Raw genomic sequence first — 57,671 nt, 5'->3', positions numbered from 1 at the left:
GTGTTTCCTCGGCCCGCAGACCGCGCTGCCGATGATCTACATGCCCGACGCGATCCGCGCGACGATCGAATTAATGGACGCGCCGGCGGCCCAAATCAAGATTCGTTCGGCATATAATGTGGCCGGTTTGTCGTTCAACCCGGAGCAACTGGCCAAGGCCATCGTGCAGCGGGTGCCGAACTTCGCCATCGGCTACAAGCCGGACAGCCGCCAGGCCATCGCCGACAGCTGGCCGCAAAGCCTGGACGACGCGCAGGCGACGGCCGACTGGGGCTGGAAGGCGCAAATCGGCCTGGACCACCTGGTCACCGACATGCTCGCGCACATCGACGTGAACGTCGGTAAGGCGATGGCCGAAGCGGCCTGAACCGGCGGCTGATCCACCCACGATAACTATATATAAAGAGACTATCCAATGGACATGAGCGTATTTGATCTATTTAAAATCGGCATCGGGCCGTCGAGTTCCCACACCGTGGGGCCGATGGTGGCGGCGCGGCGTTTCCTGATCGAATGCGGTTCACTGGACAATGCCGTCGGCGTCGAAGCGGCCCTGTACGGCTCGCTGGCGCTGACCGGCGTCGGCCACGCCACCGACAAGGCCGTCATCCTCGGCCTGATGGGCGAAACCCCGCAGGGTGTCGCGCCCGGCGACGTCGACGGCAAGCTGGCCGGCGTCGAAGCGGCGCGCGAAATCAAACTGCTGGGCAGCCACGCGGTGCCGTTTACGGCCGCGACCGGCTTGATCTGGCACAAAAGCGAATCGCTGCCGGAGCACCCGAACGGCATGCGCTTCACGCTGATGCTGGCCGACGGCGGCCGCATCGACCGGGTGTTCTACTCGGTCGGCGGCGGCTTCATCCACGCCGCCGGCGAGGCCCAGGCCAAGCAGCAGTCGGGACAGGCGGGCGACGCCCCGGCTTCGACGGTCGTCTACCCGTTCGACACGATGGACCAGTTGCTGGCGCACGGCAAGGCCAGCGGCCTGTCGATCCCGCAGATGCTGCGCGCCAATGAGTGCGTGCGCCTGGGCAACGACGAATTGAACGCCGGCATCGACAAGATCTGGCACGTGATGCGCGACTGCATCGCCCATGGCCTGGAAACCGGCGGCCAACTGCCGGGCGGCCTGAACGTCAAACGGCGCGCGGCCAAGTTGTGGACCATGGCGCAGGAAGCGAAGGCGTCGGACAACCGCGCCAACGACCTGCCGCACGACGCGATCCACCAGGTGAGCCTGTACGCGATGGCCGTCAACGAGGAAAACGCCGCCGGCGGGCGGGTCGTCACGGCGCCGACCAACGGCGCGGCCGGCATCATTCCGGCGGTGCTGCGCTATTACGCCGAAGACTGCCATCCGAGCGACCCGGTGACCGGCGTGCGCGACTTCATGCTGACGTCGGCGGCGATCGGCATGCTGTGCAAGCGCAACGCCTCGATCTCCGGCGCCGAAATCGGCTGCCAGGGCGAGGTCGGCGTGGCCTGCGCGATGGCGGCGGCCGGCCTGGTGGCCGCGCTCGGCGGCAGCAACGAACAAATCGAAAACGCCGCCGAAATCGGCATCGAACACCACCTGGGCATGACCTGCGACCCGATCGGCGGCCTGGTGCAAATCCCCTGCATCGAGCGCAACGGCATGGGCGCCGTCAAAGCCATCACCGCCGCCTCGCTGGCGCTGAAAGGCGACGGCACCCACTTCGTCAGCCTCGACGAAGTCATCGAAACGATGCGCCAGACCGGCGCCGACATGCAAGACAAATACAAGGAAACTTCGCTGGGCGGGCTGGCCATCCACGTCATCACCGTCAACCACGCCGCCTGCTAAACAACGCATTGACTTGGGGGTTCGCAAGGATGGGCGGGCCGCATTATAATAAGCGTTCAATTGCACTCGATGCTTCTTAGCCGTTAGCCCAACCGGACTTTTCTACTTTATGCAATACGTGTCTACCCGCGCCGCCCAAGCGCCTGCTTCTTCCGCTTCGCAACAATTTTCCGACATCCTGTTGGGTGGCCTGGCCCCCGACGGCGGCCTGTATTTGCCGGCCGAGTATCCGCAGGTGACGGGCGCCGAACTCGACGCCTGGCGCAAGCTGTCCTACGCCGAGCTGGCCTATGAAATTTTGCGCAAGTTCGCGACCGATATTCCGGACGCCGATTTGAAGGCGCTGACGGCGAAGACGTATACGAAGGCGGTGTACCGCAACGCGCGCGACGGCGAGAAGGCCGCCGATATCACGCCGCTGCGGGTGCTCGAAGAAAACCTGGCCAAGGGCGGCGCCACCACGTTGTTGCTGCAGGGGCTGTCGAACGGCCCGACGCTGGCGTTCAAGGATATGGCGATGCAGTTGCTCGGCAATCTGTTCGAGTACACGCTGGCCAAGACCAAGGCCGAGCTGAATATCTTCGGCGCGACCTCGGGCGACACCGGCAGCGCCGCCGAGTATGCGATGCGCGGCAAGAAGGGCATCCGCGTCTTCATGTTGTCGCCGCATAAGAAGATGAGCGCCTTCCAGAGCGCGCAGATGTTCAGCCTGCAGGACAAGAATATTTTCAATATCGCCGTCGAGGGCGTCTTCGACGATTGCCAGGACATGGTCAAGGCCGTCTCGAACGACTTGCCGTTCAAGGCCGCGCAAAAGATCGGCACCGTCAATTCGATCAACTGGGCGCGCGTCGTCGCGCAGGTCGTGTATTACTTCCGCGGCTACCTCGCGACCACCACCGACAACACCCAGAAGGTGTCGTTCACGGTGCCGTCGGGTAACTTCGGCAATATCTGCGCCGGCCACATCGCCCGCATGATGGGCTTGCCGATCGCCAAGCTGGTCGCCGCCACCAATGAAAACGACGTGCTCGACGAGTTCTTCCGCACCGGCGTCTACCGCGTGCGCAAGTCGGCCGAGACTTACCACACCAGCAGCCCGTCGATGGACATTTCGAAGGCGTCGAACTTCGAGCGTTTCATTTACGACTTGGTGGGCCGCGACGGCGACCGCGTGCGCGCGCTGTTCCACAAGGTGGAAACGGCCGGCGGCTTCGACCTGTCCGGCAAGCCGGGCAGCGACGGCGACGAGTTCAAGCTGGTGGCCAAGTACGGCTTCCAGTCCGGCAAGTCGACCCACAAGGACCGCCTCGACACCATCCGCGACGTCGCCGACGACTACGGCATCGTCATCGACACCCATACCGCCGACGGTATCAAGGTGGCGCGCGAGCATCTGGAGCCGGGCGTGCCGATGATCGTGCTGGAAACGGCGCTGGCCGCCAAGTTCAACGAAACCATCCTCGACGCGCTGGGCGTCGACGCCGAGCGTCCGGAAGGCTTCGAAAATATCGAGGACTTGCCACAGAAATTCGTCGTGATGGGCACCGACGTGGTCGCCATGCAGGCTTATATCGCCGCCAATACTGGCCTGTAAGCCGCCGATGAGCGAATATAAGCCAAAACCGATGCTGACGGCGCAAGCCGCGCTGGACCTGTTGCTGGGCGCGGCGCGCCCGGTCGCCGCGATCGACTCCGTGCCGACGCTGGCGGCCAACGGCCGCGTGCTGGCGCGGGCGCAGAGCTCGGACATGAACGTCCCGGCGCGAGACAACACGCAAATGGATGGCTACGCGGTGCGCGCGGCCGATTGCGCCGGCGCGGCGGCGGCCTTGCCGGTGTCGCAACGGATCGCGGCCGGCCACGTCGGCGAGCCCTTGCAGCCGGGTACGGCGGCGCGCATTTTCACCGGCGCGCTGATTCCGGAAGGCGCCGACGCCGTCGTCATGCAGGAGCAATGCGAGTTGCTCGACGGCGTAGTCACGGTGCGGCACGCGCCGGCGCCGGGCGAGTGGATACGCCGCGCCGGCGAGGACATCACCGCCGGCAGCGTAATTTTGCCGGCCGGCACGCGCCTGCGCAGCCAGGAGCTGGGGCTGGCGGCGTCGGTCGGCCTGGCCGAACTGCCGGTCTGGCGCAAGCTGCGCGTGGCGGTGTTTTTCACCGGCGACGAGCTGACCATGCCGGGCCAGCCGCTGGCGCCGGGCGCGATCTACAATTCGAACCGCTTCACCTTGCGCGCGCTGCTGGAAAACCTCGGTTGCCAGATCAGCGACTACGGCATCGTCCCGGATTCGCTAGCCGCCACCCGCGCGGTGCTGCGCGAGGCGGCCCAGGCGCACGACCTGATCATCACCTCGGGCGGCGTGTCGGTCGGCGACGAGGACCACGTCAAGCCGGCGGTCGAGGCGGAAGGGCGTCTGAACATGTGGCAGATCGCCATCAAGCCCGGCAAGCCGCTGGCCTTCGGCGAGGTCAAGGACGCCTTCTTCATCGGTTTGCCGGGCAATCCGGTGTCGAGCTTCATCACCTTCCTGATGTTCGTGCGGCCGTTCATCCTGCGCCTGCAAGGCGTCGGCGACCCGGCCGCGCTGGCGCCGAAGGGCTACACGCTGCGCGCCGACTTCCACTGGCCGAAGGCGGACCGGCGCAACGAGTTCCTGCGCGCGCGCATGAACGCCGGCGGCGGCCTGGACCTGTTCGCCAACCAAAGCTCGGGCGTGCTGACCTCGACCGTGTGGGGCGACGGCGTAGTCGACAACCCGCCGGGGCAAACCATCGCGCCGGGCGACACCGTCCGCTTCATCCCATTCAGCGAATTGCTGCACTAATCAAGTCGGTCGATCACACTATGAATATTACGCTGCGTTTTTTTGCCAGCGTGCGCGAGATTCTCGGCACATCCCAGGAAGCGCTGGCCTTGCCGGCGCACGTGACGACGGTCGGCGAGCTGCGCGCCTTCCTGCTTGCCCGCGGCGGCGCCTGGACCGAAGCGCTGGCCGAGGGCCGCTCGCTGCGCATGGCCTGCAACCAGATCATGTGCCAGCCCGAGGCGACACTGTCGGAGGCCTGCGAAGTGGCATTCTTTCCGCCGGTCACCGGCGGCTGATGCGGCGGGAGCGAGGGCTTATTTTCGCCCATTGGCCGCGCCGCCTTGTTCCTTGCGGAAACGAAGGTATTTGCTGCCGATGAAAATGGCCGACGCCAGCAGCGCCCAGGCCAGGGAGCCGAGGATGCCATTGGTGGAGCCGCCCCCCTGGATAAATTCGATCGCCACCAAAATCGCGAACAACACCGTGCTGGCGAGTGCGTAGCGGCTGACCCAATACATTGTTCCCATTACTGCTCCTGTCAATCCAGCATAAAATGCCGCTACATTCCGTAGGTCGGATTAGCGTAGCGTAATCCGACAATGTTGGCCGAAGCGCGACGCGCCGCTCCAGGCCCGCGTGGACGGCTTACCCGCGTCGCGTCGCGGTGATCGGCCATTCCTAGTTGCAGTATGCACCAACTCCATGAATAGAATCAATGTCAACTAGCCCCCACACCCCCCCACGCGTCGCCGTCATCGGCGGCGGCCCAGCCGGCCTGATGGCGGCGCAAACTTTGGCGCAGGGCGGCGCGCGCGTCGACGTCTACGACGCGATGCCCTCGGTCGGCCGCAAATTTCTGTTGGCGGGGCGGGGCGGCATGAATATCACCCACGCCGAGCCCTACGCCGATTTTGTCGGGCGCTACGGCAAACAAAGCGTCGCGTTGCGCCCGCTGCTGGACGGCTTCGGCCCCGACAGCGTGCGCGCCTGGGTGCACGGCCTGGGCGTGGACACCTTCGTCGGCACCTCCGGGCGGGTGTTCCCGACCGACATGAAGGCGGCGCCGCTGCTGCGCGCCTGGCTGCACCGGCTGCGCGAGAGCGGCGTGGCATTCCACATGCGCCACCGCTGGACCGGCTGGCGCGACGCCGAGCTGCTGTTCGCCACGCCCGGCGGCGAGCTGGCGGCGCCGGCCGACGCCGTTATCCTGGCGCTGGGCGGCGCGAGTTGGGCCAGGCTAGGGTCGGACGGCGCCTGGTTGCCGTTGCTGGAGCGACAGGGCGTGCCGGTGGCGCCGCTGCGGCCGGCCAACTGCGGCTTCGACGTCGATTGGAGCGAGCACTTCAGCAGCCGTTACGCCGGCCACCCCTTGGCCACGGTGGCGATCACCTCGACCGACGCCGGCGGCCAGCCGCTGCGCCGGCAGGGCCAGTTCGTGGTGACGGCCGGCGGCGTCGAGGGCAGCCTGATTTATGCGTTGTCGGCCGCGCTGCGCGACCAGATCGACGCCGACGGCGGCGCGCTGATCCATCTCGACCTGGTGCCGGACTGGACGCTGGAGCGGGTCGTCGACGAGGTCGGCCGGCCGCGCGGCGCGCGCTCGATGTCGAGCCACTTGCAGAGCCGGCTGGGAATCAAGGGGGTCAAGTCGGGCCTGTTGCGCGAATGCCTAGGCGCCGACGAATTCGCCGATCCGCGGCGGCTGGCGCGGGCGATCAAGATGTTGCCGCTGCGTTTGCGCCGGCCCCGGCCGATTGACGAGGCCATCAGCAGCGCCGGCGGGGTCCGTTTCGACGGGGTGGACGCGTTGATGCTGAAGGCCATGCCGGGCGTGTTCGCCGCCGGCGAAATGCTGGACTGGGAAGCGCCGACCGGCGGCTACCTGCTGACGGCCTGCCTGGCCAGCGGCCGGGCCGCCGGCGCCAGCGCGTTGAACTGGCTGGGTTGCCAAGGCTGAGGCGCGGGCCGGCGGTTTACTCCCATTCGATGTCGCCGGAACCGTTGCTGCTTGAGCGGCGTTGCGGCGGATTGCCGTAGACTTTGATATTGCCGCTGCCGCGCAGCGTCAGGTCGGCCGCGTCCCTGGCGAACACCACGGCCGCGCCCGAACCCTGCAACGACACCTCGACCCGGTCGGCCGCCAAGTGCTCGGCGTCGAGGTCGCCCGAGCCGCTCAGCTCGGCGCGCAGCAAGTTGCAGCTGCCGCTGGTCGTGATCGCGCCGGAGCCGGCCAGGTTGACCGTCACGCTGCCGCTGTTGCCGCCGTTCAGATTCAAGTCGCCGCTGCCGTTCATCCCCGCCAGCACATGCTTGAAGCGGCCGTTGAAGGTGACGTTGCCGCTGCCGTGTACGCGCAGCTCGAAGCGCTCGCCGCTGAAACCGTTTACGGTGCTGTCGCCGCTGCCGTGCATGTCAAGTTGTTGTAGCGCAGGTAACACCAGCTCGACTTGCAGCGGCTGGCGGTGATGCAACAGCATCCCCTTCGGTCCGATGTGCAGCGTGGCGCCGCGCTCGCTGGTCTCGACGTTGGCCAGCAGACGCTGCTCGCCGCGCACCAGCAGCGACGGCGCCAGCCCTTGCCGCACCGTCAGATCGATCGGGCCGCTTACTTCAATGGTGTGGATGTTCTTGCCTATCGTGCGCGCCTCGCTGCGCACGGCCCGGCCCGCCGCGCTGCCGGGGTTGCTCAGCCCCTGCGCCCGCAGCATCGTGTAGGACACGCCGATCAGCGCAAAGGCCAGCAGCAACAGGCTGACGCCGACTTTAATGAGTGTTCGCATGGTGTGGCTCCTGTTCCCGGCGGTGCGTCCGCCATAAATATGCTTATTGCTGGCGTGTATCCGCCAGTTTCTGGTGTGTTCCGGGGTGGGGCGGCCGCCTTAGCGCCCCTTCAACAGCGTGAAATTCATTTCGATATAACGCTTGATGCCGAACAGCGTGTACTTCGTCACGACCAGGCTGAGCAAGAAGAAAACGATGCCACACAGCACCATTGCCATTCCGAACATGGTCTGGACGCTGCGCGAGTCATGGTCGAGGTCGGTGGATATATGCAGGCCGCCGCCGGCGAGGGCCTCGGCGCGGCGCATGACGCGCGAGGACGAGGGCGCGTCGCCGGCCTCGTCCTCGGCTTCGGACTCGCCTTTGTCGCCGTCGTGCCTGGCGCCGCTGGCCGGCTCCTGGATGACCTGGATAGTCGACCCGCCGATCGAAATCCGCGTCTGCGCCGGCTCGCCGCGCTCGTCGCCCTTCAGCATAAAGTGGCGCAGCGGACCGTCCAGCACCAGCTCATTGGCGCCCGACAAGCCGCTGGCGGTGATCGCGATGCCACCCACATAAAACGCCAGCGCCGCCACATACATGGCCGCCAACAATGCCGAATACACCATCGCCGGCAGCACCATGAACAGATTGAAAATGGCCAGCCCCAGCGCGGACCCCACCAGGCGCGCGAAATTGGCGGGATTCCGGGTTCGCTCGAAAGCGCTCAGATGCGTACTGGCGCGCAGCGTCACAGCGATCTTCTTCGGCTCGCCCAAGTCGGCGGCGATTTCCGCCTCGCTGCGGCCGGCGGCCAGGCCGTCGATAAACCGCTGTTCGTAATACGCCAGCGTCTTGGCGAGCGTTTCGGCCGGCAGGCCCGCCAGCGCGCGCCGCAGCGCGTCGATATAGTCTAATTTGCTCATTTCATACTCACAGATTCAAACGGGCGTCGATGCTGTTACTGTAGGCCAACAGCGTCGCCGTAGCCAGCCACATGCGACAAGCTGCGATATTCGCGGCGCAGACGACAGCCTGCCGGGATATACGGCGCGCTTATGACGAAGTGACAATATCGACAGTGGAGACGGTCAGAGGGCGGCGGCCAGGACGCCGCTGCGCACCGCCGATTCGATGGTCGCCGGGTAGTCGCTGTGGGTGTAGTCGCCGGCCAGGGCCAGGCCGGGCAGGCCGGTGGCGTTGTCGGGCCGCGCCAGGCCGGGGCTACAGGCGTAGGTGGCGCGCTTGTCGGTGATGACGCGGCTCCACGCCGGTTCGGCCAGCTCGGGCCGGCGGAAGACGTCGGCCAGTTGCCGGGCGACGGCCTTGGCCAGCGCCGCCTGTCCTTGCGCGGCGGCCTCGGCCGACGCGCTGATGACGACTGCCAGCATGCCGGACTGGGCCGGGTCGAGTTGGCCGCGGTCGAAGACGAATTGGCCCCAGTGGCCGGCTTGCGGTGCGTCGATCAGGGCGAAGAACGCCCGTTCCAGGCGCGTGCCGGGCGGGTACTGCAAGTAGCAGGTGCTGATAGCTTCGAATTCGAATGCCGCCAGTTGGCTGGCGATGGCCGACATTGCCGGGTTTTGCAGTTGCTCCAGCAGGGCCGCGGTCTGCGCCGCCGGGGTCGCCAGGATGACGCCGTCGAAGGCGCCGCCGCTCGCTTCGCCGCGGACGTCGAGTTGCCAGCCGCCGTCGGCTTGCCGGCGCAGGCCGGTAACGCTGGCGCCGCAGTGGACCGCGCCGCCGTGGCGCCGGACGAACGCGGCGGCGGCGTCGGGAAACAGCGCGCTCAGGTCAACTTTCGGCAGCAGCATGTCGGAGGCGCGCCGCCGCGCGCCCAGGCTGTCGCGCAGCACGTTGAGAAAGATTTTCGCGGAGGCGCGCTCGGGCGGGGTGTTCAGCGCCGCCAGGCACAGCGGGCGCCACATCAGTTGGATCAGGCGCGCGCTCTGGTCGAAGCGTTCCAGCAGTTCGCTGACGCTGCAGTCGCTGTGCAGTTGCCAGCCCATCCAGCGCGCGGTGCTGGAGAAGCGCGCCAGCGCCATTTTGTCGGCGCGCGCCAGGCCGTCGGCGCGCAGCAGCGCGGCGGCCAGGTGCAGCGGCGCCGGCCAGCGCGGCGCGACGAAGTCCATGCCGCCGCAGCCGGGCGGATAGCGCATTTGCAGCGGCAGGTTCAGCAGCGCTTGCCGCGCCTCGACACCGACCAGTTGCAGCAGCCGCAGCGTGGCGCCGTAGGCGCCCAGCAGGATGTGCTGGCCGTTGTCGACGACGCCGCCGTCGAATTCGACGCGGCGGGCGCGGCCGCCCAGCGTGCGCGCCGCCTCGAACAGCGTGACGTCGTGGCCGGCGCGGCTGAGTTCAACCGCCGCGGCGCAACCGGCCCAGCCGCCGCCCACCACCGCCATCCGTTTCGGCGCTGCCGCTGGCTTGTGGTTAGCCACGTACGTAGGTTTTCCACGCCAGCCACAGTTTGCGGATCGGCGTCAGCGAGATGCGTTGCTTGAGCACGTGGTAGCCGTCGCGCTCGACCTCGGTCAGCAGGGTGCGGTAGATCGCCGCCATGATCAGGCCGGGGCGCTGGGCGCGGCGGTCCTCGGCCGGCAGCAGCGCGAACGCCTCGTCGTAGGCGCTTTGCGCGCGCGCCACCTGGAAGCGCATCAGGTTGTCGAAGTTCTCGCTGTGGCGGGCGTTGAGCAGGTCGGCCGCCGTGACGTTGAACCGCTGCAATTCGTTGACCGGCAGGTAGATGCGGCCCTTGCGCGCGTCTTCGCCGACGTCGCGGATGATGTTGGTGAGCTGGAAGGCGTGGCCGAGTTTTTCCGCGTACAGCAGCGTTTCCGGCTTGGTCGCGCCGAAGATGCTGGCCGACAGGATGCCGACCACGCTGGCCACGTGCCAGCAGTAGCGCGTCATTGCCTGGTAGTCGAGGTAGCGGGTCTGGTTCAAGTCCATTTCCATGCCGTCGATGATGGCCTGCAGGTATTTTTCCTCCAGCTTGTAGACCGCCAAGTGCGGTTCCAGCGCGCGCATCACCGGATGCGCCGGCTTGCCCTCGAACATGGCCCGCACTTCCTTGCGCCACCAGGCCAGCTTGGTGCGCGCGATCGCCTCGTCGGTGCATTCGTCGACGGTGTCGTCGACTTCGCGGCAGAACGCGTACAGCGCCGTGATGGCGCGGCGCCGCTCCGGCGGCAGGAACAGGAAGCTGTAGTAAAAACTGGAGCCGCTCTGGGCGGCTTTTTGTTGGCAGTATTCGTCGGGAGACATAGTCAAAATTGCATGGGTTGCGTTCGAAGCCGCTATTCTATAGCCGAAGCGCCCTCGGTGAAGGCGTCAACGCGCTTTTTTAGCGCGCATGCGCAGCGCGCGCCAGCAAATGACCAGCCAATCGCGCTTTTGCAATGCCGGCCGGCGCCGGAACACGTCGTAGTTGACCGTTTCGATCGCTTCCAGGATGCGCAGGCCGCCCTGGACCACCAGCCGCAGTTCCCAGCCGATGCGCCCGCGCAGGCGCAGCGCCAGCGGCGCGCCGCTGAGTAGCAGCGCGCGCGCCCGCGCCACCTCGAAGCGCATCAACGCGCTCCACTTGCCGTGCGACTCGGCCCGCTCCAGCGCCGCCGGCGACACGGCGAAACGGGTCAGGTCTTCCAGCGGCAGGTAGATGCGTTCTTTTTGTTGGTCGATTGCCACATCTTGCAAAAAGTTAATTAATTGCAGGGCCGAACATATGGCGTCGGAATCGCGCAGATTGTCCTCGTCGGCCGCCTTGTACAGATTGAGCATCAGCGCGCCGACCGGATTGGCCGAGCGCCGGCAATAGTCGAGCAGGGTGGCGAAGTCGGCGTAACGCGTCACGACGACGTCTTGTTTGAAGGCGGACAGCAGGTCGTAGAACGGCTTCAGCGGCAACTCGTGCTTGGCGATCACCAGGGCCAGGCGTTCGAACATCGGGTCGGCGCCGCTTTCTTTGCGGTGGATGCGGTCCAGCGCCGCTTCGTAGGCTTGCAGCGCGGCCAGGCGCTCGGCCGGCGTGGCGTCGCCCTCGTCGGCCAGGTCGTCGGCGCTGCGGGCGAAGGCATAGATGGCTTCGACCGCCGGCACCAGGCGGCGCGGCAGTAGCACGGAGGCTACGGGGAAATTTTCGTAATGGTCTACTGGCATGAAAAACACTTATTTAAATTAATGACGCGAAAGTCATTTGCAAACAATTTAGTCCCGTCTATAATTACTTAACGGAAAGTCATTTACTTTTTAACTCGGAAGAATAGTAACATCTTGATATCGCTACCAGTTCCCCGTATTGCACGTCCGGCATGATTTTTATGTTGCCGTGCATAAATCGAACAGCCCGCATAGTAAAGGAAAATAACGTGTTCGCCCTGAAATCCCCGCGTCAAATTACGCCGCTTCCGCTTGCTTCGCTACTCGCCACCGCCTTCTTGTTGAGCGCCTGCTCGAAACCCGCCGAAAAAACCCAGGATATCCGTCCGGTGCGGGCCTTGGTACTGGAGAGTAATAGCGTCGATGTCAACGCCGAATTTTCCGGCGAGGTGCGGGCGCGGGTGGAGTCGCGGCTGGGGTTCCGGGTCGGTGGCAAGATCGTCGCGCGCAAAGTCGACGCCGGCGCCGTCGTCAAGCAAGGCCAGGTGCTGATGCAGCTCGATGCGCAGGACTTGCAACTGGCGCAGGCGCAGGCGTTGGCCGGCTTGCGCGGCGCCGAGACCAGCCGCGACCTGTCGCGCGCCGAACTGAAGCGTTATCAGGAGTTGCGCGAGAAGAATTTCGTCAGCCAAGCCGTGCTCGATACCAAACAGTCGGCCTTCAAGGCGGCCCAGGCCGGCGTCGATTCGGCCCAGGCAGCCTATCGCGGGCAGTCGAACCAGGCCGCCTACACCAGCCTGGTGTCGGATATCGACGGCGTGGTGACGGCGGTCGACGCCGAAGCGGGGCAGGTAGTGGCGGCCGGCGCGCCGGTGGTGCGTATCGCCAAGTCCGGCGAGAAGGAAGTGGTCATCGGCATTCCCGAAGACAAGGTCGAAACGCTGCGCCACGTTTCCGACGTGCAGGTGCGGCTATGGGCCAAGCCGGGCCAGGCCGTGCCCGGCAAGATCCGCGAGATTGCGCCGATGGCCGACCCGGCCACACGCACCTACACGGTGAAGGTGGCGATTCCCGACAGTATGGCGCAGGCGCGCCTGGGCATGACGGCGGTGGTGCAGTTCGCCTCGAAGACGGCGGTGCCGCAACTCAAGGTGCCGCTGACGGCGCTGTTCTATGAGAAGGCCGCCACCTCGGTGTGGGTAATCGAGCAGGGTGTGGTCAAATTGGTGCCCGTCACTATCGGCGGCGCGGCCGGCAACGACTTGTTGCTCACCAGCGGAGTCAAGGCCGGACAGACCGTCGTCACGGCCGGCGTGAACTTGCTGAAGCCGGGCCAGAAGGTCAAAATCCTCGGCGACGACCTGCCGACCAAGGCCAAGGCCGCGGCGCCGGCCACCGGGGCCATGCAATGAAGGGCGGCTTCAACCTCTCGCGCTGGGCGCTGGAACACATTCCGCTGACGCGCTATCTGATCGCCGTGCTGTTGATCGGCGGCATGCTCAGCTACGCCAGCCTGGGGCAGGACGAAGACCCGCCGTTCACCTTTCGCGCGATGGTGATCCGCGCCAACTGGCCGGGCGCGACCGCCTTGCAGATGGCCGACCAGGTCACTGACAAGTTGGAGCGCAAGTTGCAGGAAACCCCGTTCATCGACGAGATCAGCAGCTATTCGAAGCCGGGCGAAACCCTGATCATCCTCAAGCTGCGCGAGTCGGCGCCGCCCAAGGACACCGCCGCCGCCTGGTACCAGGTGCGCAAGAAAATCGGCGACATCCGCGGCACGCTGCCGGCCGGCGTCGTCGGCCCCTTTTTCAACGACGAGTTCGGCGACACCTATGGCTCGATCTTCGCGCTCTCCGGCGACGGTTTTACGTATGCCGAGATGAAGGATTACGCCGACTTCGTGCGCCAGCAACTGCTCAACGTGCCGCTGGTGGCCAAGGTCGAACTGTTCGGCGTGCAGGATGAAAAAGTCATCATCGAGTTTTCGCACAAGAAATTCGCGCAACTGGGCGTGCCGTTCGAGGCCATCGTCAACCAGATCGCCACGCAGAACTCGGTCGAGGCCACCGGCGTGCTGGTGACGCCGACCGACAACCTGCAGGTGCGCGTCAGCGGCGCGCTGAAGTCGGCCAAGGACTTCGAAGCATTGGAGCTGCGCGCCGGCGGCGCCACATTCCGCCTGGGCGACTTCGCCGTCGTCAAGCGCGAATACCGCGACCCGCCGCAGGACAAGATGCGCTTCAACGGCAAGGAAGTGATCGGCCTGGGCGTCTCGATGGAAAAGGGCGGCAACATCATCGAGATGGGCAAGCACATGGAAAAGACCGTCGAGCGCCTGCGCGGCCAGCTGCCGGTCGGCATCGAGCTGGCGCGCGTGTCGAACCAGCCGGAGGCGGTCACCGCTTCGGTGGGCGAATTCATCCGCACCTTGATCGAAGCGATCCTGATCGTACTGGCCGTCAGCTTCCTGGCGCTGGGCCTGCACACCAAGCCGTTCCGCCTGGACGTGCGGCCGGGCCTGGTGGTGGCGCTGACCATTCCGCTGGTGCTGGCGGTGACTTTCCTGTTCATGCGCATGCTCGACATCGACTTGCACAAGATTTCGCTGGGCGCGCTGATCATCGCCCTGGGCCTGCTGGTGGACGACGCCATCATCGCCGTCGAAATGATGGTGCGCAAAATGGAAGAGGGCTTCTCGCGCTTCGACGCCGCCACCTACGCCTACACGTCGACGGCCATGCCGATGCTGACCGGCACCCTGATCACGGTGGCGGGCTTCCTGCCGATCGGCCTGGCCAAGTCGGCCGCCGGCGAATACACGTTTTCGCTGTTTTCGGTGAACGCGCTGGCGCTGATCATTTCCTGGGTGGTGGCGGTGGTGTTTACGCCCTACATCGGCTACGTGCTGCTGAAGGTCAAGCCGCACTCCGACGGCCACCACGAGCTGTTCGACACGCCCGGCTTCCGGCGCTTCCGCGCCACCGTCAACTGGTGCGTGGACTGGCGCAAGAGCACCATCGCGGCGACCCTGGCTATCTTCGCGCTGGGCATTTACGGCTTCAATTTCATCGAAAAGCAATTCTTTCCCGATTCCAGCCGGCCCGAGCTGATGGTGGAGATGTGGACGCCGGAAGGCACCACCTTTGCCGCCAACGAAGCCGAGGTGAAGAAATTCGAGACCTTCGTGCGTAAGCTCGACGGCGTCGTCAGCGTCACCAGCTACGTCGGCACCGGCAGCCCGCGCTTCTACCTGCCGCTGGACCAGATCTTCCCGCAGTCGAACGTGTCGCAGATTGTGGTGTTGCCGAAGGACTTGGCGACGCGCGCCGCGCTGCGCGAGAAGATCGTCGCCGTCTTCAAGGAAGATTTCCCGGAAGTGCGCGGCCGCGTCAAGCTGTTGCCGAACGGGCCGCCGGTGCCGTATCCGGTGCAATTTCGCGTCACCGGCACCGAGGTGGCCAAGGTGCGCGCGATCGCCGACGAGGTCAAGGACGTCATGCGCGGGAACCTCAACACCCTGGGCGTGAACGACAACTGGAACGAGTCGATCAAGGTCTTGCGCCTGGACCTGGACCAGGACAAGATGCGCGCGCTCGGCATCACCTCGCAAACGGTGATGCGGGCGGCCAACACCATCCTGTCCGGCACCACCATCGGCCAGTTCCGCGAGGACAACAAGCTGATCGACATCCAGGTGCGCCAGCCGCTGCAGGAGCGCTCGACGATCTCGGTGTTAAACGACACCAATATTCCCACCGCCAGCGGCAAATCGGTGACGGTCGCGCAGGTGGCGCGCGCCCATTTCGTCTGGGAGCCGGGCGTGGTCTGGCGCGAAGGGCGCGAGTGGGCCATTACGGTACAGTCCGACGTCGTCGACGGCATCCAGGGGCCGACCGTGTCGGGCCAGGTCAACGCCAAGCTCGACGCGCTGCGCGCCAAGCTACCGGCCGGCTACCGCATCACCGTCAAGGGGGCGGCGGCCGACAGCGGCGCGGCCGAGGCATCGATCGCGGCCAACCTGCCATTGGCGATCTTCATTATCTTCACCTTGCTGATGTTGCAGCTGCATAGCTTCTCGCGCTCGCTGCTGGTGTTCCTGACCGGTCCGCTGGGCGTGGCCGGCGCGGCCGCCGCGCTGTTGCTGCTGGGCCGCCCGCTGGGCTTCGTCGCCAACCTGGGCGTGATCGCGCTGTTCGGCATGATCATCCGCAACTCGGTGATCCTGGTCGACCAGATCGAGCAAGACATCGCCGGCGGCGCCGAGCCGTGGGACGCCATCGTCGAATCGGCGGTGCGGCGCTGCCGGCCTATCGTGCTGACGGCGGCGGCGGCCGCGCTGGCGATGATACCGCTGTCGCGTTCGGTGTTTTGGGGGCCGCTGGCGGTCGCCATCATGGGCGGCCTGATCCTGGCCACGGCGCTGACGCTGCTGTTCCTGCCGGCGCTGTACGCGGCCTGGTTCCGCGTCAAAAAGCCCGCCGCGAAAGCCGCCGCGGCGGTAAGCAACATCCCGGCGGCGTAAAAGCGGGGGGGGGGGGGCTGGCCCTCCGGGTCTGGCCCCGGCGGACCGCCGCCGGTTTCTTTTCGGCCGCGCGCCAATGTCAGCGCAAAAAAACGCCGCATTCCTGCTGGGAATCCAGTAGAATGCCGCGTTCCCGCAGGACGATTGCCTAGCAGTAATTGGCCCGTGGTAGCCAGAACGGCCGCGAGTTGTTAGAATCGTGGAGCAGGGAAGCGGATGTGGTGGAATTGGTAGACACGCTGGTCTTAGAAGCCAGTGCTTCGGCTTGGGAGTTCGAGTCTCCCCATCCGCACCATGCAGTGCCTTATTGTCGCGCTGGTGGTTTTTCTTCGTTGTATTTTCCTCATTGCCTCGCCCGGGCGTTCCACCGGTGCCGGGTGCCTATCAGTCGCGTAGCCGCGCGATTCGATATAAATTACACCAAATCGTTTTTCGCCGGCGGCTATGCCCCCGTGTTTTCTTGCGCTGTTCTGCTTCAAGCGCGACCCCGGATGGCATATACTGTGCGTTGCAACGGGCGGCGGCGCCCGTTTCGGCGCTGCGCAAAAGCGGCTCCGCCGAAACCGGCATTGCCCTATCGCGCCGCAAGGAGATCCGTACGCAATGTTGGCCACATTCCCTAGCGGCTTTGCTATAATGCCACGCTTTACCGAATTTTGGTCAGCCTGCGACTTTTCCTCGTAGCAAGCTTGATTGGTCGGAGCCCTGTTACGCTGTTGCGGTCAGAGGGGTAGTTTGGACGATAGTTGGGAAACTCCGGAAAGCGGGGGAGCTATCACCATAAGACCTTTGCTCGTCAACGAGTTACAGATGAATATGCGAGCGGGCGGTGGCGGGCATCTTGTGATGTCGGCGCATCGCCTTCTTCGCACCAACGTATTTTATTTTTTGGACGATTTTTACATGGCAACTGCAGTCGAAACCTTGGGCAAACTCGAACGTCGTATCACGATCTCCTTCCCGCTGACGGACGTCCGCACGGAAGTTGAGAAGCGCCTGAAAGTGCAAGCCCGTACGGCTAAGGCACCGGGCTTCCGTCCGGGCAAAGTTCCTTTAAAAATGGTCGCGGCACAATACGGTTATCAAATCGAAACCGAAGTGCTGAATGACAAAGTCGGCCGCGCGTTCAACGACGCCGCCAACGAAAACCAGCTGCGCGTGGCCGGCTACCCGAAAATCGAACCGAAGGAAGAAGCCGCCGACGGCGTGCTGGCGTTCGACGCAACCTTCGAAGTCTATCCGGAAGTCGTCATCGGCGACCTGAGCGGCGTGGAAATCGAAACCGTCAAAGCCGAAGTGTCGGAAGCGGAAATCGACAAGACCATCGACATCCTGCGCAAGCAGCGCGTGCACTACCACACCAAAGGCGAGGCTGGTGAACACGGCGACGGCGGCGCCGACCTGAGCGCGCAAAACGGCGACAAGGTCACCGTTGATTTCGTCGGCTCGATCGACGACGTCGAGTTCCCGGGCGGCAAAGCCGACGGCTACTCGTTCGTGCTGGGCGAAGGCCGCATGTTGCCTGAGTTCGAAGCGGCAACCATCGGTTTGAAAGTCGGCGAAGCGAAAACCTTCCCGCTGTCGTTCCCGGAGGATTACCACGGTAAAGACGTCGCCGGCAAAACGGCCTCGTTCACCATCACCCTGACCAAGCTGGAATGGGCGCACCTGCCGCAAGTCGATGCCGAATTCGCCAAATCGCTGGGTGTTGCCGACGGCGACCTGGCCAAAATGCGCGAAGACATCAAAGTCAACCTGGAACGCGAAGTAGCCGGCCGCGTCAAGGCGCGCAACAAGGAAAGCGTGATGGACGCGCTGGTCAAAGTGGCCGAGCTGGACGTGCCGAAAACGCTGATCGCCCAAGACTCCGAGCGCCTGGCCGAAATGACCCGTCAAGACATGGCGCAGCGCGGCATGAACGTCAAGGACGTGCCATTCCCAGCGGAGATGTTCGCTGAAAAAGCCGAGCGCCGCGTGCGCCTGGGCCTGATCCTGTCGCAACTGGTCGGCACCAACAAGCTGCAGGCGACGCCTGAGCAAGTCAAGGCCCAGGTCGAAGACTTCGCCCAAAGCTACGAAGACCCGCGCGAAGTGCTGAAGTACTACTACAGCGACCGTCAACGTCTGGCTGAAGTCGAAGCCCTTGTATTGGAAGAAAACGTCGTCAACTACGTGCTGGGCCTGTCGAAAGTGTCGTCGAAAGCGGTTGCCTTCGACGAACTGATGGGAAGCAACGCACAACAAGCGTAAACCGGCAGGGCGTCGCCGCCAACCGGGCAACCGGACGGCGGCGGCGCCTCCAAGCTGCTTCACAAGGAAAGAACATGACAGGTATGAACCGAAATCCAGCGCTGGACACTGAAATGCTTGGCCTCGTGCCAATGGTGGTGGAGCAGAGCGGCCGTGGCGAGCGCTCCTATGACATTTACTCGCGCTTGCTGAAAGAGCGGGTGATTTTCATGGTCGGCCCCGTCAACGACCAGATGGCGAACTTGATCGTGGCCCAGTTGCTGTTCCTGGAAAGCGAAAATCCGGACAAGGATATCTCGCTCTACATCAACTCGCCTGGTGGTTCGGTATCGGCCGGTATGGCGATTTTCGACACGATGCAGTTCATCAAGCCGGACGTCTCGACCCTGTGCACCGGCATGGCCGCCTCGATGGGCGCCTTCCTGCTGGCCGCGGGCGCGAAGGGTAAGCGTTTCTCGTTGCCGAACTCGCGCATTATGATTCACCAGCCGTCGGGTGGCTCGCAAGGCCAGGCGTCGGATATTGAAATCCAGGCGCGCGAGATCCTGTATCTGCGCTCCCGTCTTAACGGTATCCTGGCGGAACGCACCGGCCAGTCGGTCGAGCAGATCGCCAAGGACACCGACCGCGACCGCTTCATGTCGGCCGACGAGTCCGCCGAGTATGGTTTGATCGACAAAGTGTTGACCAGCCGCGCTTGATGTGCCCCAACCGGTATTGCTAAAAAACGCCCGGGCGCTGAAACGTTCGGGCGTTTCTTTTTTATTTCGGGTAGCATGGAGTATGTGTGCGGTTTTTCCGTACGCTAACGCTTTAAGGGCAGCTCCCTGTCAGCGAGTTTGCAATATTGTTAATGTAGTTCCAACCAAAATGCCTTATGTCAGACAAAAAATCCTCTAGCGGCGAAAAACTACTGTATTGCTCGTTCTGCGGCAAAAGCCAGCACGAGGTGAAAAAACTCATCGCCGGCCCGTCCGTGTTTATTTGCGATGAATGTATCGACCTGTGCAACGACATCATCCGCGATGAAACGTCGAGCATCGAGTCGGTCACCGGCGCCAAGTCCGACCTGCCGACGCCGCAAGAAATTGCCGCGTTGCTGGACCAGTACGTGATCGGCCAGCAGACTGCCAAGCGCATCCTGTCGGTGGCGGTGTACAACCACTACAAGCGCCTCAAGCATCTGGGCAAGAAGGACGACGTCGAACTGGCCAAGAGCAACATCTTGCTGGTTGGTCCTACCGGTTCGGGCAAGACCCTGCTGGCCCAGACGCTGGCGCGCATGCTCAACGTGCCGTTCGTCATTGCCGACGCCACCACGCTGACCGAAGCCGGCTATGTCGGCGAGGACGTCGAAAACATCATCCAGAAGCTGCTGCAAAGCTGCAACTATGATGTCGAGAAGGCCCAGCGCGGCATCGTCTACATCGATGAAATCGACAAGATTTCGCGCAAGTCGGACAATCCGTCGATCACCCGCGACGTTTCGGGCGAGGGCGTGCAGCAAGCCCTGCTCAAACTCATCGAGGGTACGATGGCGTCGGTGCCGCCACAAGGCGGGCGCAAGCATCCGAACCAGGACTTCGTGCAGATCGACACGACCAACATCATGTTCATCTGCGGCGGCGCCTTTGACGGCTTGGTGAAGATCATCTCGAACCGTTCGGAGAAGAGCGGCATCGGCTTCTCGGCCATCGTCAAGAGCCAGACCCAGCGCGCCAGCAACGAAGTGTTGTTGGAGGCGGAGCCGGAAGATCTGATCAAGTTCGGTCTGATCCCGGAACTGGTCGGCCGCCTGCCGGTCGTCGCCACCCTGGCCGAATTGACCGAGGAGGCGCTGATCCAGATCCTGATCGAGCCGAAGAACGCCCTGATCAAGCAGTATTCGAAACTGCTGGAGATGGAAGGCGCGGAACTGGAAATTCGCCCGGCCGCCTTGCACGCCATCGCCAAAAAAGCGCTGGCCCGCAAGACCGGCGCGCGCGGCCTGCGTTCGATCCTCGAGCACGCCTTGCTGGACGTGATGTACGAATTGCCGAATGAGCAAAACGTCGTCAAGGTCGTTATTGATGAAAATACGATCACTAGTGGCGCGAAACCTTTGTTGATTTACCAAGAGCAAGCAAAAGCATCCGGAGAAAATTAAAGAAAGCCGCCACACTATTGCACAAAAGAGATTTCCATCCCTAATGCAAGGCGGTACAATTTAAATCAATGATAGATGTCGGGCTTCACTCGAAAAGCCACTCGCCGCGACATGCTGCGTGTGGCTTTTTTATTGGGATTTGTGCATCGATTAGAGTTATGGCGATGTTTTCCGGCTAAAACGATAGAATATTGTTATTTCCCGGAATTTTTTCTTCTCGCCGGTCTTGTGTTTCGGCAGCGAGCGCCAACATCATCAATACGCTTTCTATAAGGTACGCCATGACAACTTCCAAATTAACAGAGCAAACTCAATTGCCGTTATTGCCGCTGCGGGATGTTGTAGTTTTCCCGCATATGGTGATACCGCTGTTCGTCGGCCGCCCAAAGTCGATCAAGGCGCTTGAGGCTGCGATGGAGCAGGGCAAAAGTATCATGCTTGCCGCGCAAAAAGCCGCCGCCAAGGACGAACCGTCCGCGTCCGATATCTACCAGATCGGTTGCGTCGCCAATATCTTGCAGATGCTCAAGCTGCCCGACGGCACCGTCAAGGTGCTGGTCGAAGGCGCCCAGCGCGCCCGCATCAACCACATCAGCGACGCGCCCACGCATTTCATCGCCGACCTGACGCCGCTCGAGTCCGAGCCGGGCGACGATTCGGAAGTGGAGGCGATGCGCCGCGCCATCGTCCAGCAGTTCGACCAGTACGTCAAACTGAACAAAAAAATTCCGCCTGAGATCCTGGCGTCGCTGTCGGGCATCGACGACGCCGGCCGCCTGGCCGACACCGTTGCCGCGCATCTGCCGCTCAAGCTGGAACAGAAACAAGTGATCCTGGAGATTTTCGGCGTCGCCAAGCGGCTCGAGCACCTGCTCGGTCAATTGGAAGGCGAACTCGATATCCTGCAGGTGGAAAAGCGCATCCGCGGCCGCGTCAAGCGCCAGATGGAGAAATCGCAGCGCGAGTACTACCTGAACGAGCAAGTCAAGGCGATCCAGAAGGAATTGGGCGAGGGCGAGGATGGCGCCGACCTCGACGAGCTGGAGAAGAAAGTCGTCTCGGCCAAAATGCCGAAGGAAGCGCTCGACAAGGCCACCAACGAACTCAAAAAGCTCAAGCTGATGTCGCCGATGTCGGCCGAAGCCACCGTGGTGCGCAACTACATCGACACCCTGGTCAACCTGCCGTGGAAGAAGAAGTCCAAGGTCAACAACGACCTGGCCAACGCCGAGAAGGTGCTGGAAGGCGACCACTACGGTCTCGACAAGGTTAAAGAACGCATTCTGGAATACCTCGCGGTGCAACAACGCGTCGACAAGCTGAAAGCGCCGATCCTGTGCTTCGTCGGTCCCCCGGGCGTCGGCAAGACCTCGCTGGGGCAGTCGATCGCCCGCGCCACCAACCGCAAGTTCGTGCGCATGGCGCTGGGCGGCGTGCGCGACGAGGCCGAGATCCGCGGCCACCGCCGCACCTACATCGGTTCGATGCCGGGCAAGATCTTGCAATCGCTGGCCAAGGTCGGCGTGCGCAATCCCTTGTTCCTGCTCGACGAAGTCGACAAGATGGGCGCGGACTTCCGCGGCGATCCGTCGTCGGCGTTGCTGGAGGTGCTCGATCCGGAACAGAACCACACGTTCTCCGACCATTACATCGAAGTCGATTTCGACTTGTCCGACGTGATGTTCGTGGCCACCTCGAACTCGTACAACATTCCGCCGGCGCTGCTGGACCGGATGGAAGTGATCCGCCTGTCGGGTTACACCGAGGACGAGAAGACCAGCATCGCGCAGCGTTATTTGCTGCCGAAGCAGATCAAGAACAACGGCTTGAAGGAAGAGGAAATCACGGTCGCCGAATCGGCGCTGCGCGATATCATCCGCTACTACACCCGCGAAGCCGGTGTGCGTTCGCTGGAACGCGAAGTGTCGAAGATCTGCCGCAAGGTGGTCAAGATGCTGTTGCTGAAAAAGACCGAGAAAAAGGTCATCGTCAATTCGAAAAACCTCGACAAGTTCCTCGGCGTGCGCCGGTATGACTTCGGCGTGGCCGAGAAGGAAAACCAGGTCGGGCAGGTGGTCGGTCTGGCCTGGACCGAAGTCGGCGGCGATTTGCTGACGATCGAGGCGGTAACGATGCCGGGCAAGGGCGGCATCATCCGCACCGGCACGCTGGGCGACGTGATGAAGGAATCGATCGAAGCGGCCCGCACCGTCGTGCGCAGCCGCGCCGCCCGCCTCGGCATCAAACCCGAGGTGTTCGAGAAGAGCGATATCCACATCCACGTGCCGGAAGGCGCGACACCGAAGGACGGTCCTTCGGCCGGCGTGGCGATGACGCTGGCCCTGGTGTCGGTGTTCACCGGCATTCCGGTGCGGGCGGACGTGGCGATGACGGGCGAGATCACCCTGCGCGGCGAAGTGTTGCCGATCGGCGGCCTGAAAGAGAAACTGTTGGCGGCGCATCGCGGCGGTATCAAGACGGTGCTGATTCCCGAGCAGAACGTCAAGGATCTGGCTGAGATCCCGGACAACGTGAAGAACAAACTGGAGATCGTGCCGGTGCGTTGGATCGACAAAGTCCTGGAAATCGCGCTGGAACGCGCGCCGGAAGCGCTGGTTGAAGTGCCCGCGGTGGAGGCGGTTGCCGCCGCCGCGGCCAAGCCCGACGTCGCCGGCGAGGTCGTCAAACATTAAGCGTTTTTAGCGCTTAGCACCCAAACAAGCGCTTTTATAGCGCTTGTTTGCTATTCAAACGGCATTCTGCGGGCCAAACGCTTGACACAAAACAGCCCGGCTTGTTTAATACGCCCTGCAGAATTTTCTTCCGCAAGATTGCGGCGGGTTGACACAATCAATCCGCGGCGAAGACGATATATACCTTTGTAACGGGGACCGCTAGTGAATAAGACTGAATTGATCGACCACATTGCTGAAAAAGCCGACATCTCGAAAGCGGCCGCGGCGCGCGCACTCGATGCGGTCATTGGTGGCGTAACGGAGACCTTGCAAAAGAGCGACAGCGTAACGTTGGTCGGTTTTGGCACTTTCTCGGTGAGCGAGCGTGCCGAGCGTACCGGTCGCAATCCGCGCACCAAAGAAGCCATCACGATCGAGGCTGCAAAAGTTCCTAAATTTAAAGCTGGTAAAGCTTTGAAAGATGCAGTAAACTAACGGACTTCGGTGAGGTGACAGTCACTGAAAAGGTCTGGTGGTAGTGCCGGCCAGATCGTAGTACCTTGTATTTTTTCGGAGTGGTAGTTCAGTTGGTTAGAATGCCGGCCTGTCACGTCGGAGGTCGCGGGTTCGAGTCCCGTTCACTCCGCCAAAAAATACAAACATTTGCAAGAGCTGGAGCGGTAGTTCAGTTGGTTAGAATGCCGGCCTGTCACGTCGGAGGTCGCGGGTTCGAGTCCCGTTCGCTCCGCCATAATCTTGTAAGTACCTGGAGTGGTAGTTCAGTTGGTTAGAATACCGGCCTGTCACGTCGGGGGTCGCGGGTTCGAGTCCCGTCCACTCCGCCAGAATAAAGATACCCTCGTTGCTCAGTGAGTTACGGGGGTTTTTCTTTTTCCGTTCGCATTTTCTTTTCCCCATTCCACTCATCGCCGGCTCGCGACGGGCAATTCCCGGTTGGTGCGGCGCGGCCGAATTATGCCGCCGCCCCGCCAGTCTTCCAGCCCCGTCCTCCATAGCCGAAAACCGAGTTCAACCCCGCCGTTTCGCCATGATTTACCCTTGCTATAGCGCTAGCGTCGAGGTAGAATCCAGTGGTATTGATTTGGTCGACGGATTCTTCGTTCGGTTTTGTCGCCAAGTCATTGAATTTAAAGGGGAAGTGGGCTGCGAATAAAGTCCAATCCACTCCGCCGGAACAAAAAGAGGCGAACGAGAGTTCGCCTCTTTTTATATGCGCAAGTCCATCGTAATCCACTCAAATCCGAATTGGCTGACCATGTTTGAATTTATTCGTACCCATCAACGCTGGATGCAAATTATCCTGATGTTGATCATCGTTCCGTCGTTTGTATTCGTTGGTGTCAGCGGTTATCAAAGCTTTGGCGACGACGCCACCACCATCGCCAAGGTCGGCGGCCAGCCGATCACGCAGCAGCAGTGGGAAGAGGCGCAGCGCCAGCAAATCGAACGCTACCGCCAAATGCTGGGCGCGCAATTCGACCAGAAAATGTTCGATACGCCGGAAGCTAAGCAAGCCATCCTCGACAATATGATCGCCGAGCGCGCCGTCGGCGCCGAAGTCAAGCGCGGCCATTTGAGTGTCAGCGATGCCGCGATCAAAAAAGTCATCATGGAAACCCCGGGCTTGACGCTGCCGGATGGCAGCTTCGACTTGGAGCGCTACAAGGCGATTCTGGCGGCCCAGGGCATGACCCCGGAAATGTACGACGCGCGACTGCGCATCGACCTGGCCGCGCAGCAATTGAGCGGCGCGATCCAGGGCACCGCGTTCGCCCCGAACACGCTGGCGAGCCGTCTGTCAGACATCAATGACCAGGAACGCGAAGTGCAGGAGCTGTTGCTGCCGGCCGCCGAGTTCCTGCCGCAGGTGAAAGTGAGCGACCAGATGGTCAAGGCTTTCTACGACAAGAACAGCAAGTTTTTTGAAATCCCTGAGCAAGTCAAAATTGAATACGTGCTGTTCGACAGCTCCGCGGTGGCCGACCAGGTCAGCGTCAGCGACGCCGAAGTCGCCGCGTACTACGCACAGAACGCCAAGCGCTACACGGCCGACGAAAGCCGCCGCGCCAGCCACATCCTGATCGCGCTGAAGAAAGACGCCAGCGCCGCCGAGAAAGCCGCCGCCAAAGCCAAGGCCGAAGCAGTGCTGGCCGAGGTGCGCAAGGCCCCGGGCGATTTCGCCAAGATCGCCAAGGCCCAGTCGCAAGACCCGGTCTCGGCCGAATTGGGCGGCGACCTGGACATCGTGGAAAAAGGCGCGCTGCCAAAAGCGGTGGAAGAGGCCGCTTACAAACTGAAGCAGGGCGAGATCAGCGACGTCGTCACCTCCGAATTCGGTTTCCACATCCTGACCGTGACCGCGCTCAAGCCGGCCCAAGTGCGCCCGCTGGACCAGGTCAAAGGCGAGATCCTGGCCGACCTGAAGAAACAAAAATCGGCCAAGAAATATTCGGAGCTGGCCGAACAGTTCACCAACACCGTCTACGAGCAATCGGACAGCCTGAAACCGCTGGTCGACAAGCTCAAGTTGAAAGTCGAAACCGTTGCCAACCTGTCGCGCGTGCCATCGCCGGCGCTGGGCGCGGCGCCGTTTAACAACGCCAAGTTCCTGAAGGCCATCTTCACCGACGACGTGCTGAAAAACAAACGCAACACCGAAGCCGTGGAAGTTGCACCGAACACCCTGATCGCCGGCCGCGTGGTCGAATTCAAGCCTGCGAGCAAGCGTCCGCTGGCCGAAGTCGACGCCATGATCCGTCAGCGCGTTACCCAGGAAGAGGCCGTGAAGCTGGCCAAGAAAGCCGGCGACAGCAAACTGGCGGCCCTGAAGGCCTCGGGCGAGGCGACCGGCTTTGGCGCCGCCAAACTGGTGTCGCGCAGCAAAGCCGACGGTATCAACCGCCTGGCCATGGCGCAAGTGATGAAAGCCGATGTCAGCAAGCTGCCAGCCTATGTCGGCGTGGACGTTCCAGGCATGGGTTATGGCATCTACCGTATCGGCAAAGTGCAGCAATCGGCCACGCCGGACGCCGCGCGCCGCCAGTCGGAAAAAGACCAGATCGCCAACATCCTGGCCCAGCAAGAAATGTTCAACTACGTTGAAGTGCTGAAAGAAAAAGCCAAGGTCAAAGTGCTCAAGCCAATTACCCTGGCCAGCACCGACGTTAAGCCGGATGCCGACGCGAAGTAAGTTGTCGCCATATTAAAAAAAAGCCGCTCTCGAGCGGCTTTTTTTATTGGATCGAGTGGTCTCCACGTATACTGTAAGAACCGCCATGAAGCGTATGCGACCTTCAGCGATGTTGAATGAATTAAACCGTACAAGCCGATGACGCCAAAGCTTCATCCAATCCGCGCATTCAATGGCGAACAAATACTGCGCGGGCGAAAGAATCCGCTTGGCTATGCAAGCGCCGGGGTAGACCGCGAAAAAAGGGAAATCCATATCCGCGTATTGATGGACTATCGGGCACCGTCATTTGCCAGTCGGATCAGCGGCTTGGCGAGCCGCATAACCCGGGCGCAGTTCGATGTATACGCGCGTTTGGCGAACCAGGGCATGGTCGATTACTGGAGCAGATCCGTGCGCTTGAACGGACTCGAATGGAGCGTCAAGGTCACGGTGCGGGAATCGGCGCAGGGCATGCCGATCACCTTCGCCAATCCCGGCATTCGGCTGTTGGGTAATCTCAGCAGTCGGTCGCGCAATCCCTACCCTGTATTTACCGGCAATTTGTACTACGACCACAGTTGCGGCAGCGATTCCGACGCCATATTCAGCATGACCGCCGCGCACGAAATCGGCCACGGCTTCCTGACCAGCGCATTCGGAATAGCGTGGTCATGGGGCCATGGCGGAACTTCATCCATCCTCGGTTGCGCGCATGCGAACGCGCCGCCGTATCCGCCGTCCGGCGAAATTGGCTTGATGTCGTACTACAGAACAAATATCAATTCGCCAGTCTACCGGGGCGACATCATACATAGAACTATCGCCAGCGAAGACGACGTCAAAACCCTGATTCTGATATCCGGCCGCGCCGCTTAACATCGAGCTCGACTGCTATTTTCCGCGTTCAGGTGGCTGGCGGCGGCCAGGAACGACGCCTCGCCAATGCCGTCCAGCGCCAGCACCTCGGCCTCGGCGTATTGGGCGAAGTTGCGGCCGATCGAACGGGTGTAGGCAGGGTCGTAGTGCTGCACCAGCAATTCGTCGACCAGTTCCGCCATCTGGCCGGCGTTGGACATCGCGTGCCAGCGGGCGATTTTCTCGCGGCCGTACAGGCTCAGCAGGCAGTCGAGCTGGGCATTCAAGTGTGCCGGGTCGAGCGTGAAATGGGCGTAGTCCTCCATCAGCAGGCGCACCCGGTTCGGCCGCGACAGCGTCAGCGAGATGCAGGGCGCGGCGCGCATCTTGTCGATCAGGGCGTCGGGCACGCGCAGGTTGCCGACCTTTTTGCTCTCCGATTCGACGAACACCGGCCGGGCCGGGTCGAACTGGCGCAGTCGCTGCCAGATCGCGCTTTCGAACGCCTTTTGCGACGGCTGCGGCTGGCTTGGCAGGGTGCCCAGCACCGAGCCCCGGTGCGCCGCCAGTTGTTCCAGGTCGAGCACCTGGGCGCCGTTGGCGTGCATGATCTCCAGCAGGCGGCTCTTGCCGCTGCCGGTGGTGCCGCAGATCACCTTCAGGCCGACCGCCGGTTCCTGCGCCAGCGCGGCGTTGATGTGGTTGCGGTAGGCTTTGTAGCCGCCTTCGAGCTGGATCACCGGCCAGCCGATTTTCGCCAGGATGTGCGCCATCGCGCCGCTGCGGTTGCCGCCGCGCCAGCAGTAGATCAGCGGCTTCCAGTCGCGCGGCTTGTCGAGCCACAACGTGTCAATGTGCAGGCCGATGTTTTTGGCGACCATCGCCGCGCCGACTTTCTTCGCCTCGAAGGCGTTGGCCTGTTTGTACAGCGTGCCAACTTCGATGCGCTGGGCGTCGTCGAGCACTGGGCAGTTGATGGCGCCGGGCAGATGGTCGAGCGCGTACTCGGACGGGCTGCGCGCGTCGATGATGGCGTCGTAGCTGTCGAGCTGGGACAGGACTTCTTCAAAATTAAGCAGGGCCGGGTATTTCATCGGGCTTTCAGCAATGGCAGCAGTTGTGGCCAGATATTGGCCAGGATGATGGGGTGGGCCTCGGCGGTCGGGTGCAACCGGTCGGCCTGGAACAGTTGCGTCTTGTCGGCGACACCGTCGAGCATAAACGGCACCAGCGGCGCCTTCAGTTGCCTCGACAGTTTGCCGTACATGGCGAAGAATTTGTCGGCGTAGGCGCTGCCGTAGTTGGGCGGCAGGCGCATGCCCACCAGCAGCACCTCGGCGCCGGCGCCCTTGGCCTCGGCGCTCATCGCTTGCAGGTTGGCCTCGGCGGCCGCCACCGGCAGGCCGCGCAGGCCGTCGTTGGCGCCCAGTTCGATGACGACGATGTCGGGGCGGTGCCGTTTCAGCAGCGCCGGCAGGCGCGTGCGCCCGCCGCTGGTGGTTTCGCCGCTGACGCTGGCGTTGACGATGGCCGCGCCGAGTTTTTGCGCAGCCAGGCGCTGCTCCAGCAGGGCGACCCAGCCGCTGCCTCGGCTCAGGCCGTATTCAGCCGATAAACTATCGCCCAGCACCAGCACCGTTTTTGGTGCAGAATAGGCGCGCGTCGTGCCTGCGACAAACAGCAGGGCGGCCACAGGCAGCGACAGCAACAGGCGCCGATGCGGTTTCAACTGACCGCCACGGCCACCAAGGTGTTCACGAATTTTTTTAAGATAGATCAGCATGCCCGATTTTCCAAAAGCGACTTCCCCGAATTTTGTTCCCAATGAAGCGGCGGCTGCCGCGTCCGGCCCTGGCGCCGCCGTCACCCGCCTGGAGCGTGCCGCGTTGCCGGCCGCGATCCAGGTGAGCGGTCTGACCAAGCGCGTGCCGGACGCCGACGGTGAGCTGACGATACTGCATAGTGTTGATTTTACCGTGCAACGGGCGGAGACGCTTGCTATTGTCGGCGCCTCCGGTTCGGGCAAGTCGACCTTGCTTGGTTTGTTGGCCGGGCTGGACACGCCGTCGGCCGGCAAGGTGGTGCTCGACGGCAGCGATATCTTCGCGCTCGACGAGGACGGCCGCGCCGGCCTGCGCATGGCCAAGCTGGGTTTCGTGTTTCAGTCGTTCCAGTTGCTGGCCCATTTGACGGCGCTGGAAAACGTCATGCTGCCGCTGGAGTTGCGCGGCGAGGCCGACGCCAGGGAGAAGGCGGCGGCGATGCTGGAGCGGGTCAAGCTGGGCAGCCGGCTCAAGCATTATCCGAAGTATTTGTCGGGCGGCGAGCAGCAGCGCGTCGCGCTGGCGCGGGCGTTCGTCACCGAGCCGCCGCTGCTGTTCGCCGACGAACCCACCGGCAGCCTGGACGCGGCCACCGGCGAGGCGGTGATCCAATTGATGTTCCAGCTTAACCGAGAGCATGGTTCGACACTGGTGCTGGTGACGCATGACCCGTCGATCGCGGCGCGTTGCGGGCGCACCATCACGATTGCGGCGGGCCGGCTGGTGTAGCGGTGATATGGAGGTGCTGCAAAAGTTAAGAAAACCAGGGGCGTCAACCCGGCTCTTTGCCGGTGGTTTTTTTGGCTGTTGCGGCGTTTTTATGTTTCGCTCCGGGCCATGCGGTTGATGGCGCCGCGGATCGCCGGCAGCAGCTCGCTGGCCGTCAGGCCGATGGGGCCGACGCCGGCGGCCACCAGGGCGTCTGCCGCCGCGCCGTGCAACCAGACCGCCGCCAGCGCCGCCTGCCACTGCGGCCAGCCCTGCGCCAGCAGACTGCCGCACAGGCCCGACAGCACGTCGCCGGTACCGGCCGTGGCCAGCCCCGGGTTGCCGGTGGTGTTGACGACGACGGCGCCGTCGGCCGCCGCCACCACCGTACCCGATCCCTTCAATATCACCGTCACCTGCATCTGCGCGGCCAGCTGGCGCGCCGCCGCCAGCCGGTCGCCCTGCACCTCGGCGATGGTGACGCCGAGCAGGCGCGCCGCCTCCAGTGGGTGCGGCGTCAGCAGCGCGCCGCCGGGGCGCAGCGACAGCGCGCTTTGCAGCTCCGGCTCGGCCGCCATCAGGTTCAGCGCGTCGGCGTCGAGCACCAGCGCGCTACTGCTATCGATGGCGCGCTGCAGCAGTGCATATGCGCGATGCGAGGTACCCAGGCCGGGGCCGGCCACCAAGACGGCCGTGTCGAAGTCGAAGTCGCCGGCCAGCCGGCACATCAGTTCGGGCTGGCCGCTGTCATAGGCCGGGGCCTCGTCCGGGAAGGCCAGGTAGACCCGGCCGGCGCCGCCGAACAGCGCGCTGCGCGCCGCCAGGATGGGCGCGCCGGTCATGCCGTGTGCGCCACCGACGACGGCGACGCTGCCGTAACTGCCTTTATGGGTGTTTTGCCGCCGCGCCCGCAGGTGCTGGGCGAAATGGCTGGCGTCGTTCAGGCGCGCGCGCGCAGGCGCAAGGTGCCGCGCGTCGATGTCCAGCGGCGCCACCTGTACGGCGCCGGCGTGGTCGCGGCCGTCGCCGGTGTGCAGGCCGGGCTTGTCGCCGATGAAGGTGACGGTGTGGCTGGCGCGCACCGCAACCCCGTCCGGGCCGACCACGGTGCCGGTGTCGGCGTCAAGGCCGCTGGGCACGTCCAGCGCCAGTACCGGGCAGTGTTGCCGGTTCAACTGCTCGACGGCGGCCAGCGCCACGCCGTCGAGCGGGCGCCGCAAGCCGATACCGAACAGGCCGTCGACGACCAGGTTCCAATCGGCGCGGGCCAGCGCCGCTGGAGTGGCTTCGATGAAGGTGGCGTCGCTGGCGCGGGCGCGCTGCAGCGCGTGGCGCCGTTGCTCCGACGGCGCGCCGGCGTCGGGCAGCAACCAGACCGAGACTTGCAAGCCGGCGTCCGCCAGGTGGGCCGCCGTCTCCAGCGCGTCGCCGCCGTTGTTGCCGGGACCGGCCAATACCAGCACTTTGTACTGCGCCGGCGCAGCGGGCAACAGCGCGCGCGCTACGTTGGCGCCGGCTAGGCCGGCGCGTCGCATCAGCGTGCCGGGTGCTAACTGCTGCGCCGCGGCCATTTCGGCGGCGCGGATTTCGGCGCAGGTATAGAGTGGGTTCATGGGCTGGTATCCGTATTCGAATGGAAAGATGTAGCCAACATAGTGGGGATTGCCTTGCCGCGCAAGGGGCGTGCGCGCAATGTTGACGGCCCGGCTACAATGGGCGTTTCCAACTTGGCGGACGCACAATATGGATTGGCAATTCTGGATCGACCGGGGCGGCACTTTCACCGACATCGTGGCGCGCCGTCCCGACGGCACGCTGGTGACCCACAAGCTGCTGTCCGAGAATCCGGAGCAGTACCGCGACGCCGCCGTGGCCGGTATCCGCCACCTGATGCATGTGGCGGCCGGCGCGCCCATCCCGGTGGCGCGCATCGGGGCCGTCAAGATGGGCACCACGGTGGCCACCAACGCTTTGCTCGAACGCAAGGGCGAGCCGACCGCGCTGGCCATCACGCGCGGCTTCCGGGACGCGCTGCGCATCGCCTACCAGAACCGGCCGCGGCTGTTCGACCGGCAGATCGTGCTGCCCGAGCTGCTGTACAGCCACGTCGTCGAGATCGACGAGCGCGTCGGCGCGCACGGCGAGCTGGTGCGCGGGCTGGACGGGGCCGCCGCCCGCGCCGCGTTGCAGGCGCTGTACGCGCAGGGCCTGCGTTCGCTGGCGATCGTTTTCATGCACGGCTACCGCTACAGCGCGCACGAGGCGCGGGTCGCCGAGATCGCCCGCGAAATCGGCTACACCCAAGTGTCGGTGTCGCACCGGGTCAGTCCGATGATGAAGCTGGTGGCGCGCGGCGATACCACCGTCGTCGACGCCTACCTGTCGCCGATCCTGCGGCGCTACGTCGACCAGCTGGCCGCCGAGCTGCCCGGCGTCCACCTGCAATTCATGCAGTCGAACGGCGGCCTGAGCGACGCGCGCGCCTTCCAGGGCAAGGACAGCATCCTCAGCGGGCCGGCCGGCGGCGTCGTCGGCATGGTGCGCGCCAGCCAGCTGGCCGGCTTCGAACGGGTGATCGGCTTCGACATGGGCGGCACCTCGACCGACGTGTCGCATTTTTCCGGCGAGTTCGAGCGCGTCTTCGACACCCAGATCGCCGGCGTGCGCGTGCGCGCGCCGATGATGAGCATCCACACCGTGGCCGCCGGCGGCGGCTCGATCCTGCACTTCGACGGCGCCCGCTACCGCGTCGGCCCGGACAGCGCCGGCGCCAATCCCGGCCCGGCCAGTTACCGCCGCGGCGGTCCGCTGGCTGTGACCGACTGCAACGTCATGCTCGGCAAGATCCAGCCGGCGCATTTCCCGAAACTGTTCGGCGCCGGCGCCGGCGAGGCGCTCGACGCCGACACCGTGTTCGCGCAATTTGCCGCCTTGGCGGCCGAGATCGGCGCCGCGACCGGCCGGCCGACGACGCCCGAGCAGGTTGCCGAAGGCTATCTCGACATCGCGGTCGGCAACATCGCCAACGCCATCAAGCACATTTCGGTGCAGCGCGGTCACGACGTCACCGAATACACGCTCACCAGCTTCGGCGGCGCGGGCGGGCAGCACGCCTGCCTGGTGGCCGACGCGTTGGGCATGAAAAGCGTGTTTATCCACACGCTGGCCGGCGTGATGTCGGCCTACGGCATGGGCCTGGCCGACCAGAGCGCAATGCGCGAGGCGGCCGTCGAGGCGCGGCTGGACGCCGGCGCCCCGGCCGAACTGGCGCGCCGTCTGGACGCGCTGGGCGCCCAAGCCCGCGCCGACCTGCTGGCGCAGGGCGTGGCGGCGGCGCGCATCGCGCTGATCCAGCGCGTGCACCTGCGCTACGAGGGCACCGACTCGGCGCTGATCGTGCTGTTCGACGGCAACGAGGCGATGCAGGCGCAGTTCGAGGCCGGCTACAAGAAGCGTTTTTCCTTTCTGATGCCGGACAAGGCGTTGATTGTCGAGGCGGTCTCGGTCGAGGCGATCGGCAAGTCCGACGCGCCGGCGCCGCTGGAAAGCGTGCCGGTGGGTACCGCGCCGCTGGCTATCGCCCCGCTACAGACCGTCCCTATGTATTCCGGCGGCCGCTGGCGCGACACCGCGCTGTACCAGCGCGTGGCGCTGCGCCCCGGCGACGCCATCGCCGGACCGGCCATCATCGCCGAGACCAACGCCACCACCGTGGTCGAGCCGGGCTGGCTGGCCCGCGTCACGCCGCACGCGCACCTGGTGCTGGCGCGGGTCGAGGCGCTGCCGGCGCGGCGCGCCATCGGCACCGGCGCCGACCCCGTCATGCTGGAGATTTTCAACAACCTGTTCATGTCGATCGCCGAGCAGATGGGGTTGCGGCTGCAAAACACCGCGTATTCGGTCAACATCAAGGAGCGGCTCGATTTCAGCTGCGCCATTTTCGACGCCGACGGCAACTTGATCGCCAACGCGCCGCACATGCCGGTGCACCTCGGTTCTATGGGCGAAAGCATCAAGACGGTGATGCTCGAGAACGCCGGGCGCATGCATCCGGGCGACGTTTTCATGCTCAACGACCCCTACCACGGCGGCACCCACCTGCCCGACGTGACGGTGATCTCGCCGGTGTTCGACGAGGCGGGCGCGGCGATCCTGTTCTACGTCGGCTCGCGCGGCCACCACGCCGACATCGGCGGCACCACGCCCGGTTCGATGCCGCCGGACTCGCGCAGCATCGAGGAGGAGGGCGTACTGATCGACAACTTCAAGCTGGTCGACGGCCGCCAAGGCGGCGGCCACCTGCGCGACGCCGAGGCGCGCGCCATGCTGGCGGCGGCGCGCTATCCGGCGCGCAACCCCGACCAGAACATGGCCGACCTGCGCGCGCAGGTAGCGGCCAACCAGAAGGGCGCCGACGAGTTGCGCAAGATGGTCGCGCACTTCGGCCTCGACGTGGTGCGGGCCTACATGGGCCACGTGCAGGACAACGCCGAGGAGGCGGTGCGGCGGGTGATCGGCGCGCTCAAGGACGGCGCCTACACGGTGCAATTGGACAACGGCGCGCAGATCCAGGTGGCGATCCGCGTCGACGCGGCCAGCCGCAGCGCCGAGATCGACTTCAGCGGCACCTCGGCGCAGTTGCCCAACAACTTCAACGCGCCGTCGGCGGTGTGCATGGCGGCGGTGCTGTACGTGTTTCGCACCTTGGTCGACGACGAGATTCCGCTCAACGCCGGCTGTCTGAAGCCGCTCAAGGTCATCATTCCGCCCGGCTCGATGCTGAACCCGCGCTATCCGGCGTCCGTGGTGTCGGGCAACGTTGAAACCTCGACCTGCATCACCAGTGCGCTGTACGGCGCGCTGGGCGTGATGGCGGCGGCGCAGGGGACGATGAACAACTTTACCTTTGGCAACGCCAAGTACCAGTACTACGAGACCATCGCCGGCGGCTCCGGCGCCGGGCCGGGCTTTGACGGCACCGACGTGGTGCAAACCAATATGACCAACTCGCGCCTGACCGACCCGGAAATTCTGGAATGGCGCTTCCCGGTGCGGCTCGACAGCTACGAGATCCGGCCCGGCTCGGGCGGCGCCGGGCGCTGGCATGGCGGTAGCGGCGGCGTGCGCGAGGTACGCTTCTTGGAGCCGATGACGGCGGCGATCCTGTCGAACAACCGCATCCACGCGCCGTTCGGCATGGCCGGCGGCGCGTGCGGGGCGCTGGGGCGCAACAGCGTGCGGCGCGCCGACGGCAGCGTCGAGCAACTGGCGCACATCGGCAAGACCGAGATGCGGGCGGGCGACGTGTTCGTCGTCGAAACGCCGGGCGGCGGCGGTTACGGTCCGCCTGGCTAACCCTGGCTAACGCGGTTTTCGGAGCTCGGGTTAGCCCAAAGGGCGTAACCCGGCAACGTTGGCCCGGAGCGGCGCGTCGCGCGTCGGCCAACATCGTCGGATTACGCGTCCCGCCAGTCCGACCTACGGCACGCTAAGCGAACGCCATCGGGCGCCGCCGCTTCCTGCAGCGCTTTCCCAACTGTGGCAGAATTTGCTTCGCCATGACACATACGAGAGGAAGCACCATGACCGACCTGTCCATCTTTCCCATCACGACGAAATGGCCCGCAGCCCATCCAGAGCGGCTGCAATTGTATTCGCTGCCTACGCCGAACGGCGTCAAAGTCTCGATCATGTTGGAAGAAACGGGGCTGTCCTACGAACCCCACCACGTCAATTTCGGCACCAACGATCAAACCTCTGCCGAGTTTTTATCGCTGAACCCCAACAATAAAATCCCCGCCATCATCGATCCCGACGGTCCCGACGGCAAGCCGCTGCCGCTGTTCGAATCCGGCGCAATTTTGCTGTATCTCGCCGACAAAACCGGAAAATGCATTCCGCAGGACGCGGCCGGGCGCTACGAAACCATCCAGTGGCTGATGTTCCAGATGGGCGGTATCGGGCCGATGTTCGGCCAGCTGGGCTTCTTCAACAAATTCGCCGGCAAGGACTACGAAGACAAGCGCCCCCGCGACCGCTACGTCGCGGAGGCGCAGCGCTTGCTCGGCGTGCTGGAGCAACGGCTCACCGGCCGCGACTGGATTATGGGCGACCGCTATACCATCGCCGACATTGCCACCTTCCCATGGATACGCAATTTGATTGGCTTTTACGAGGCGGGCGAGTTGGTCGGTATAGCGGACTTCCCCCAGGTGACAAGGGTGCTTGCAGCGTTCCTGGCGCGTCCGGCGGTGAAGCGGGGCCTTGAGATTCCTAAGCCGGCCTGATCCGATGAGTACACACCCATCTCCGGTCAACATAGGCCGCGCGGCTATCTCGCGCTTGCCCGACGCGCAGCTTTTGCTCAGCGAGTATTACGCGGCGGTCGGCGTGACGAAGCGCGATACCCAGCAGGAAATTGAGGCATTTCTGAACGATGCGTCGTCGGCATTGTGGATTGCGTACGTGGGGGACATCCCGGCCGGTTGCGTGGTGCTTCGGCCTCTTGCGTCGATCGCCCTGGCGGCGGAGTGCAAACGTCTTTACGTGCGCCCGCAGTTCCGCGGCAGGGGCCTGGCCGAATCCTTGCTCGATGCGATGGAGGAACACGCCGTGGCCGCCGCCGTGCAGTGGTTATATCTGGACAGCAAAGACGATCTGACGGGCGCGCTGCGCATCTACGCGGGACGCGGATACCAGGCATGTGAGCGCTACAACGACAATCCTCAGGCGACGGTTTTTCTTCGCAAGGATCTTCGAGTCTAGCGCCGACGCCCTTCTTTTAGCGGGACCGGCCCCAGGCATGTGAGCGTTGTAACTATTTGACAATATTGCTAAGGATGGCGTGTGGAATCACATAGACTGGTTCAGCAACTGAGTTTTTTGCGTGAGATTGATCGGCTGAAAAGTGTCGTGCGGCAGTCGCCGCTGCTCGACCGGAGCAGGAAAGAAAACTCGGCCGAGCACTCGTGGCATCTGGCGCTGTATGCCTGGGTGCTGGAGGAGCACGCCGCCGCGCATGTCGACGTCGGCCGCGTGGTGAAGATGCTGTTGCTGCACGATATAGTTGAAGTCGATGCCGGCGATACGCCGATTCATGGCGTGCTGGACGGTAGCTAGGAGGCGCGCGAAAAGCTGGCCGCGGATCGCATCTTCGGCTTGCTTCCCGCCGGGCAGTGCGAGCAATTGCAGAGCCTGTGGTGGGAATTCGAGGCGGGCGAGACCGGCGACGCGCAGTTCGCCAAGGCGTTGGACCGCTTTCAGCCGCTGTTGATCAATGTGTTTACCGATGGCGGTACCTGGGCCGAGAGCGGCGTGCAGTATCAGCAGGTGCTGGAGCGATACGGGCCGGTGATCGAACGGGGCGCACCGGCGCTGTGGCTGGTCGCCAGGGATTGGGTGGCGTCGCATTTCGGCCGGACGGTTTCGCAGGCTCAATGTAAGGTGGATAATGATGACGGTAAATGATCAGATTCTGGACGTCGAGGAGTGGTTGCGCCTGGCCATGCTGGCGTCGGATATCGTTGCCTTGGATGCCTTGCTGGCGCCGGGCTTGCTTTTTACTAACCACCTGGGCCAGTTGCTTGGGAAAGGCGAGGATCTCGCCGCCCATGAATCCGGTTTGCTCAAGCTGCACGAGCTGACGCCGTCGGAGCAGCATGTGCAGTTGCATGGCGGGGTTGCGGTGGTGTCGGTGCGGATGAAGGTGTCCGGCACCTATGCCGGCCAGCCGGCCAATGGCGACTTCCGCTTTACGCGCATGTGGGCGCGTTCGGCAGACGGGGTTCTGCAGGTGGTCGCCGCGCACGCGGGGATGGTGGTGTGAGTGCCGCGGGATAGCATCCCGTAGGGAGAATCCGGGGTGGGGTAGCGTGCGTCATTCGACGCCTGTCCGCCGCCGACGCCGGTCGGGTTACGCGCGCTTTGCGCGCCAACCCGACCTACAGCTTAAAGGTATTTGACCTTGAGTCGATCCGGCTGGGCTTCGACGATTTCAATGACCTTGCCCGGCATGATCCCGCCCTCCAGGCGGAAGCGGTTCATGCCCAGCGGGGTCAGGCCGGCGTCGGTCAGAACGCGCCGGTCGTCCGGGCCGGGGACGCCGGTGAGCATCCGGCCGGCGGCGCCGAATTCCAGCGTTTCGCGCCCGCGCCTGCTGGGCGGGAACGGGAACGACCGGGTCGGCCGGTATAGATGAACGCCGCCTTCGTCCTCCTCGAACGAATGGGTCCAACTGCCGCTGGGCGCTGCGCTGTCTTGGTTCATCTGCATGTCCTCATGCTAGCATGCCGGCGCCCGGCGCCCGCTGCTCGCGTTGAACCGCGTGTGTCGGCGCCACGGCTTGCTGCGCGGGCGCCTCTTGCTGGACGCGGGGGGCTTGCCGGAACGCGGTGATGATGCCGCCCATGTACTCGTAGCCGGTGAGCGACGGCCCCCAAGCCCCGCCATCCCACCACTTGTGGTAAAGCGCGCTATCGGTGCCGGTGGCGAAGACGTCCAGGCGGTTCGCGCCCCACGCCACCACCCGCGGCGCCGAGGTGATAATGCCGCCCATGTACTCGTAGCCGGTCAGCGCCGGCCCCCATGCGCCGCCATCCCACCATTTATGGTAGAGCGCGCTGTCGGTGCCGATGACGAACAGGTCGAGCCGGTTCGCGCCCCACGATACCGCTTCCGGCTGGCCGACGCAGACGCCGCCCATGTACTCGAAGCCTTCCGGCGACGGACCCCAGTTCGCGCCGTCCCACCACTTGTGGTACAGCGCGCCGTCGGTGCCGGTGACGAAGACGTCGAGGCGGTTCGGCCCCCATGCCACCGCGCGCGGCGCGCAGGTGCAGACGCCGCCCAGGCGTTCGTAGCCTTCCAGCGACGGCCCCCAATTGGCGCCATCCCACCATTTATGGTACAGCGCGCGGTCGGCGCCGATGACGAAGACGTCGAGCCGGTTCGCGCCCCACGAGACGACTTCGGGTTGTCCCAGGCAGACGCCGCCCATGTATGCGTAGTCGGTCAGCGACGGCCCCCAATTGGCGCCGTCCCACCATTTGTGATACAGCGCGTGGTTGCTGCCGATGACGAAGACGTCGAGCCGGTTGGCGCCCCACGAGACGACGCGCGGTTCGCCCAGGCAGACGCCGCCCATGTATTCGTAGCCGGTCGGCGCCGGCCCCCACGCGCCGCCGTCCCACCATTTATGGTACAGCGCGCTGTCGGTGCCGGTGACGAAGACGTCGAGGCGGTTCGGGCCCCAGGCCACCGCTTGCGGCACGCTGGTGCAGACGCCGCCCATGTAGTCGTAGCCGGTCGTCGCCGGACCCCAGGCGCCGCCGTCCCACCATTTGTGGTACAGCGCGCGGTCGGTGCCGAGCACGAAGGTGTCGATCCGGTTCGCCTCCCACGCCACCACCGGCGACGAACTCGGCCGTATCATGCCGGCGCCGGCGCCGAGGGTGCCGCGTACGCCGTCGAGGCAGGCTTGCATGCGCGCCACTTGGCCGGCGGTGAACATGAACATGGCGCGGTCGTCGGTGTAGTCCATATAGTTCATGAACATGTCGCCGTGCGGGGCGTTGCCGCAACTAACGTGCGGAAAACTCGGCGCGCCGGTGTTGTAGCCGGCCTGGTTGGGCGTGTCGGCGACGTTGTCGGTGCCGCTGCAGCCGGTGCCGTCGTCGCCCCAGATGTGGTTCAGGTTCAGCCAGTGGCCAATTTCGTGCGTGGCGGTGCGGCCCAGGTTGAACGGCGGCGCCGCCGTGCCGGTGGTGCCGAACGCCGATTGCTGGATCACGACGCCGTCGGTGGCGCCGGGGCCGCCGGGAAACTGGGCGTAGCCGAGCAGGCCGCCGCCGAGCGGACACACCCACATGTTCAGGTAGCGTTCCTGCGGCCAGGCGTTCAGGCCACCGGTGGCGAAGGATTTGACGGCGTCGTCGTCAAGGAACGCCGCGACGCTGGTTTGGCGCCGTTCGACGCCGCCGCTAGGCGCGCCGTTGGGGTCGGTGTTGGCGAGGAAAAATTCGATGCGCGAGTCGGTGGCCAGCGGCAGGTAGGGCGCCGGCGTCGAGTTGGCGTCCGGGTTGGTGCGGCGGAAGTCGCGGTTGAGCACGTCCATCTGGCTGGCGATCTGGGCGTCGCTGACGTTCTGGGCGGCGCTGTTCCACACCACGTGCACCACCACGGGAATGCGCGTCACGCCGCTGCGTTCGGTGGCGCCGGCGCCGAGTTCATACAGGCGTGCGTGGTTTTCTATCTCGGCGCGGATGCGGGCGTAGGAGGGCAGCGTCGATAACAGGCGGCGGTGGACGTCCATCGTGCCGCACTTGCGCACCGGCGGCGGCCGATAGGCGCCACCGCCACCGCTACCGCCACCGTTACCGCCGCCGCCGCCGAAATTGCCGCCGCCGGCGCCCATGTCGGCGCCGGGCATGTCGGTGGCTTTGCCGGCGGCCGATAGGTCGACCATGGCGCCATCGGGCATCGCGTCGCGGGCGCCGCGGCCCGCCAAGCCAGCCGAGCCGGTCAGGCCGGGCATGCCGCGCTCGTCGAGGCCGGACAGGTCGGCGGCGGCGTCGTTCGGCATCGTATATGCGGCGGCCTTCTCGGTGTCGCGCGCGCGCGGACCGGCGCGGGAATCGGGTTCGCTCCGCGTGTTGTGTTGGGAAGCCGAACCGCCGTTCATGGACGCGGGTTCTTTGGCTTGTTTCTCTTTCATGTTGCCCCCTGTAGGATTGCAGTCGTCGTCTGCGGGCGCGCGAGTGCAAAGTAAGCACCAGCCGGGTGGCGGTGCTGGTCTGTTTATTAGGACTGCCTTCGCGGCTAGAACGTTCCGGGGGGAGGGAGGGGGACGCGCGTTGGGCTTGCGCGCGATCAATTGACGGGACGATCGGTAAAGTTGGCGCGGTTTTCGTCGGTCGGATTACGCGTCCCGCGCATCCGACCTACGCCACGCTAGTTGGCGATACCGTATTTGCGCTGGGTCGCCGCGTACTGGTCGTGCAGCGAGGCCAGCATCGGGTGACTGGCGTCGAGCTTGCGGATGCTGTGCATCTGGTGCTGGGCCTGCTCGGCCAGCGGCGGTTCCCAACCCAGCGTGTTGAGCTGGCGCAGGATCGCTTCCACCGACTGCTGCAGCAATTGCAGATTGCTCGGGGTGCGTCGCAGCGCCTGGCGCAGCGCCAGCACCGCCGCCTTCAGCTCGCCGTGGCTGGCCTGGTCGGCCGCGTCGCTCATCAGTTCCTCGACCTGCTGGCTGATATGGGCGCCGACGCTTTGCGCCATGTCGTGCCGGCCGGCCTTCTCGAATTCGTCGATCGCCTGTTCCATCGTCACGTCGCTGTCCGGGTCGTTCATCAGGCCGAGCATGACGTCGGAGGCGGCCTTGTCGAGTTTGTTGTTCAGGCAGCTGTGCACCAGGCCGATTTTCAACTGGGTCGACAAGCCCTTGCTGGCGGCCAGCGCCGTCACCGCCAAATTCAGTTCGTTGGCGGCGGCGCTGACGTTGCCGGCCAGTTCCTGCACCAGCGCCGCCGAAATGGCCCGGCAGGCTTCGACGTTGGGGCTGCCGCGCATCGAGCGTTCGAGGTCGCGCACCACGCCGCTGGCCTGGCCGCCGTCGCCCTTTTTAACCAACGCCTTGACCAGGTTGACGTGGTCCTCCGGGTCGCGGAATTCGGAATACTTGGCCTTCGCCACGACTTGCTTGAAGGCGCGCTCGGCGGCGACGATGTCGTCCGCCGTCAGCGCCACCTCGCCCAGGTGGCGCAGGCGGCGCACCATGTGCGGTGACAGCGCCACCGCGTCTTCCAGCGTTTTCTTCGCCTGCGCCGCCTGGCCCAGCGCCTGCTGGGTCTTGGCCAGCAGGTCGTAGGCCGACATCAGGCGCGGATTCTGCTCGATCAGTTTCAGCAGCGCCTCGTGCGCGTCATCGTAGCGCTGCTGCCCGAACAGGGTCCTGGCCAGGCCGAGGTTGGCCCAATCCAGCGGTTTCAGCGCCAGCGCCTCCTGGTAGAGTTGTTCGGCCAGGTCCAGCTCGCCCAGGTCCAGGTGCAGTTCGGCGCGCAGGCGCAAGAAGTCGCCGGCGTGGCGCATGTGCTTGCTTTCGGCGGCGCCGCAAGCCTTGATCGCCTCGCGCAGATTGCCCTGGCCGATCAACTGGTAAACCGGCAGGAAGATCGCGCGGCGGTCGATGGCGCGGCCGATGCGCCCGCTCAGCACGTCGACGGTGAAGGGTTTTAAGATGTAGTCGGTCGGCGTCAGCTCGGCCGCGCTCATCACCTTGCCGTAGACGCCTTCCGAGGTCAGCATGATGAAAATGGTCCACATGCCGATCAGTTTGTGGTGGCGCAGGTCTTCCAGCAGTTGCTGGCCGTCCTGGCCGTCGCTGCCGGTGCCCAGGTCGTATTCGCACAGGATGATGTCGAAGGATTTCTTGCCGAGCTGGCGGATGGCCGTGCCGGCGCTGACCGCGTAGTCGATTTTGGTGATCGACGACTGGTTCAGCATGTTGTGCAGATTGCCCCGCATGCTGGGGTTGGGGTCGACGATTAGAACCGATAAGTCGCTATATTCTTTCATCGTGCATCTCTCGTGGTTCTCTGTGGAATCTGCGAGCCGGCTCGGTCGGGGCGCTAGGCGGGCATTGTCCAACGAGGATACTGCAAAGATGCCAAAAAACGCACCATTTTGGCGGTGCCGATGCCGATTTCCGCCAAACAAAGCAAATAATGTTGCTTTGAACGCAGATCAAGCCCCGGATAGGGCGCCGCCGACCTGCTAACGGGGGGGCGAAACGGGTATAATGCGCGCAAAGGAATTCCAGCTCCACCGTCTCGTGCCACACCTACCTTTAACCCGCAGCCACGCTGCATCAACCACCTTCCAACCATGTTGATTCTGCCGGGTTCCAATGCCCTGTCCGTATTCCGTAGCCAACGCCTGTTAACCCAATTGCAGGCCGTGTGGCCCGCCATTACGTCGGTGCAGGCGCGCTATGTCCATTTCATCGATGCCGCCGCGCCCCTGTCGGCCGACGACAGCAGCCGCCTCGGGGCGCTGCTGACCTACGGCTCGCCGGCCGAGGCCGAGCACGCCGACGGCGTGTGCGAAGAGTTCTTCGTGATCCCGCGCTTCGGCACGATTTCGCCGTGGGCCTCGAAGGCCACCGACATCGCGCACAACTGCGGCATGGCGCACATCAAGCGCGTCGAGCGCGGCGTCGCCTATCGCGTCAACCTGAAATCGGGCATTTTGGGCAGCAGCATCGGCGCCGCCAAGAAGCTGTCGGACAGCCAGGCGCAGGACGTCGCCGCGCTGCTGCACGACCGCATGACCGAATCGGTGCTGCGCCATCCGGACGAGGCGGCCAATCTGTTCCGCACGCTCGCAGCGCGCCCGCTGGAATCGATCGACGTGCTCGGCGCCGGCAAGGCCGCGCTGGAAAAAGCCAACACCGAGCTCGGCCTGGCCATGTCGGACGACGAGATCGACTACCTCGACGCCGCCTTCACCAAGGCCAAGCGCAACCCGACCGACGTCGAGCTGATGATGTTCGCGCAGGCCAACAGCGAGCATTGCCGCCACAAGATCTTCAACGCCGACTGGACCATCGACGGCGTGGCGCAGCCGAAGTCGCTGTTCGGCATGATCAAGAACACCCACGAATTGCAGCCGAAGGGCACCGTCGTCGCCTACAGCGACAACTCGTCGATCATGGAAGGGGCGAGCGTGTCGCGCTTCTACCCGCGCGGCGAGGCCGGCGGCCACGAATACGCGGCCTCGACCGAACTGACGCACACCTTGATGAAGGTCGAGACGCATAACCACCCGACCGCGATTTCGCCGTTCCCGGGCGCCTCCACCGGCGCCGGCGGCGAAATCCGCGACGAGGGCGCGACCGGCCGCGGCGCCAAGCCGAAGGCCGGTCTGACCGGTTTCACCGTCTCCAACCTGATGCTGCCGGGCGCCGTCCAGCCATGGGAAAACGCCGCCAGCGTGACCGCGCCGCAAGCCGGCCGCGACACCTCGGTGCGCTACGGCAAGCCGGACCGCATCGCCTCGGCCTTGCAGATCATGATCGAAGGCCCGCTGGGCGGCGCCGCGTTCTCCAACGAATTCGGCCGTCCGGTGCTGGGCGGCTATTTCCGCACCTACGAGCAAAACATCGGCCGCCAGTTCGCCGGCGCCAGCGACACCGTGTACGGCTACCACAAGCCGATCATGATTGCCGGCGGCATCGGCAACATTTCGGCCCAGCACACCCACAAGAACGACATCCCGGTCGGCAGCCTGCTGGTGCAACTGGGCGGTCCGGGCATGCGCATCGGCATGGGCGGCAGCGCCGCCTCGTCGATGGCCACCGGCACCAACACCGCCGACCTGGACTTCGACTCGGTCCAGCGCGGCAACCCGGAAATGGAGCGGCGCGCGCAGGAAGTCATCAACGCCTGCTGGCAGATGGGCGCCGACAACCCGATCATTTCGATCCACGACGTGGGCGCCGGCGGCCTCTCGAACGCCTTCCCGGAAATCACCAACGACGCCAAGCGCGGCGCGATTTTCGACCTGCGCAAGATCCCGCTGGAAGAAAGCGGCATGGCGCCGAAGGAAATCTGGAGCAATGAATCGCAGGAACGCTACGTGCTGGCGATCGCGCCGGAGAGCCTGCCGCTGTTCAAGGCCCTGTGCGAGCGCGAACGCTGCCTGTTCGCCGCCGTCGGCGTCGCCACCGAAGAGCGCCAGCTGAAGCTGATCGACACCGACCTGGGCAACGAGCCGGTCGACATGCCGATGGACGTACTGCTGGGCAAACCGCCGAAGATGTTGCGCGACGTGCACCACGTCCACCACGCGTTCCCGGCCATCGACTTGACCGGCCTGGACCTGGCCGACGTGGCGCAGCGCGTGCTGCTGCTGCCGACGGTGGCCGACAAGTCCTTCCTGATCACCATTGGCGACCGCTCGGTGGGCGGCATGACCGTGCGCGACCAGATGGTCGGCCCGTGGCAAGTGCCGGTGGCCGACTGCGCCGTCACGGCGATGAGTTTTGAAGGCTACCTGGGCGAAGCGATGGCCATGGGCGAGCGCACGCCGCTGGCCGTCATCGACGCGCCGGCGTCGGGCCGCATGGCCGTCGGCGAGGCGATCACCAACATCGCCGCCGCGGCGATCGGCGACATTTCGGATCTGAAACTGTCGGCCAACTGGATGGCCGCCTGCGGCCAGCCGGGCCAGGACGCGGCGCTGTACGACACCGTCAAGGCGATCGGCATGGAACTGTGCCCGGCGCTGGGCATCAGCATCCCGGTCGGCAAGGATTCGCTGTCGATGCGCACCACCTGGCGCGACGACGAGGAAAGCAAGGCCGTGGTGTCGCCGGTGTCGCTGATCGTCTCGGCGTTCGCGCCGGTGACCGACGTGCGCAAATCGCTGACGCCGCAAATCAAGACCGACGCCGGCGACAGCGCCATCATCGTCATCGACCTGGGCCGCGGCAAGAACCGCCTGGGCGCCTCGGCGCTGGCGCAAGTGACCGGCCAACTCGGCAACGAGACGCCGGACGTCGACAGCGCCGCCGACCTGAAGGGCTTCTTCGCGGCAATCCAGCAACTCAATAGCGACGGCAAGCTGCTGGCCTACCACGACCGTTCCGACGGCGGCCTGTTCGCCACGCTGGCCGAAATGGCCTTCGCCGGCCACAGCGGCCTGTCGATCAACCTCGACATGCTGACCTTGGAAGGCGAGCACGCCAGCGACTGGGGCGACGCCAAGAACTGGGCCGGCCAGGTGGCCGAGCGGCGCAACGAACTGACCCTGCGCGCGCTGTTCAACGAAGAACTGGGCGCCGTCATCCAAGTGCGCGCCGACGAGAAATCGCTGGTCATGGACGTCTTGCGCGGCTTCGACCTGGGCGCCTGCAGCCACATCATCGGCAAGCCGAACGAGCGCGACGTGATTGAATTCACCCGCGACGCCAAGCTGATCTACTCGCACCCGCGTTCCGCGCTGCAACGCCTGTGGAGCGAAACCAGCTGGCGCATCGCCCGCCTGCGCGACAACCCGGCCTGCGCCGACGCCGAATACGACCGCGCGTTCGACCTGGCCGACCCGGGCATGACGCCGGTGCTCACTTTCGACCCGGCGGAAAACGTCGCCGCGCCGTTCATCGCCACCGGCGTGCGCCCGCGCGTGGCCATCCTGCGCGAGCAGGGCGTGAACTCGCATATTGAAACGGCGTACGTGATGCACCAGGCCGGCTTTAGCGCCGTCGACGTGCACATGAGCGACCTGATCGCCGGCCGCGTCCGCCTCGACGACTTCCAGGGCGTCATCGCCGTCGGCGGCTTCTCGTACGGCGACGTGCTGGGCGCCGGCGAGGGCTGGGCCAAGACAATTCTATTCAACGCCAGCCTGGCCGAGCAGTTCGCGCGCTTCTTCTCGCGCAGCGACAGCTTCGGCCTGGGTATCTGCAACGGCTGCCAGATGATGAGCAACCTGAAGGCTATCATCCCCGGCGCGCACGCCTGGCCCAAGTTCACGCGCAACAAGTCGGAAAAATTCGAAGGCCGTTTCGCCATGGTCGAAGTGCTGGATTCGCCGTCGATTTTCTTCCAGGGCATGGCCGGCACGCAGACGGCGATTGCCATCGCCCACGGCGAAGGGTACGCCGACTTCTCGCAGACCGGCAACATCGGCGACGTGACGAAGGCCATGCGTTTCGTCGACAACCGTGGCCATGCCACCGAAGCGTATCCGTACAACCCGAACGGCTCGCCGGACGGCCTGACCTCGGTGACCACGCCGGACGGCCGCTTCACCGTGCTGATGCCGCACGCCGAGCGCGTGTTCCGCAGCGTGCAGCAATCGTGGCACCCGGAATCGTGGGGCGAGGATTCGCCGTGGATGCGCATGTTCCGCAACGCCCGCAAGTGGGTGGGCTAACTAGTTGACAGCGCCCGGGCAAGCGGGCGCTCCATCCCGAACCGGGGACAGACCACGATTTCCGAGCAATAGCTGCTCGAAAATCGTGGTCTGTCCCCGGTTTTTTTATACCGTTCAACTCAACCCGGTCTGAATCGCCGCCCCGGCGCCTTGGTAGCCGGTCACGGCGCCGTTTCGGGCGCCAGCACGAAGGCGCGCGCCGCGCTGCTGTCGTAGCCGCTCAGGCGCGACCAGCCGTCGGTGCCCGTGTGCGCGACGTACAGCTGCTCGGTGAAGCCGGCCAAGGTGCAGGTGTCGAGCAACGTGCCCACCGTTGGCAGCGCATCGGCCGGCGGCGACGGCGGTATCGCGCCGGGCATGCCGGCGATGCCGGACGCCGCCGTCCCCGCCAGGCTGTACTCGGGTGGCGTGACCGCGCCGCGCTGCACGTAGAACGAGTAGGTCGCGTAACGGTTGATCTGCAAGCCGTAGAAGGGTACCTCGACCGTCTGCGCCAGCGCGGCGTAGTTCATCACGCCGCATTCGTCCGTCGCCGTGCTGCCGCCCACGCTGGGCGCGTCGATGCGGGCGTAGCTGCGGTTGTTGTCCAGCCGTATCGTCAGCAGCATGCGGTTGTTGGCCGCGTCCACCAGCCCCAGCAGCGCGGCGTCGCGCGTCTGGATCGTCCCGGTCAGCGTATCGCTGGCGGGAACCCGCCATTTAATGCCCAGCGCCTCGGGATCGACCAGGTTGCCGGCGGCGTCGAACAGTTCCACCTTGATCTGCCAGGGGCCGCCCTGGTCGGCGCCCAGCGCGACGCCGTTGTCGTCGAACGGCACGCCGGGCGCCACCGCGGTGGTGGGAATGACCGCGTTTTGCGTGTCGAGCACGGCGTTCGGAATCGACCACTGTCCCAGCGGTGGCAAGCCCGGCGGGATTTTATACAGGTGCGCGCTGGTGCCGACGCTCTGCGGGCCGAGCGGGTATTGTTCGAGGATCAGGTCGCCGCCCACCTCGTGCGCGTAGTGGCGGCTGACGGCCTCGGTGCTGGGGCGCCACTCCGTCTCGACCTCGGTGGCGCGCTTGTACGACACGCGGTAGTAGAACACGCCCAGGTCGCTGCGCAGGGAGGTGTCGAATTCCAGCCGCGGCCGCAGCGTGCCGCCCCACGGCGCGCCGCCGTCCAGCAGGCCGAGCTTGGCGGGGTCGTGGCCCGGCGCGCCGACGCGGGTGCTGTCGTTGGCGCCGTGGATGCGCCACACCGAGGTATTGCCGATGGCCATGAACAGTACCCAGTTGTTGGGTGCGACGATGGGCGGGCAGGGCGGGCAGGCGTGCGCCAGCGGGTGCGCGGTGACGAGGACGACTTCGCTGCCGCACACATAGTTCCACCAAGTGTAGCAAATCACCGGTTTCGGTTCGTAAATCGTCACCCAGAAACCGGGCCAGATGCGCTGGCGCGCGATGAAATACAGGTCGGGCTGGTCGAAGTTGAAGATCGAGCGCCAGATCAAGGCGTGAAAACGGCCGCATTCGTCGGTCGTCACCGTCGTTAGCCTGGTTTTGTGGACCGGGAACGGGAACAGCCAGCACAGTAGCGGGCGCAGCAGGTCGAGGTGGCTGAGGATGGCGCGCTCGAAAATCGGCCGCGAGGCCCGCGCCGCCAGTACCAGGGAGGCCGGCAGCGCCAGTGCGCCGAGTCGCCCGCCGGCCTGCGCGGCTTGCTGCCAGGCGTGCTCCGGGACGCGCGCTTGAAGCTGGCGCGGCGGCAACGGTTGCGGATGCAAACCGACCGGCGAGGCCGGATTGTCGATGACGTCGAAGGGAAAGGGCTCGGGCGGACGCGGCGGGATCGGCTAGTGGAGCGGCGGCCACGGACCGTCGACGACGTCGCGCAGGCGGTCGAGGTCGAGTTCCGGCAGTTCGGCGATGATAAGCGGCCACGGGTCGATTTCGAAGATGTCGACGGCGGCGTTGCACACCGGCAGCCGCAGCAGCACACCTCCCGAGACCACGCGTTTGAGCACAGTACCGTTGACGACGCAGAGCCGGCCTATCCAACGGCGCCAGATTTCCGGCCCGACCTGGAAGATCAGCGGCGCCAGGCGCTCCAGGTTCGGCCGCACCGCCACATGCCGGTCGATGCCGCCGCGGCGCAGCAACTCGCCGGCCTCGACGAATTCCTTGTCCACCTCGGGGCCGAGCACCACGCGCACCGATTGCGCTTCGTTGCCGACGGGGATGGTGAACTTGGCGCGCCCCTCCTGGTCGAGCGTCTGCATGTCGAGCAGCGCGCCGCCTTGGCTGAAGGCATAGGCGACGACGGTGGGCAGGTCGTCCGGGCGTTCGGCGCATTCCGCCCTGACCTCGAGCGCAATCGTGCGCCCGTCGTTTCGTGACTCCTCGTTCTTGCTCGTGGCCATGGCCGCTCCTCGGTTGTCGGTATAGGAAGTCCAAAATATGCCGTTGAGTAGTGGAGCGCCACAAGCGATCTCAAGAAAAGAATGATTATTTGCTTCCGATTGATCTGGCTCAGCCTTGTCCCCGAACCAGGGCCGTTGCCGGCGGTCCGCTAACGCCAAGACGTCATGCGGGCAATTCCCTATGCCGCGTGAGGTGTTTTTCCGCTTCGCGATAGCTCAGCGCCGCCAAGCGCCCGTGCGCTGCGTCGAGGAAGCGGCGCACCGCTTGCGGGTCGTGCCAGGCATGGTCGCGCAAGGCCCAGCCGACCGCTTTTTGAATGAAGAATTCCTTTTCCGGCGCCAGCGCCAGCGCGTAGGCGAAGAGCCGCTGGGCGTCGGTGGCCTCGTGCCAGCCGAGCTGGTGCAGCATGGCGATGCGCCGTACCCACAGGCTCGGATGCGCCAGCGCGGCGTCCATGCACGCGTGGGCGTCGCGCCCGTGGCGTTTTTCGGCCAGCAGCACGTCGCCGACGATCGCCGCCAGGCCGTCGACGCTGTCCCACCACGGGCGCCGCTGGGCCAGCGCAAGCAGGTCGCCGATGTGCTGCGCGCCCAGCGTTTTCCAATGCATCGCCAACAGGTCGATGGCGACGTAATGGTACTCGCGCTGCGGCAGTTCCCACAGTGCGCCGGCGTACGCGAACAGGGTGTCGGCGTCGGCGGGCTTGAGCGCGCGCAGCAGGGACCGCGCGGCCACGCGCCGCTGTGGCGTGGGCACGCCGAGGAAGTCGAACTGCTCGCGCATGTAGGCGCGCATCGGCGCGGCGCGCCCGACGTCGGCCACCGCCGCCAGGGCCGCTTGCAGCGCTGGCAAAAACGTGCTGTCCATATTGTCTATCCGATCAAGATTGGCGCGGCGGCGGTGGTATGCTGGCGCACGAAAAAAAAGCGTCCCGAGGGACGCTTTTTCGATTCCAGTAATGATTACTGGATTTTTGCTTTTTTCAGCAAATCTTCGCGCAAAGCGGCAACCTTCTTCTGTTGCAGCGCTTCGCCGATCTGGCCTTTGACTTCTTCCAGCGACGGCACTTTGGCCGGGCGGGAGTCTTCCAGTTTGATGACGTGGAAACCGAACTGCGTCTGCACCGGGGTCTGGGTGAACTCGCCTTTTTTCAGGGCCACCATGGCGTCCGAGAAGGGTTTGACGAAGGAGCCCGGGTTGGCCCAGTCCAGGTCGCCGCCGTTGGCGGCGGAACCGTCTTTCGATACCTTGGCCAGTTCTTCGAACTTGCCGCCGGCTTTCAGCTTGGTGATCAAGTCTTTGGCTTCCGCTTCGGTCGCGACCAGGATGTGGCGGGCGTGGTATTCCTTGTCGCCAACCTGGGACTTGTACTTGTCGTACTCAGCCTTGATGTCGGCGTCTTTGACCGGGTTCTTCTTGACGTGGTCGGCCAGCATCGCGTTGATGATGATGCTCTGGCGGGTGTTTTCAAGCTGCGCCTTGACTTCAGGGCGGGTACCGTAGCCTTGTTTGTCGGCTTCCTGGATCAGCACTTCGCGGCCGATCAGGTCGCGCTTGATGGCTTCGCGCAATTGCGGCGAATCGGTTTGCTTACCCTGGGCGACAACTTGCTTGACCAATTGATCGACGCGGGCGGCCGGAATGGCCTTGCCGTTGACGGTGGCGACGTTTTGCGCAAAAGCGGGGATTGCTACAATGGCGAGTAGGGCTAACAACAGGCGGGCTGGTTTCAAAATCATCATCACATCCTTAAAAAAACAAGAGATCGCCCTGCCGGGCAGTACAGATTCTTACACACGCAACAGTATGCCGGCGCCGCGTCGGGCGCCGGACGGGCACATCTTTACTGCACTTTGGCTTTCTTGACCATTTCTTCCTGGAACGCTTGCAGCTTCTTCTGTTGCAGCGCTTCGGTGATCTGTGGCTTGACTTCTTCCAGCGTCGGCAATTTCGCGGCGCGGGTGTCGTCCAGTTTGATCACGTGGAAACCGTTCGGCGTTTGCACCGGGGTGTCGGTAACCTGGCCTTTTTGCAGGCCGACGAAGGCGTCCGAGAACACTTTCGGGAACGACGACGGGGCTGCCCAGTCGAGGTCGCCGCCATTGCTGGCCGAGCCGGTGTCTTTCGACGCTTTGGCCAGCTCTTCAAACTTGGCGCCGCCCTTCAGTTTGGCGATGACGTCTTTCGCTTCGGCTTCGGTGGCCGTCAGGATGTGGCGCACATGGTATTCCTTGTCGCCGGACTGGGCCACGAAACGATCGTATTCGGCCTTAACTTCAGCGTCGCTGACCGGATTCTTTTTGACGAAATCGCCGACCAGGGCGTTGATGATGATGGCTTGGCGCGCGTTCTCGATCTGTTGCTTGACGGCGGCGTCTTTGCCGAAGCCTTGCTTTTCCGATTCCTGCATCAGCACTTCGCGGCCGATCAAGTCTTTCTTGATCAACTCGCGCAATTGCGGCGAATCAGCTTGCTGGCCTTGCGCCACAACTTGCTTAACGACCGCGTCAACGCGCGACGACGGGATAGGCTTGCCGTTAACCACAGCAATGTTTTGCGCCAGAACAGGTACGGCGACAACGGCGAGAAGTGCGATCAGCAAGCGGGCTGGCTTAAAAGTCATTATTAAATCCTGTTAGGGAAAAGTTCGTGAAAGAGTGCGTTGAAAAAAATTCAATCGTCCAGCGTCTGTTTCGTTCAATGTATCAATAATATTGACACAGCTCAATTCCAACCATGGTCGCTCAGACTTCGGATGGCGCCAAGGCGATTATCGACAATGCGTGAATCTCCACATGCATCATATCGTGCACGGAATCATACACGAGTCGATGGCGCATGACGAGTCTGACCCCCTCAAATTGAGCTGAAACAATGCGTAAATTGTAATGCCCGCCGCCGGAAGCGGCCCCGGCGTGCCCGGCGTGGCTGGCCGAATCGTCCTCCAGCACGCATTCCAGCGGCGCCAGCGCCGTGTCAATGCGCGCGCGGATGCGTTCGAGGCGGTCGTCGGCGGCGCTCATGCGTCCTCCTCCTGGATGTACTTGGACAGGAACAGGGTCTGGGCGATGATAAAGACGAAGAAGATGCCGGTGGTACCGAAGGCTTTGAAACTCACCCAGGCGCTCAGGTCGTCCTTGAAGACGACAAAGGCGACAAACAGGTTGAGCGCGCCGATGGCAATGAAAAACACCGCCCAGACCATCAACAGTTTCTGCCAAATCGCGTCGGGCAGCTTGATCTGCGTTTCCATCGTTTTGCGCATCAGGTTCTTGTTGAAGAACACTTGGCCGACCACCAGGGCGAGGCCGAACAGCCAGTAGATCAGCGTCGGCTTCCATTTGATAAAACTGTCGTCATGGAAATATATGCCGGCGCCGCCAAACACCACGAAGACGAACAGCGACAACCACAGCATGCCGGGAACCGGTTGCTTGCGCGCCAACAAATAGGCGACCTGCATAAACGTGGCGAGAATGCCGACCAGCGTGGCGAGCATAATCGGCGCCTGCGCCGGCGCGACCACGCCGCCCGAGATAATACCGGACAGATATTGGGATACCAGCGCGTGCGCGGCCTCTTCGTTGCCGCCGGCCCATTTATAAGCGCCGAAAAACAGGAAGAGCGGGAAGTAATCGAACAGAAATTTCATCGTATTCTTTAAACAGGTTGGGGGTCAAAGCGCAGCGACGCCGAATTAATGCAATAGCGCAGCCCGGTCGGCGCCGGGCCGTCCGGGAACACGTGGCCCAAATGGGCGTCGCACACCGCGCAAACGATTTCGGTGCGCAGCATACCATGGCTGCGGTCGACAATTTCGGTGACGTTGGCCGGATCTAGCGCCTTGAAATAACTGGGCCAGCCGCAACCGGAGTCGAACTTGGCGTCGGAGGCGAACAGCGGCGTGTTGCAGCAGACGCAGGTATAAATGCCGTGCTCGTGGTGGTCCCAGTACGTGCCGGTGAAGGCGCGCTCGGTGGCGGCGTGGCGCGTCACCTCGTATTGCATCGAATCGAGCATGGCGCGCCATTCGGCGTCGGTTTTCCGTACTTTATTGGTCGTCATAATATCGGTCTCAGGAGGAACAACTAACTTCAAGATGGCTGGCCCAGTCCGGCGGCAGCGCGGCGTATTGCTCGTGTTCAGGCTGCTCGTCGAACGGGCGCTCCAGTACTGACAGCAGGCGCGCCACTTCAGTAAAGTCCTTTTGCTGCGCTTTTTCAATGGCCACCTGCGCCAGATAATTGCGTAATACGTACTTTGGATTGACCAGGTTCATCGCCGTCCGGCGCGCGCCGTCGGCGCTGTTCTCCTGGCGCAGGCGCTGGCGGTACTGGCCGGCCCAGGCGTCGAAGCCGGGCCGGTCGATGAACAGGTCGCGCAGCGGCGCGTCGGCGCCGGCTTGCCCCAGTTGCAGGTCGCCCAGGCGGCGGAAGAACAGCGTGAAATCGACGTGGTTGGCCTGCATCAGCGCGAACAGCGCGTCTAACAGCGCGGCGTCGTCCGCCAGCGCGCTGCGCAGGCCCAACTTGGCGTGCCACAGCTCGTCCATTTTGGCGGCGTAGGCGGGCTGGTACACGTCCAGCGCCTGCTGCGCCGCGGCAACCTCGCCGATCAGCGGCAGCAGCGCCTGGCCCAGCGCGTAGCAGTTCCAGTGGCCGATTTCCGGCTGCATCGCGTACGCGTAGCGGCCCTGCTGGTCGGTGTGGTTGCAGATGTGCTTGGCGTCGAAGGCTTCCATGAAGCCGAACGGGCCGTAGTCCAGCGTCAGGCCGAGGATAGACATATTGTCGGTGTTCATGACGCCGTGCATGAAGCCGACCGCCTGCCAGTGGGCGATCATGTGGGCGGTGCGGCGCGACACTTCGGCCAGCAGCGCCTGGTAGGGATTGGCCTGTTGGCGCAGCTCCGGGTAGAAGCCGTCGATGACGTAGTCGGCGAGGATTTTCAACTCTTCCGGTTTCTCGCGGTAAAACCAGTGCTCGAAGGAGCCGAAGCGCACGAAGGTCGGCGCCATGCGCGTCACCACGGCGGCGCTTTCAACCGTCTCGCGCATCACGCCCTGGTCGGAGCCGGTCACGGCGAGCGCGCGCGAGGTCGGGATGCCGAGCCCGGCCATGGCCTCGGAGCAAAGAAATTCGCGGATCGACGAGCGCAGCACGGCGCGGCCGTCGCCCATGCGCGAGTACGGCGTGGCGCCGGCGCCCTTCAATTGCAATTCAAGCGGGCCGTTCGCGGTGGCGATGTCGCCCAGCAAAATGGCGCGGCCGTCGCCGAGTTGGCCCGCCCAGACGCCGAACTGGTGGCCGGAATACACCGCCGCCAGCGGCAGCGCGCTGCGCGGCACGCGGTTGCCGGTCAGCGTGGCGACGAAATCCTCATTGGCGAGCGTGGCCGGGTCCAGCCCGAGCAGCGCCGCGGCCGGCGCGCTAACAGCGACCAGGTAGGGGGCCGGAAGGGGCGTCGGCATCAGGCGCGTGAAGAACGCGGGCGGCAACGTGGCAAATGAGTTGCCCAGTGGGAGAGTGTCGGCAGTAATAGCGATTCCGTTCGATCTATGTTGTTGCGCACCTATGGGGCGCAGGGGTAGGATGGATTTTACCGCACCGGGCGATTTTATTCGCGGGTAGGGCGTTTCGACGTGTTCGTTACAAATGCTCACTAACATTAAGGGCTCATTTTTTAGGCGCCGGGAACGTCTGCATTAAACCGACCGAGCGGCTGCGCGACTTGCTGCGACTTGCTGCGCCGCAGCATCGAAATGCGTTGACTGTTTTAGCACGGTCGTACGAAACTGAATGTTAAATTTGACAAACTTGCGGGAGATTAGATGTCGTCTTATCCACAAAGCCCCTTGATGGGCCAGATGATGAGCCAGCCTTTGCTCATTTCCAGCATTATCGAATTCGTCGCGCGCCACTATGGCGGCAACGAGATCGTCTCGCGCCGGATCGAGGGCGATCTGCACCGTTACACCTACCGCGAATGCCACCAGCGCGCGCGCCGGCTGGCCAACGCGCTGCAAGGCTTGGGCGTGCGCATCGGCGACCGCGTCGCCACGCTGGCCTGGAACGGCTACCGCCATCTGGAAGCCTATTACGCCGTGTCCGGCTCGGGCGCGGTGTTGCACACGATCAATCCGCGCCTGTTCCCGGAGCAGATCGCCTATATCAGCAACCACGCCGAAGACCAGTGCCTGCTGTTCGACCTGACGTTCCTGCCGGCGGTCGAGGCCATCGCCGCGCAGTGCCAGACCATCAAGTATTACATTTTGATGTGCGACCGCGACCGCATGCCGGCAGACAGCAAGATTGCCAATTTGTTGTGCTACGAGGACTTGATCGACAGCCATTCCGACCAGTACGAGTGGCCGCTGTTCGACGAGAACTCGGCCGCCACGCTGTGCTACACTTCGGGCACGACCGGCAATCCGAAGGGCGCGCTGTATTCGCACCGCTCGACGGTGCTGCACGCCTACGGCGCGGCGATGCCGAACGCCCTCAACGTGTCCTCGGCCGACACCGTGTTGCCGGTGGTGCCGATGTTCCACGTCAACGCCTGGGGCTTGCCGTACTCGGTGCCGCTGTCGGGCGCAAAGATGGTATTCCCCGGCGCCGCGCTGGACGGCAAGTCGCTTTACGAGCTGTTCGAGAGCGAGAAGGTGACGTTCTCGGCGGGCGTGCCGACCGTCTGGTTGGGCCTGATGAACTACGCGCTACAAAACAAGTTGAGGTTTTCGACCTTCCGCCGCACCGTCATCGGCGGCGCGGCCTGTCCGCCGGCGATGATGGACACGCTCATCGACGAGTTCGGTATCGAGGTTATCCACGCCTGGGGCATGACCGAAATGTCGCCGCTGGGCACCGCCGGCGGCTTGCAGGTCAAGCACCTGGCCTTGCCGAAGGACGAGCAGCGCAAGATTTTGCAAAAGCAGGGCCACGCGATCTACGGCGTCGACATGAAAATCGTCGACGACGACGGCAAGGAGTTGCCGTGGGACGGCGTCAGCTACGGCCACTTGCTGGTCAAGGGGCCGTGGATCATTTCGCGCTATTTCAAGGACGAGGGCGGCGACGTGCTGCAGGACGGCTGGTTCCCGACGGGCGACGTGGCCACCATCGACGCCGACGGCTACATGCACATCACCGACCGCAGCAAGGACGTCATCAAGTCCGGCGGCGAGTGGATCGGCACCATCGACCTGGAGAACCTGGCGATGGGCCACCCGGCCGTGCTGCAGGCGGCCTGCATCGGCGTCGCGCATCCGAAATGGGACGAGCGTCCCTTGTTATTAGTGGTCAGGCGCCCCGGCCAGGAACTGAGCCGCGAGGAGATGCTGCGCTTCTTCGAGGGCAAGATCGCCAAGTGGTGGACGCCGGACGACGTGCTGTTCATCGACGCTTTGCCGATGGGGGCCACCGGCAAGATCCAGAAAAACAAACTTCGCGAGCAATTCAAGGGGCACCGGTTGCCAACCGCGTAAGGCAAACGCCTGTTACCCGATGTAGAGGTAAAAGTAGCAGTACCGACCGCAGGATAGCGGATGACTATAAAAAAGGATGGAGACTATGACAAAACGCGCGTGCGCAGTAGCTGTTTCTCTCGCATTTCTCGGGGCGCCGTTCGCGCTGCCGACCGCCTCGGCCGACACCGTGAAAATCGCCTTCATCGATCCACTGTCCGGGCCGTTCGCGCCGGTCGGGCAAAACCAGCTGAAGAGTTTCCAGCTGAGCGCCGAGATGGCCAACAGCGCCGGGCTGGCCGGCGCGCACCAGATCCAGGTCGCCGGTTTCGACAACAAGGGCAGCCCGCAGGAGTCGCTGACCCAGTTGAAAACCGTTATTGACCAGGGCTACCGCTATGTCACGCAGGGCAACGGTTCCGGCGTCGGCCTGGCCCTGCTCGACGCGATCAACAAGCACAACGAGCGCAACCCCGGCAAGGAAGTGGTGTATCTGAACTACGCCGCGATCGATCCCGACATGACCAACGGCAAATGCAGCTTCTGGCATTTCCGCTTCGACGCCAACTCCGACATGAAGATGGAGGCACTCACCAGCTTCATGGCGCCCGACAAGTCGATCAAGAGCGTCTACATCATCGGCCAGAACTACGCCTTCGGCCAGGCCGTCAGCCGCGCCGCCAAGGAATACCTGGGGCGCAAGCGGCCCGACATCAAAATCGCCGGCGACGACCTGCATCCGATCGGCCAGGTGAAGGACTTCTCCCCGTACATCGCCAAAATCAAAGCCTCCGGCGCCGACACCGTCATCACCGGCAACTGGGGCGCCGACCTGGCGCTGCTGATCCGCGCCGCCAAGGACGCCGACCTGAAGGCCAACTTTTACACGTATTACGCCACCACCACCGGCGTGCCGACGGCGATGGGGGCGGCCGGCGCCGACCGCGTGAAGACCATCGGCAACTGGCTGGCCAACAACGAAACCTTCAACGGCAAGGAAGTGGTCGAGGCGTTCAAGAAGAAATACAACGACGACTTCTACGCGGCGCAGCCCTACGTCATCGTCGCCATGCTGTCGAAGGCGATCAAGGAGGGCAAGTCGACCGACCCCGTCAAGGTTGCCTTCGCGCTGGAGGGATTGAAGTTGCAAAGCCTGAACGGCGGCGTCATGATGGCCAAGCAAGACCACCAGTTGCA

44 protein-coding genes, 4 tRNA genes and 1 pseudogene (2 of these 49 running past the window's edge) are annotated in these 57,671 nt (G+C 64.2%); 28 read left to right on the top strand and 21 right to left on the bottom strand.

Annotation, left to right across the window (positions count from 1 at the left end):
* The 5 genes from JANGC3_RS0106520 to moaD all read left to right on the top strand — a co-directional run.
* On the top strand, positions 1-367 hold the final stretch of the coding sequence (locus JANGC3_RS0106520) for an NAD-dependent epimerase/dehydratase family protein (RefSeq protein ID WP_017875681.1). It extends 608 nt beyond the left edge of the window; only the last 367 of its 975 coding nucleotides appear in the window; its start codon lies beyond the left edge, outside the window; it ends in the stop codon at positions 365-367.
* 48 nt (positions 368-415) lie between these two features.
* Positions 416-1,825 carry an L-serine ammonia-lyase gene (locus tag JANGC3_RS0106515; RefSeq protein ID WP_026132645.1) on the top strand — a complete coding sequence of 470 codons (1,410 nt, stop codon included), beginning with the start codon at positions 416-418 and terminating at the stop codon, positions 1,823-1,825.
* A 109-nt stretch (positions 1,826-1,934) separates the two neighbouring features.
* The gene (gene thrC / locus JANGC3_RS0106510) at positions 1,935-3,422 is read left to right on the top strand and encodes a threonine synthase (protein ID WP_026132644.1); all 1,488 of its coding nucleotides are present in this window, start codon (positions 1,935-1,937) and stop codon (positions 3,420-3,422) included.
* A 7-nt stretch (positions 3,423-3,429) separates the two neighbouring features.
* Positions 3,430-4,656: a molybdopterin molybdotransferase MoeA gene (locus tag JANGC3_RS0106505; protein WP_017875678.1), complete on the top strand. Its 1,227-nt coding sequence runs from the start codon at positions 3,430-3,432 to the stop codon at positions 4,654-4,656.
* Positions 4,657-4,676: 20 nt separating this feature from the next.
* Complete coding sequence (gene moaD, locus JANGC3_RS0106500; protein WP_017875677.1) at positions 4,677-4,934, top strand: molybdopterin converting factor subunit 1; 258 nt, start codon at positions 4,677-4,679, stop codon at positions 4,932-4,934.
* A gap of 18 nt (positions 4,935-4,952) precedes the next feature.
* Here the strand turns inward: moaD and JANGC3_RS0106495 are convergent, their stop codons facing one another.
* Positions 4,953-5,165 (bottom strand): hypothetical protein, encoded by a 213-nt coding sequence (locus tag JANGC3_RS0106495; protein WP_026132643.1) that lies wholly within the window; start codon positions 5,163-5,165, stop codon positions 4,953-4,955.
* Positions 5,166-5,353: 188 nt separating this feature from the next.
* Here JANGC3_RS0106495 and JANGC3_RS0106490 point away from each other — a divergent pair, with 188 nt between their 5' ends.
* Positions 5,354-6,595, top strand: coding sequence for a TIGR03862 family flavoprotein (locus JANGC3_RS0106490; protein ID WP_035787552.1), 1,242 nt, complete (start codon positions 5,354-5,356; stop codon positions 6,593-6,595).
* A gap of 16 nt (positions 6,596-6,611) precedes the next feature.
* Here JANGC3_RS0106490 and JANGC3_RS0106485 read toward each other — a convergent pair whose 3' ends face one another.
* The 5 genes from JANGC3_RS0106485 to hpnC all read right to left on the bottom strand — a co-directional run bounded on the left by JANGC3_RS0106485 (position 6,612) and on the right by hpnC (position 11,559).
* Positions 6,612-7,418 carry a head GIN domain-containing protein gene (locus JANGC3_RS0106485; RefSeq protein WP_017875674.1) on the bottom strand — a complete coding sequence of 269 codons (807 nt, stop codon included), beginning with the start codon at positions 7,416-7,418 and terminating at the stop codon, positions 6,612-6,614.
* Positions 7,419-7,517: 99 nt separating this feature from the next.
* Positions 7,518-8,324 (bottom strand): DUF1700 domain-containing protein, encoded by an 807-nt coding sequence (locus JANGC3_RS0106480; RefSeq protein WP_017875673.1) that lies wholly within the window; start codon positions 8,322-8,324, stop codon positions 7,518-7,520.
* 165 nt (positions 8,325-8,489) lie between these two features.
* Positions 8,490-9,803 (bottom strand): hydroxysqualene dehydroxylase HpnE, encoded by a 1,314-nt coding sequence (gene hpnE, locus JANGC3_RS0106475; protein WP_017875672.1) that lies wholly within the window; start codon positions 9,801-9,803, stop codon positions 8,490-8,492.
* 28 nt (positions 9,804-9,831) lie between these two features.
* Positions 9,832-10,665, bottom strand: coding sequence for a presqualene diphosphate synthase HpnD (hpnD, locus tag JANGC3_RS0106470; protein WP_017875671.1), 834 nt, complete (start codon positions 10,663-10,665; stop codon positions 9,832-9,834).
* A gap of 66 nt (positions 10,666-10,731) precedes the next feature.
* Entirely contained in the window at positions 10,732-11,559 is an 828-nt protein-coding gene (gene hpnC, locus JANGC3_RS0106465) for a squalene synthase HpnC (RefSeq protein WP_026132641.1), read from the bottom strand.
* Between the two features lie 209 nt (positions 11,560-11,768).
* On the opposite strand from hpnC, the gene JANGC3_RS0106460 reads away from it, so the two are divergent.
* From JANGC3_RS0106460 to JANGC3_RS0106400, 13 genes are all read left to right on the top strand, one after another.
* Entirely contained in the window at positions 11,769-12,911 is a 1,143-nt protein-coding gene (locus tag JANGC3_RS0106460; RefSeq protein WP_232429667.1) for an efflux RND transporter periplasmic adaptor subunit, read from the top strand.
* On the top strand, positions 12,908-16,024 hold the full coding sequence (locus tag JANGC3_RS0106455; RefSeq protein WP_017875668.1) for an efflux RND transporter permease subunit: 3,117 nt from the start codon (positions 12,908-12,910) through the stop codon (positions 16,022-16,024). The genes JANGC3_RS0106460 and JANGC3_RS0106455 overlap by 4 nt, the downstream gene beginning before the upstream one ends.
* Positions 16,025-16,236: 212 nt before the next feature.
* Positions 16,237-16,319 (top strand) — tRNA-Leu (locus JANGC3_RS0106450).
* Between the two features lie 608 nt (positions 16,320-16,927).
* Entirely contained in the window at positions 16,928-18,274 is a 1,347-nt protein-coding gene (gene tig / locus JANGC3_RS0106445) for a trigger factor (RefSeq protein WP_026132639.1), read from the top strand.
* A gap of 83 nt (positions 18,275-18,357) precedes the next feature.
* Complete coding sequence (clpP, locus tag JANGC3_RS0106440; protein WP_409029744.1) at positions 18,358-18,975, top strand: ATP-dependent Clp endopeptidase proteolytic subunit ClpP; 618 nt, start codon at positions 18,358-18,360, stop codon at positions 18,973-18,975.
* 176 nt (positions 18,976-19,151) lie between these two features.
* On the top strand, positions 19,152-20,420 hold the full coding sequence (clpX, locus tag JANGC3_RS0106435) for an ATP-dependent Clp protease ATP-binding subunit ClpX (RefSeq protein WP_017875665.1): 1,269 nt from the start codon (positions 19,152-19,154) through the stop codon (positions 20,418-20,420).
* Between the two features lie 281 nt (positions 20,421-20,701).
* Positions 20,702-23,113, top strand: coding sequence for an endopeptidase La (gene lon, locus JANGC3_RS0106430; protein ID WP_026132637.1), 2,412 nt, complete (start codon positions 20,702-20,704; stop codon positions 23,111-23,113).
* A 204-nt stretch (positions 23,114-23,317) separates the two neighbouring features.
* Entirely contained in the window at positions 23,318-23,590 is a 273-nt protein-coding gene (locus JANGC3_RS0106425) for an HU family DNA-binding protein (RefSeq protein ID WP_017875663.1), read from the top strand.
* Positions 23,591-23,667: 77 nt separating this feature from the next.
* Positions 23,668-23,744 (top strand) — tRNA-Asp (locus JANGC3_RS0106420).
* 25 nt (positions 23,745-23,769) lie between these two features.
* Positions 23,770-23,846, top strand: a tRNA-Asp gene (locus tag JANGC3_RS0106415).
* A 17-nt stretch (positions 23,847-23,863) separates the two neighbouring features.
* A tRNA-Asp gene (locus JANGC3_RS0106410) sits at positions 23,864-23,940 on the top strand.
* Between the two features lie 431 nt (positions 23,941-24,371).
* On the top strand, positions 24,372-26,306 hold the full coding sequence (locus tag JANGC3_RS0106405) for a SurA N-terminal domain-containing protein (RefSeq protein WP_081611989.1): 1,935 nt from the start codon (positions 24,372-24,374) through the stop codon (positions 26,304-26,306).
* A gap of 138 nt (positions 26,307-26,444) precedes the next feature.
* Positions 26,445-27,164 carry a hypothetical protein gene (locus JANGC3_RS0106400; protein WP_157406485.1) on the top strand — a complete coding sequence of 240 codons (720 nt, stop codon included), beginning with the start codon at positions 26,445-26,447 and terminating at the stop codon, positions 27,162-27,164.
* On the opposite strand, the gene mnmH is transcribed toward JANGC3_RS0106400, so the two are convergent.
* Both mnmH and JANGC3_RS0106390 read right to left on the bottom strand, forming a co-directional pair.
* Complete coding sequence (mnmH, locus tag JANGC3_RS0106395) at positions 27,161-28,237, bottom strand: tRNA 2-selenouridine(34) synthase MnmH (protein ID WP_017875660.1); 1,077 nt, start codon at positions 28,235-28,237, stop codon at positions 27,161-27,163. The genes JANGC3_RS0106400 and mnmH overlap by 4 nt on opposite strands.
* Positions 28,234-28,872: an arylesterase gene (locus tag JANGC3_RS0106390; RefSeq protein ID WP_017875659.1), complete on the bottom strand. Its 639-nt coding sequence runs from the start codon at positions 28,870-28,872 to the stop codon at positions 28,234-28,236. Before JANGC3_RS0106390 ends, mnmH begins: the two co-directional genes overlap by 4 nt.
* Before the next feature lie 52 nt (positions 28,873-28,924).
* Here JANGC3_RS0106390 and JANGC3_RS0106385 point away from each other — a divergent pair, with 52 nt between their 5' ends.
* Positions 28,925-29,695 (top strand): ABC transporter ATP-binding protein, encoded by a 771-nt coding sequence (locus JANGC3_RS0106385; protein ID WP_327075837.1) that lies wholly within the window; start codon positions 28,925-28,927, stop codon positions 29,693-29,695.
* Positions 29,696-29,784: 89 nt separating this feature from the next.
* Here the strand turns inward: JANGC3_RS0106385 and JANGC3_RS0106380 are convergent, their stop codons facing one another.
* Entirely contained in the window at positions 29,785-31,287 is a 1,503-nt protein-coding gene (locus JANGC3_RS0106380; RefSeq protein ID WP_017875657.1) for a bifunctional ADP-dependent NAD(P)H-hydrate dehydratase/NAD(P)H-hydrate epimerase, read from the bottom strand.
* Positions 31,288-31,417: 130 nt separating this feature from the next.
* Between JANGC3_RS0106380 and JANGC3_RS0106375 the strand changes: the two genes are divergently transcribed.
* From JANGC3_RS0106375 to JANGC3_RS0106355, 5 genes and pseudogenes are all read left to right on the top strand, one after another.
* Positions 31,418-35,029, top strand: a complete 3,612-nt coding sequence (locus JANGC3_RS0106375) for a hydantoinase B/oxoprolinase family protein (protein ID WP_017875656.1) — start codon at positions 31,418-31,420, stop codon at positions 35,027-35,029.
* Between the two features lie 227 nt (positions 35,030-35,256).
* Positions 35,257-35,961 carry a glutathione S-transferase N-terminal domain-containing protein gene (locus tag JANGC3_RS0106370; protein WP_017875655.1) on the top strand — a complete coding sequence of 235 codons (705 nt, stop codon included), beginning with the start codon at positions 35,257-35,259 and terminating at the stop codon, positions 35,959-35,961.
* Between the two features lie 4 nt (positions 35,962-35,965).
* Positions 35,966-36,439: a GNAT family N-acetyltransferase gene (locus JANGC3_RS0106365; protein WP_157406484.1), complete on the top strand. Its 474-nt coding sequence runs from the start codon at positions 35,966-35,968 to the stop codon at positions 36,437-36,439.
* A gap of 81 nt (positions 36,440-36,520) precedes the next feature.
* Positions 36,521-37,141 (top strand): annotated as a pseudogene (locus JANGC3_RS28555) (HD domain-containing protein).
* Positions 37,125-37,499 (top strand): nuclear transport factor 2 family protein, encoded by a 375-nt coding sequence (locus JANGC3_RS0106355; RefSeq protein WP_198291999.1) that lies wholly within the window; start codon positions 37,125-37,127, stop codon positions 37,497-37,499. The pseudogene JANGC3_RS28555 and the gene JANGC3_RS0106355 overlap by 17 nt, the downstream one beginning before the upstream one ends.
* 122 nt (positions 37,500-37,621) lie before the next feature.
* Here the strand turns inward: JANGC3_RS0106355 and JANGC3_RS0106350 are convergent, their stop codons facing one another.
* From JANGC3_RS0106350 to JANGC3_RS0106340, 3 genes are all read right to left on the bottom strand, one after another.
* The gene (locus JANGC3_RS0106350) at positions 37,622-37,939 is read right to left on the bottom strand and encodes a hypothetical protein (protein ID WP_157406483.1); all 318 of its coding nucleotides are present in this window, start codon (positions 37,937-37,939) and stop codon (positions 37,622-37,624) included.
* Between the two features lie 10 nt (positions 37,940-37,949).
* The gene (locus tag JANGC3_RS30665) at positions 37,950-40,385 is read right to left on the bottom strand and encodes a M43 family zinc metalloprotease (protein ID WP_017875649.1); all 2,436 of its coding nucleotides are present in this window, start codon (positions 40,383-40,385) and stop codon (positions 37,950-37,952) included.
* A 236-nt stretch (positions 40,386-40,621) separates the two neighbouring features.
* Positions 40,622-42,247, bottom strand: coding sequence for a tetratricopeptide repeat-containing response regulator (locus JANGC3_RS0106340; protein WP_026132635.1), 1,626 nt, complete (start codon positions 42,245-42,247; stop codon positions 40,622-40,624).
* Between the two features lie 309 nt (positions 42,248-42,556).
* On the opposite strand from JANGC3_RS0106340, the gene purL reads away from it, so the two are divergent.
* Positions 42,557-46,609 carry a phosphoribosylformylglycinamidine synthase gene (purL, locus tag JANGC3_RS0106335; RefSeq protein ID WP_017875647.1) on the top strand — a complete coding sequence of 1,351 codons (4,053 nt, stop codon included), beginning with the start codon at positions 42,557-42,559 and terminating at the stop codon, positions 46,607-46,609.
* Positions 46,610-46,770: 161 nt separating this feature from the next.
* Here the strand turns inward: purL and JANGC3_RS0106330 are convergent, their stop codons facing one another.
* The 9 genes from JANGC3_RS0106330 to JANGC3_RS0106290 form a co-directional block, all read right to left on the bottom strand.
* A complete protein-coding gene (locus JANGC3_RS0106330; protein ID WP_017875646.1) occupies positions 46,771-48,375 on the bottom strand; it encodes a hypothetical protein in 1,605 nt (534 codons plus the stop codon).
* 69 nt (positions 48,376-48,444) lie between these two features.
* Positions 48,445-49,011, bottom strand: coding sequence for a hypothetical protein (locus JANGC3_RS0106325; protein ID WP_017875645.1), 567 nt, complete (start codon positions 49,009-49,011; stop codon positions 48,445-48,447).
* A gap of 163 nt (positions 49,012-49,174) precedes the next feature.
* Positions 49,175-49,879: a DNA alkylation repair protein gene (locus tag JANGC3_RS28545; protein WP_017875644.1), complete on the bottom strand. Its 705-nt coding sequence runs from the start codon at positions 49,877-49,879 to the stop codon at positions 49,175-49,177.
* Positions 49,880-49,974: 95 nt separating this feature from the next.
* The gene (locus JANGC3_RS0106315) at positions 49,975-50,751 is read right to left on the bottom strand and encodes a peptidylprolyl isomerase (protein ID WP_026132634.1); all 777 of its coding nucleotides are present in this window, start codon (positions 50,749-50,751) and stop codon (positions 49,975-49,977) included.
* A gap of 104 nt (positions 50,752-50,855) precedes the next feature.
* A complete protein-coding gene (locus JANGC3_RS0106310) occupies positions 50,856-51,635 on the bottom strand; it encodes a peptidylprolyl isomerase (protein ID WP_026132633.1) in 780 nt (259 codons plus the stop codon).
* 121 nt (positions 51,636-51,756) lie between these two features.
* On the bottom strand, positions 51,757-52,035 hold the full coding sequence (locus JANGC3_RS0106305) for a BolA family protein (protein WP_017875641.1): 279 nt from the start codon (positions 52,033-52,035) through the stop codon (positions 51,757-51,759).
* Entirely contained in the window at positions 52,032-52,664 is a 633-nt protein-coding gene (locus tag JANGC3_RS0106300; RefSeq protein WP_017875640.1) for a septation protein A, read from the bottom strand. The genes JANGC3_RS0106305 and JANGC3_RS0106300 overlap by 4 nt, the downstream gene beginning before the upstream one ends.
* 8 nt (positions 52,665-52,672) lie before the next feature.
* Complete coding sequence (gene msrB, locus JANGC3_RS0106295; RefSeq protein ID WP_017875639.1) at positions 52,673-53,077, bottom strand: peptide-methionine (R)-S-oxide reductase MsrB; 405 nt, start codon at positions 53,075-53,077, stop codon at positions 52,673-52,675.
* A 10-nt stretch (positions 53,078-53,087) separates the two neighbouring features.
* Positions 53,088-54,482 carry a protein adenylyltransferase SelO gene (locus JANGC3_RS0106290; protein WP_026132632.1) on the bottom strand — a complete coding sequence of 465 codons (1,395 nt, stop codon included), beginning with the start codon at positions 54,480-54,482 and terminating at the stop codon, positions 53,088-53,090.
* Between the two features lie 360 nt (positions 54,483-54,842).
* Here JANGC3_RS0106290 and JANGC3_RS0106285 point away from each other — a divergent pair, with 360 nt between their 5' ends.
* Positions 54,843-56,495 carry a 3-(methylthio)propionyl-CoA ligase gene (locus JANGC3_RS0106285; RefSeq protein ID WP_026132631.1) on the top strand — a complete coding sequence of 551 codons (1,653 nt, stop codon included), beginning with the start codon at positions 54,843-54,845 and terminating at the stop codon, positions 56,493-56,495.
* A gap of 85 nt (positions 56,496-56,580) precedes the next feature.
* A protein-coding gene (locus JANGC3_RS0106280; protein ID WP_026132630.1) for a branched-chain amino acid ABC transporter substrate-binding protein crosses the window boundary here: on the top strand, positions 56,581-57,671 show its 5' portion. 157 nt of this gene lie beyond the right edge of the window; 1,091 of the gene's 1,248 nt are visible here — the first part of the coding sequence; the start codon lies at positions 56,581-56,583; its stop codon lies beyond the right edge, outside the window.

The organism is Janthinobacterium sp. CG3 (genome assembly GCF_000344615.1).
In the GTDB taxonomy this organism is placed as follows: Bacteria; Pseudomonadota; Gammaproteobacteria; order Burkholderiales; family Burkholderiaceae_D; genus Janthinobacterium.
The sequence above is the reverse complement of the archived record's forward strand: the minus strand, read 5'-3'. Positions and strand labels throughout refer to the sequence as shown.

Excerpts from the sequence above, each read along its gene's own strand:
- JANGC3_RS28545 (WP_017875644.1), bottom strand. The coding sequence starts at position 49,879 with ATGGACAGCACGTTTTTGCCAGCGCTGCAAGCGGCCCTGGCGGCGGTG.
- JANGC3_RS0106385 (WP_327075837.1), top strand. The coding sequence starts at position 28,925 with ATGCCCGATTTTCCAAAAGCGACTTCCCCGAATTTTGTTCCCAATGAA.
- clpP (WP_409029744.1), top strand. The coding sequence starts at position 18,358 with ATGAACCGAAATCCAGCGCTGGACACTGAAATGCTTGGCCTCGTGCCA.
- lon (WP_026132637.1), top strand. The coding sequence starts at position 20,702 with ATGACAACTTCCAAATTAACAGAGCAAACTCAATTGCCGTTATTGCCG.
- JANGC3_RS0106310 (WP_026132633.1), bottom strand. The coding sequence starts at position 51,635 with ATGACTTTTAAGCCAGCCCGCTTGCTGATCGCACTTCTCGCCGTTGTC.
- JANGC3_RS0106315 (WP_026132634.1), bottom strand. The coding sequence starts at position 50,751 with ATGATTTTGAAACCAGCCCGCCTGTTGTTAGCCCTACTCGCCATTGTA.
- JANGC3_RS0106405 (WP_081611989.1), top strand. The coding sequence starts at position 24,372 with ATGTTTGAATTTATTCGTACCCATCAACGCTGGATGCAAATTATCCTG.
- JANGC3_RS0106340 (WP_026132635.1), bottom strand. The coding sequence starts at position 42,247 with ATGAAAGAATATAGCGACTTATCGGTTCTAATCGTCGACCCCAACCCC.
- mnmH (WP_017875660.1), bottom strand. The coding sequence starts at position 28,237 with ATGAAATACCCGGCCCTGCTTAATTTTGAAGAAGTCCTGTCCCAGCTC.
- JANGC3_RS0106350 (WP_157406483.1), bottom strand. The coding sequence starts at position 37,939 with ATGAACCAAGACAGCGCAGCGCCCAGCGGCAGTTGGACCCATTCGTTC.
- JANGC3_RS0106370 (WP_017875655.1), top strand. The coding sequence starts at position 35,257 with ATGACCGACCTGTCCATCTTTCCCATCACGACGAAATGGCCCGCAGCC.
- JANGC3_RS0106480 (WP_017875673.1), bottom strand. The coding sequence starts at position 8,324 with ATGAGCAAATTAGACTATATCGACGCGCTGCGGCGCGCGCTGGCGGGC.
- JANGC3_RS0106400 (WP_157406485.1), top strand. The coding sequence starts at position 26,445 with ATGACGCCAAAGCTTCATCCAATCCGCGCATTCAATGGCGAACAAATA.
- JANGC3_RS0106380 (WP_017875657.1), bottom strand. The coding sequence starts at position 31,287 with ATGAACCCACTCTATACCTGCGCCGAAATCCGCGCCGCCGAAATGGCC.
- JANGC3_RS0106505 (WP_017875678.1), top strand. The coding sequence starts at position 3,430 with ATGAGCGAATATAAGCCAAAACCGATGCTGACGGCGCAAGCCGCGCTG.
- JANGC3_RS0106325 (WP_017875645.1), bottom strand. The coding sequence starts at position 49,011 with ATGGCCACGAGCAAGAACGAGGAGTCACGAAACGACGGGCGCACGATT.
- hpnC (WP_026132641.1), bottom strand. The coding sequence starts at position 11,559 with ATGCCAGTAGACCATTACGAAAATTTCCCCGTAGCCTCCGTGCTACTG.
- JANGC3_RS0106305 (WP_017875641.1), bottom strand. The coding sequence starts at position 52,035 with ATGAGCGCCGCCGACGACCGCCTCGAACGCATCCGCGCGCGCATTGAC.
- hpnE (WP_017875672.1), bottom strand. The coding sequence starts at position 9,803 with ATGGCGGTGGTGGGCGGCGGCTGGGCCGGTTGCGCCGCGGCGGTTGAA.
- msrB (WP_017875639.1), bottom strand. The coding sequence starts at position 53,077 with ATGACGACCAATAAAGTACGGAAAACCGACGCCGAATGGCGCGCCATG.
- JANGC3_RS0106485 (WP_017875674.1), bottom strand. The coding sequence starts at position 7,418 with ATGCGAACACTCATTAAAGTCGGCGTCAGCCTGTTGCTGCTGGCCTTT.
- JANGC3_RS0106365 (WP_157406484.1), top strand. The coding sequence starts at position 35,966 with ATGAGTACACACCCATCTCCGGTCAACATAGGCCGCGCGGCTATCTCG.
- thrC (WP_026132644.1), top strand. The coding sequence starts at position 1,935 with ATGCAATACGTGTCTACCCGCGCCGCCCAAGCGCCTGCTTCTTCCGCT.
- moaD (WP_017875677.1), top strand. The coding sequence starts at position 4,677 with ATGAATATTACGCTGCGTTTTTTTGCCAGCGTGCGCGAGATTCTCGGC.
- JANGC3_RS0106285 (WP_026132631.1), top strand. The coding sequence starts at position 54,843 with ATGTCGTCTTATCCACAAAGCCCCTTGATGGGCCAGATGATGAGCCAG.
- tig (WP_026132639.1), top strand. The coding sequence starts at position 16,928 with ATGGCAACTGCAGTCGAAACCTTGGGCAAACTCGAACGTCGTATCACG.
- JANGC3_RS0106290 (WP_026132632.1), bottom strand. The coding sequence starts at position 54,482 with ATGCCGACGCCCCTTCCGGCCCCCTACCTGGTCGCTGTTAGCGCGCCG.
- JANGC3_RS0106495 (WP_026132643.1), bottom strand. The coding sequence starts at position 5,165 with ATGGGAACAATGTATTGGGTCAGCCGCTACGCACTCGCCAGCACGGTG.
- JANGC3_RS30665 (WP_017875649.1), bottom strand. The coding sequence starts at position 40,385 with ATGAAAGAGAAACAAGCCAAAGAACCCGCGTCCATGAACGGCGGTTCG.
- JANGC3_RS0106455 (WP_017875668.1), top strand. The coding sequence starts at position 12,908 with ATGAAGGGCGGCTTCAACCTCTCGCGCTGGGCGCTGGAACACATTCCG.
- hpnD (WP_017875671.1), bottom strand. The coding sequence starts at position 10,665 with ATGTCTCCCGACGAATACTGCCAACAAAAAGCCGCCCAGAGCGGCTCC.
- clpX (WP_017875665.1), top strand. The coding sequence starts at position 19,152 with ATGTCAGACAAAAAATCCTCTAGCGGCGAAAAACTACTGTATTGCTCG.
- JANGC3_RS0106355 (WP_198291999.1), top strand. The coding sequence starts at position 37,125 with ATGATGACGGTAAATGATCAGATTCTGGACGTCGAGGAGTGGTTGCGC.
- JANGC3_RS0106490 (WP_035787552.1), top strand. The coding sequence starts at position 5,354 with ATGTCAACTAGCCCCCACACCCCCCCACGCGTCGCCGTCATCGGCGGC.
- JANGC3_RS0106515 (WP_026132645.1), top strand. The coding sequence starts at position 416 with ATGGACATGAGCGTATTTGATCTATTTAAAATCGGCATCGGGCCGTCG.
- JANGC3_RS0106300 (WP_017875640.1), bottom strand. The coding sequence starts at position 52,664 with ATGAAATTTCTGTTCGATTACTTCCCGCTCTTCCTGTTTTTCGGCGCT.
- purL (WP_017875647.1), top strand. The coding sequence starts at position 42,557 with ATGTTGATTCTGCCGGGTTCCAATGCCCTGTCCGTATTCCGTAGCCAA.
- JANGC3_RS0106375 (WP_017875656.1), top strand. The coding sequence starts at position 31,418 with ATGGATTGGCAATTCTGGATCGACCGGGGCGGCACTTTCACCGACATC.